Here is a 40,662-nt window from a genome sequence, read left to right on the forward strand (position 1 = left end):
TCATCCGTGTTGCCGTCGCAGTCATTGTCCACGCCGTCGCACGTCTCGGTCGTCGCGTCGCCGGGTGCAACGCTGCACGCGATCGCCGTATCGCCCGCACAGCCCCACACGCCTGTGCGCTCACAGACACCGCGGCCCACGTCACACTCCTCACCAAGGAGCAGGGACCATGGCTCGTCTACGTCGCCGTCGCAGTCGTTGTCCGCGCCGTCGCAGACCTCATCGGGAAAGCCGTCATCCACGGCATCGTTGCAATCGTTATCGAGACCGTCGCAGACCTCATCGGTTGGCTCGATCTCGATCGCGATGACTGTGGGGACACCGCCGATGCACGCCGTCACGCCCTGCTGGCATGCGCCGACATTCGTGCCCGTGATGTCTGGAACGAGGTCGTCGAGCTCGTCTGTTGCGCCATCGCAGTCGTTGTCCACGCCGTCGCAACGCTCGGTCGTCATGCTACCGGACGCAACGCTGCACGCGATTGCCGTGTCGCCTGCGCAGCTCCACACGCCCGTCCGCTCGCACGCGCCACGACCCACGCTGCACTCCTCGTCAACGAGGAGCGACCACGGCTCATCGGTGTCACCGTCGCAGTCGTTGTCCACGCCGTCGCAGACCTCCTGGGAAGGAAACGTGCCGGAGCACAGACCCCATGCGCGAGCGATGCAGTCCTGCACGCCCTCGATGCACGTGCCGCTCGTGAAGGCGCAGGGCCGCTCGATGCCCGTGTCGCAACAGCCGTCTACACCCTCATCGGTGTTGCCATCGCAATCGTTGTCGGTGCCATCACACGTCTCGTCCACGGGCACCATGATCTCCGCATCGCACACCGCACCGCTCCCGTCTGGCGCACAGCGCATCTCGCCCGTACGCTCGCACGCGCCAGTGCCGATGGAACAAGTATCCCCGATGACCGCATCCCACGGCTCATCGGTGAACCCGTCGCAGTCGTTGTCCGCGCCGTCGCAAACTTCTGCGGATACATCACCCGCCACGACATCGCAGTCGCAATGCATACCGTCTGCCGAGCACACCGACGTGCCGGATCGTTGGCAGACACCGCGTCCCACGGTGCAGGGTTCACCGACGCAGCCGAACTGCTCGTCGGTGTTGCCGTCGCAGTCGTTGTCTGCGCCGTCGCAGAGGTCCGGCTCGGGCATGGTGCCGGAGCACGCGCCCCAGGAGAACGTCGCATCGCACCACTGCTCACCGGCGACGCACGCGCCCTCGCCAGTGGAGCACGACACGCGCGTATCGGGGATGCAGCAGTCGAGGAGACCTTCGTCCACGGTACCGTCGCAGTCGTTGTCGTCGCCGTCGCAGGCCTCGTCCGTCGGTTCGAGCCCGGAGCACGCGCCCCACGCGCGAGCGATGCACTCCTGCGTGCCGGTCGTGCACTGACCGATCTCCGTCGAGCACGCGCGCGTGAGGCCCGTCTGGCAGCAGCCATCGCCGAGCCCGTCATCGCGCTCGCCGTTGCAGTCGTTGTCGATCCCATCGCACATCTCCGCGGACGGGTCGCCGGGCACCGCGCCGCAGACAACGCTGAACCCATCTGCCGTACACACCGTCACACCGTCCGCACGACAGGGGCCGATGCCGACGCTGCACGGAATGCCGAGCATCGCCGCGTAGAGCTCATCCACGGTGCCGTCGCAGTTATTATCGCGGCCGTCGCAGAAGTCCGGTGATGGGAGAGTGCCGGTGCAGGACTGCCACTTCTGATCCGCACCGCACCGCTGCTCGCCCACGACGCACGTCCCGACCATCGTCGAGCACGAAGTGATGGTCCCGGGCTGACAGCAATCCACGATGTCCTCATCCACCGCACCGTCGCAGTCATTGTCCACGGTATCGCAGACCTCCGCTGCGGGCATGGTGCCCGTGCACGTCCCCCATGCGCGCCCCGCATCGCACCGCTGCCGACCAATCGTGCATGCACCGATCTCGGTGCTGCAGTAGCGTTCGGTATCCGGCACGCAGCACGCGTCGCCAAACCCATCGTCTACGACACCGTCGCAATTGTTGTCGAGACCGTCGCAGATCTCCGCAGATGCGTCGCCGGGCATCGCATCGCAGACGACACGAAACCCGTCATCGCTGCACACGGTTGTCCCATTGCGCTGGCACGGCCCGACGCCCACGGTACACGGAGTACTGAGCTCATCCATGAACAACTCATCTACCTCGCCGTCGCAGTTGTTGTCGAGACCGTCGCAGAGGTCAACGGTTGGGATGCCAGGTTCTGCGTTGCATGCGGTCCCACCGCCGCGCGGCGCGCAGGTGATGGTACCCATGGCGCGGCACACCCCCTCGCCGACCGCGCACGCGGTCCCGAGGTCGCCGAAATCCTCGTCCGTCGCGCCGTCGCAATCGTTATCGAGATCGTCACAGGCCTCATTCTTGGAGTGCTGCGCCTGCTGGATGGTATCTTCAACACCTGTGACGCAGGTGACGATCTCCTCCTGGCACTCGCCAACAGCGGTGCCGAAGTGTCGCTCATTGAGATCCTCGTCTGTCGCACCGTCGCAGTCATCATCGCGCCCGTTGCAGACCTCCGCAACCGGTGCGCCAGCCGTCACGCTACAGCGCGGGGCACTGCCGTCCGTCGCACAGAGCGTCTCGCCCGTGCGCTCGCACGCGCCAACCCCCACGCTGCACGACTCGCCGAGTCCATCAAATCCCTCGTCCACCTCGCCATCGCAGTCGTTGTCCGCGCCATCGCAGACCTCGTCGCTGCCACAGCGAAGCGCCCACTGTGCGTCGTCGAGACACACCGCGCCGAGCGATGTCTGCGCGCACCGGTACCTGGTGGCGCACGCGCCGTCCGCATCACAGGCGAGATAGTCACTCAAAGGGCCAAAGTCCATGGCGCACGCACCCACGAGGGATGTGAGCGCCGCCATCACCACATATCTTCGCATCACGTCCTCCGTCGTTCCGTTGTTCTGTTGTGAAGGAGCTCCTCTTCCCCGCTCAACCCCATGTTGCCATGGGGTTGAGCGGGGAAGAGGCGCGTCGCAACGCGCCTCATGGAGCAGCTCCACCGGTGTCCTCATCTTCCATGATGAGGAGGACGATCGCGGTGATCGCAACGCTCGCACCAACTCCCAAGAGGATGTTCGCTCGCACGCCGGCAGCTTCGCCCTGCTCCTTCGCCGCGACCGCCTCGAGCTGTGTCGCGGCAATCGAGAATCCCTCCTGCGCAGACACCGTCTCCCATCCCTGCCACGCGCCGAGTCCGATTCCCGCGAGTCCGAGCGCGACACCGGACCACTCGGCGATCACGAGGCCGTAGGATGGTTTCTCCGGCACGTCAAAGTCACGGAATGGAGGTGTCAACGGTGCGCGCGAAGGGTCGGAATGATCCACGTCCGTTGCGGGTGGCGGATCGTCCTGACGAGATGGCGGGACAGTCATCACCGCATTGTTCGGCGGAGATGGGAGGTCCTCGACAGCAGGAACGATGTGCTCGTCCGACGCATCTGCTCCCTGCGTGCGCATCGTGCGAAAGAATTGCTCCGCCTGTCGCTTGAATTCCCGCGTGAGCACTCCCGCACCACCGGAAACCTCGAAGGTTGCTCGGTCGCTCACCGTCGAGCTCGCGACACGCACGCGGAACAGCGTCGCCTGGAACACCGTCACCTCCAGCCGATCAATGGAGACCATGACGATGGACTGCACGCGCAGCGTGCTGCCGATCTGCGCGAGGCACAGGATATCCATTGCGCATCCTTGGACGGCAACGACTGGCGAGAAGCCGAGCAGGCGTTCCGCATCGGTGATGGAAACGATATCGCCAAGCTGTCCCTCAAGGTGCGCGGTTACGAGGAGGATAGACGAGAGCTCCTCCGCCGTCGCTCCGGCAATCGCACCGTTCGCTATGACTGGCACCACGAAGGTGCGCTCGCGGGGTTCTTTCGCCTCAGCACTGCCGATCACGCTCGTCATGAAGACGAGGGCGATTGTACGCGCACACCACGTTCGCAGAAACTGCATGGAAATCCTCCTCTCCGTACTCTCTCCTCCAAAGGACTTGCGCTGAGGATACCCTGCGTGCGGCGCATCGTCAAACGCGCGCCTGCGCGGCGCGGACGGTCTGCGCGAGGAGCATGGCGACGGTGACGGGTCCCACGCCACCCGGGACCGGCGTGAGTGCGCCTGCGACCTCCGCGACATCCAGCGCGACGTCACCGACGACCTTCCCGTTCACGCGCGCCCACCCGACATCAATGACCGTTGCGCCTGCGGCAACCATCTCGCGTGTCACCATCCCGGGCTTGCCAGAGGCCACGATGAGGAGCTCGGCGTTGCGGCATGCATCGGCGAGCGCGGCCGTCTTCGTGTGTGCAATCGTCACCGTCGCATCGCGGGCTAAGAGCATCCCTGCGAGCGGGAGACCGACAAGACGCGACCTCCCAACGATCGTGGTGCGTACTCCGACAATCGGTATGTGGTAAAAATCGAGGATGCTGAGTACCGCCGCAGCGGTTGCTGCGCGAAATCCCGGCTCGTTGAGGTACGCTGCAGCGATATTCGCGGAGGTAAGTCCATCCACATCCTTTGATGGATCAATAGCATCGAGAACGGCGTGCATGGCGATGGCACGAACGAGCGGGAGCTGTACGATGATGCCGTCCACCGAATCGTCATCGCTCCAACGCCGCACCCGTGCGACGAGTGCATCGGTCGTGCGCGATTGCTCTGGTACTGCGTCCACCGTGCAGCGCATGCCGACCTGCTCGACCATGCTCATTTTCTTTGCCACGTACGTCCGTGACTCCTCCCGATCTGTGGCGAGTACGACCACGAGATGTGGCGGTCGCACACACACCGATACGTCCGCGCGCACGCGCGCGAGTATCGCATCTGCAACGGGTTGACCACGAAGTACGGTCATAGAGCGATCGCTGCACCGATCTCGCAAATAGTGCGCAGATACATGCACGTATACGGCGACAAACAACTTAGGACACCTACGAATGATCTGTGCGAATCTGCGCAGTGATCTCCTTAAACGCCCACACACGGTACATGGTGAAATTCCAAAGCACGACGAGCGGTGCCGCGAGTAGCTTTGCGAGAAGGTCGAGGATCCCGAGCGTGGCAACACCAAGCGCGAGCATCCCCTGCTCGATCCCAAGACCCACGACGGTGACGAGTATGAATTTCGCATACTGCACTCCGTAGCGCCGCTCGCGGTTCCCAAAACTCCATCGTTTGTTCCAGAAGAAACTCCACGTGACAGCCACAACGAACGCGAGCGCGTTCGCGGCGAGGTAATGCGCACGCCAGAACGTGGTTCCCCGCGTGAGCGCAGCGTACATACCAAAATTCAGCGCCGTATTGCTGACGCCGATCGTCGCGTAGCGAATAAATGATCTGCGCAGTTCAGCGTTTACCAAGTCGGCGATACGCATAGTGGACGATGAGTGCAATACATGCCAGTGTGACCGTCACGAGTGCGAGGAGCACAAAGAGCTGCTGCGTTGCGTGCGGACCGGCAGTCCGTGCGATCCGTGGTGCCGCAACCGCCACCACTCCCGACGTCACCAGTATTGATCCGAGCACGGTGAGTGTTGCGCGTTCAATCCAATCCATACCGCGATGGCTCGACTCGCTGAACCGATCGTGGAAAGGAAACGCAATGTACGAAAGTGCAACACCCGGCAGCACGAACGTGAGGAGGACACCAACGACCACTTTGCCGACACGGAGCAGCACGGGAATATCCATAGGTTCTCTCACACGAGACGCAACAACCGCCGCACACCGTCAGGCATGCACGATCAACCCATCAGCGTGCACGCGCAAGCTGGGGGCAAGATGACGTGCATACGTGAGCTGATGCAGGAGGATGGGAATTTCTTCCAACCGATCAGCAATGCGTACACCGGCATCGGCGAACGCAGCGACTTTTGACCGATAACTCCCACAACCAGCCGCAACGATCGCTCCCGCGTGGCCGAGGGTCGTCCCGATCGGCAGGGTCTCCGTAAAACGTCCCGCAACGACGGCCACGACCGGCTTCGTCCATACACCGGAAGCGAGATACGCTGCTGCAAGCTCCTCGTAGGCACCGCCGATCTCACCAAAGAGCACGACAGCATCCGTATCTTCATCATCCCGAAATGCACGGAGCATGTCCACGAAATCCGATCCAATGAGCACGTCGCCACCGATACCGACGGCCGTCGAGATACCGAGGCCCGCTCGCCGAAGCGTGACGGCAATCTCTGCGGTCATGCCACCACTCTTGGAGAGCACCCCCGTACGCCCAGGCGTAAACACCTCCGCAATCTCCGATGAACCGATGGCACCCACCTTGCCCTTCCCCGGTGAAATGATCCCGACCGAACTTGGACCAACGACGCGTACCTGTGCGATCCGCGATGCCGCGATGATGCGCGCGCTATCCGCAACTGGTACGTGCTCGGTCATAATGACGATGAGCGGAATGCCCGCCGCAATCGCCTCGATCGCGGCGGCGTAGACGTGCGATGCCGGAACCACAATGAGCGATGTCGTGATCGCAGGATGCACACGAAGTGCATCGATCACCGTGTCAAAAACCGGTACGCCGTGGACGCGCTCGCCCGCCTTGCCAGGCCGTACGCCTGCGAGCACCACGGTTCCGTACGCGAGCATCTCTTTCGTCGCTCGACTCCCCTCACTCCCCGTGATGCCTTGAACGAGCACGCGTGTGTGTTCATGCACGAGAATAGCCATATCCTGCTCCTATTGGTACGCGAGCTTACACATGATACGCGCGCTCTCCTCCATGGGCGTGGCGGAATCAAACGTATACATCTGATACCCTTCATGCGCCGCGGCATCCTGAAGCATGGCGAACGCCTCCGTCTTTCGCGGGCCATCGCGACGCACGACGATGGGATACGTCGGCCGTGGCAGTATCCTGCGTAACCCATCGAGGAACCCCTGCATCGTTCCGAGGATATCGGTGAAATTCGCCGTCCCACCAATAACCCAGCACCCGCGCAGTCCTTCTTGTGCAAGGACACGTATCGTGAGATCACGCACGACATCGGCGGATGGATTCCCGGAGTACTCAGCGTAATTCGCGGGGCGACCGCCGTGTGCCATGAGTGCATCAACGTTGAGGAGTGAAGCACCGCCGCCGGACGCGATGATGGCGATATCGCCACCCAGCGAAAGGAAGCGTCGCTCCTGCGGCCGCAGGATATCATCGTCAACGATCACCTTCGCATCGCCCGCGATACACCGTCCATCTGGTGTCATGAAGAGCGGATTGATCTCTGCGAGGAGCAGTCGCTCCTCGGTGAAACACGTCCAGAGCCGTGCGATACACTCCGCGAGCACCGCACGGTGCGCCGTTGGCACACCCGCACGATCCATGACATCCGCGATCGCCGTCGGCGCAATGGGTGCATCTGCCGTAATCGGCACGATGGTCGCGGCCTCGATCGCAACGCCACCGCTGACGCTCATCGCGAGCACGGGACCACGGGTCCGCGTATCATAGCTCGCGCTCACGTAGTACTCACGTTCCGCAGACACGAAGTCCTCAATGAGCACCCGCTCAGCGCGCATACCGGCAATGTCCGCTTCAACGCACCGCGCAAACGCAGGCAGGAACGATGCTACATCCTGCGCTACCTGGACCCCACCGGCCCTGCCGCGGCCACCGCTGCGCACCTGTGCCTTCATCACCGCCGGATACCGCCGCGCGGCCGGCACTACGCCACGATCCACGAGCACCCCATCGGGCACCGCGATACCGTAGCGCTGCAGAAGCAGCTTTCCTTCATATTCCATGAGGTCCATAGATGAGTATCACGATACCATGCACTCCACCGCGGAGCAATCATCGCGTGGACGAACGGATCATCCGGCCTGGATGTCCCAGAACATCGGTCCGAAAATATCTGGAGGAAGTCGGTACTCATCACCAGTATCCGACTCTGGATCGAACTGTTCGGTGACGAAGTAGATGAGCGACATCGGTCGCTCATACGGATTGGCCACCCCGTGCGCAACACCGGGCGGAATGCGGACCATGCGCGGACGCGCGGCGCCAAGCACAAACCGCATCTGCATACCCTGCGTGGGGGATCCCGTCCGGAGGTCCTTGAGACCCACGAGGAGCCGATCAGCAGATGGCACAAACCAAAAATCCGTCTGCTTCCGATGGAGATGCGTCGCTTTCACTGCGCCCGGAACGATCGTTGAGTAATTCACCTGTCGGATCTCCGCGTTTGCAGCACACTGGAGCATGCCAGCATCCAGACGACCAAGCTCAAGGAACGACCCCCCGTCATCTGCAAATTCCTTGAGCTCCAGCATCTCCACACCGACGATCCTCTCACTGGGACCGTAGTGCTGTTTGGTGAGTTGTGCTTCTATGTGTGGATCGAACATACGTGTTTCGCGGATAAACATGGTCGCACACCACATCTCCCGTCCCCGCCACATTACTCCCTAATGAAATTCACGATCTTGTCCGGCACAAAAACAACGCGCACAGGATCGCGCTCCCCGAGGTGCTTGCGGACATTCGCCTCCCCGAGCGCACGCGCCCGCGCATCCTCCTCGCTCGTACCCGCAGGGACACGGATCGTCGCGCGGTGCTTGCCGTTCACCTGCACGACGAGGTTCACCTCCTCATCCACGATCAACGTGGGGTCATAGTGCGGCCAAGGGTGAGCAAGAACACTTTTTTTGTTCCCGAGCTTCTCCCACAGTTCCTCGGCGAGATGCGGCGCGAACGGCGCGAGGAGACGCAGAAAATCCGAGCGTATCGGTGAACCATCCGCAGCAAACTCTCGCGGATCGCGCGCAACCAAGTTCATGAATTCCATCATCGCGGCAATCGCCGTATTGAACCGCATTGCCTCAATATCCTCACTCACCTTCTTCATCGTCTTATGGAGTGCACGCTTCAATGTTTTTTCTGACACTTCCTCAACGACGTGTTGAATTGGTCCGGTTGCATACGTCCAAACCTTTTCCAAAAACCGCCGACACCCCTTCAGCCCATCCGTGGACCACGGGACGGCCTGATCGAAAGGTCCAATGAACATCTCGTACAGACGCACGGCATCCGCGCCGTACTGCGCGATAATGTCGTCCGGATTCACAACGTTCCCACGCGACTTGGACATCTTCTCACCGTTTGCCGCCAAGATCATGCCGTGTGATGTGCGCTTCTGATACGGCTCCGCTACCGGCACAACGCCGATGTCGTGCAAAAACAGGTTCCAAAATCGCGAGTAGAGCAGGTGGAGCGTCGTGTGCTCCATGCCGCCGTTGTACCAGTCCACGGGGAGCCAGTGTTGCAGGAGCTCTTGGGACCATCGTCCCTGCCTGTCATTGCGAGGAGTCCGCGACGCGGCAATCCCGGTCAATGGAGTACGCGGAAACAACTCCCCATGCATCGCATACGCTAGGAAGTACCACGACGATCCCGCCCAGTTCGGCATGACATCGGTCTCACGTTTCGCCGGTCCACCGCACCGGGGACAATTGGTGTTCACGAACGAAGCAATATTCGCAAGCGGCGACTCCCCCGTATCCGTCGGCTCATACCGTTCCACCTCGGGCAACAAGATGGGGAGCTGATCCTCCGGTACAGGCACCGTCCCGCACGCCGCACAGAACACCACCGGAATGGGCTCACCCCAGTACCGCTGCCGCGAGAACACCCAATCGCGAAGCTTGTATGTCACGGTCATCGTGCCGCCGACGGCTTCCGTAATCGCTGCGCGGGCCTCATCGCTGCGCATGCCGTCAAACGCTCCGCTGTTCGTGAGCAGGCCATCGCCGGTATAGACCTCTTCATTGGCCGGGATTGCCACGTCGCTCGCGGATTCACTCCTCGCAATGACCGTCGTGATATGCAACCCATACTTCTGTGCAAAACCAAAATCCCGCTCATCATGCGCGGGTACCGCCATAATGGCACCAGTGCCATAGGAACCGAGGACGTAGTCGGCGACCCAGACGGAAATCTCCTCGCCGTTCGCGGGGTTCACGGCGGTGATGCCGGCGGCAACACCGGTCTTCTCGCGCGCATCTGCGGCGCGGTCCATGTCGGTCACCTTTCGCGCGGCCGCGACGTACGCGCGCACGTCATCGGACGCTTGCCAACCGGCATCCATCCACCGCTGCGCGAGCTCGGGTGACACGACGAGGAACGTCGCACCAAAGAGCGTGTCCGGACGCGTCGTGAAGACGGAAATCACCATGTCATTGCGAGGAGTCTGCGACGTGGCAATCCCGGCGTTTACTGTTGATGGCCAGGATTGCTTCGCCCCGACCAGAGCGCCGGGGCTCGCAATGACAGAAAACGTGATGTTCGCTCCCTCGGAACGCCCGATCCAGTTGCGCTGCTGCGCCTTCGCGGCTTCGATGTAGTCCACGTGGTGAAGACCATCCAAGAGCTGCTCGGCGTACGCGGTGATCTTGAGCATCCACTGTTCCTTCTCGCGCTTGTCCACGACGCCACCGCACCGCTCGCACCGTCCGCCGACGACCTCCTCGTTCGCCAAGCCAATCTTGCACGAGGGACACCAGTTGATCGGCACCCGCGCCTTGTACGCCAAGCCGCGCTCAAGGAGCTTGAGAAAAATCCACTGCGTCCACCGGTAGTACGCGGGGTCGGTCGTGTTCACCTCGCGCGACCAGTCAAAGGAAAAGCCGGCGGCCATGAGCTGCCGCTTGAAGTTCGCGATGTTCCGCTCGGTCGTCACGCGCGGGTGCTCACCGGTCTTGATCGCGTAGTTCTCCGCCGGAAGACCGAACGCATCCCACCCCATGGGGTAGAGGACGTTCTTCCCCTCCATCCGGTGCTTGCGCGCGATAACATCCATCGCCGTGTACGAGCGCAGATGCCCCACGTGGAGCCCGTCGCCGGACGGGTACGGAAACTCGACGAGGAGGTACTCCTCCTCGCCTCGTGCATCGTCGGCCGCGTGCGCGCGCTGCTCGTTCCACACGCGCTGCCACCGTTCCTCCATGGCTCCGTGATCGTATTTCGCCATACCCCTGCATCGTAGCACGGGTGTGCGCGCATGGCAGTACCGCTCCGATGTCCATCGGAGCGGTACTGCGCGGTTCCTGTTTTTTCTTACTCTCCTGCGGATGCATCGGCGGCGGACGGCGCAGCATCGGGTGCTCCCGTGCCTTCCGGTGCCTGCTCCAACGGGTTCGGCTCCTCCGCGACGCGCTGTTCTGCCGACGCGGCGAGGATGCCCTGAACGACGGTGCTGTTGTCGCGGAGGGACTCCGTGAAGAGCACATGCTCACGATTGATCTGCATCTCGTCCGTGGGACCATGGAGCTCGCTGCCGAGCTTCACGAGTGCGACATTCGGTGGCGGCTCCGGTTGCCCGGCGTCGCGCTGCTGGAGTGACGGCGAGACCTGGAGGTAGTACACGTCACGGAGCACGAGCGATTCGCGCGTCCGTTCCGTCAGGTGCCCAAAGTACACCTGCCCGTTCGTGAGAAACACCGCGCTCCAGGCACTCGGCGGCGTCGCTCCGGGCACGGACACCACGCCGAAGACCACGAGCGCAAGCACGACGACCGCTGCCACCGCAACCGCCCACGGCGTGAGCGCATGGACCGACGCAGGCGCTGCGGACGGTTTCATAACCGACGCAGTGCCAAACGCCCCCACCCGCTTCGCTGGCACGCGCCGGCGCGGGGCCTTCTGTGACGACTGCATCCCATACTCCTGTTGTTCTTCCATAGCATCAAGCATCATGACGACGAATCAGCAGCACGTCGCTGCGCGACTCGACATGATGGTTACGGTTACCCACATCGCTTCCATTGTACCACAGCACGATCATCCGTGTGCACGGTACGCACGATCAATCCGCTCGAGCGCGAGCGCATACGCGGCAATGCGGAGCGTGCGTGCGCCACGCGCGCGTGCAAAAACCTCGCGCGTCTCGCGGCACAGCTTCGCGCTGAGCTTGCGGAGCACGTCGCGCTCGCTCCAGTGCTCGCCGTCCATGTTCTGCTTCCACTCGAAATACGACGTCGCCACACCACCCGCGTTCGCGAGGACGTCTGGGATGACGGGAATGCCACGCTCCGTCAAAATCGCTTCCGCCTCCGGTGTGACGGGTCCGTTCGCGAGTTCGAGCACGACCTTCGCCTTGATCCGCCGCGCGTTCGCCGCGGTGATCGCGCCCTCGAGCGCAGCGGGGATGAGCACGTCGCACTCCTGCTCCAGGATACTCGCATTCGTGACGACCTTCCCACCGCTCACCGCCGCGCAGTCCACCACGCTCCCACGTTCTCGCTTGCACGCCATGACGACCGCAGCACTCATCTCCTGGGCTTGCAGCTGTCGGCTTGCAGCTGTCGGCTTCCTCACAATGCCTCCCCGCGAATCCGAGAGTCCGACGACACGCATCCCCGCATCTTCCGCGCTCCGTGCAGCCCAGTACCCCACGTTGCCAAAACCCTGGACGACCACGGACGGGGACGCACCAACCCCCCACCGTCGCCCGCGCTGCCGAAGCGCCTCGCGCAGCACGACAATGCCACCGTACCCCGTCGCCTGTTCCCGCCCCGCGCTGCCGCCCATCGCTATCGGCTTGCCCGTGAACGTCGCGCGCCATTCCTTCGCGCTTGCGGCTTGCAGCTGTCGGCTTGTGACTCTTCGCCATTCATCCACCATCCACCCCATGATCGTCGCGTTCGTGTGCACGTCCGGCGCCGGAACATCCGTGCGCGGGCCGATGACCGGACCGAGCGCGCGCACGAACCCGCGGCTCAGCCGCTCGAGCTCGCCGCTCGACAGCAACGTGGAATCCACCGTCACGCCGCCCTTCCCACCGCCGAACGGGATGTTCACGACCGCGCACTTCATCGTCATCCAGAACGCGAGCGCGCGCACCTCGTCCATGTCCACGTTCGGGTGAAACCGTATCCCACCCTTGTACGGCCCACGGAGCGACGAGTGCTGGACGCGGTACCCACGGAATAGACGCGTCGTCCCGTCATCCATCCGCACCGAAAACTGTACGTCAATCGTGCGCTCCGGCTCACGCAACCTTCCGAGGACATCCTCGCGCACCCGCACAACTGCGGCGGCCTGATCCAACTGCGCGAGTGCTGCGTGCCAGGGAGACATAGAATGCTATTCTACCACGCATCCACATGCGCACTATGCACATTGACCGTCGCTACGCCCGCACCTATACTCCAGAGACATGGAGGAACCCATCACCAAATCATACTTCGACGAAAAGTTCGACGGCTTCACCCGAGCGGTGGACGAAAAGATCGGCGGCCTCGCTCGAACGATGGACGAAAAGATCGGCGGTCTTGCTCGAGCGATGGACGAACAGATCGGCGGCCTCGCCCGAGCGGTGAAGGAGGGATTTGATCGTGTTGATGAGCGATTTGATGCAGTGGATGAGCGATTCAACACGATAGAGGGTGACATCGCCGACCTCAAATACCGCATGCGTCTCATGGAGGGCGAAATCCAAGCACTGAGCGCGAACATGGTGACGAAGCAGTACCTCGATGCAAAAACGGCGCGTTGGCGCCGTCCTGAGGACGTCTTCGGCCGAAGGATCTCGTACGCGTCGTGTTCCCGTTGATGCGAACATCCTCTCACCGGAGACCCGGGCGAAACTCGAACAGCTCATCCCCGCAATCACCCTCAACGGGTGACCCGTCAACGCTCCGCACAAAGGAAAAGGCCCTGGACGCATATCGCGTCCAGGGCCTCGTGGTGCCACGCACTCAGTTCTTCTGTCCCTCCGTTGCATCAACGATCGCTGCGATCTCCTGGAGCTCGCGCAGATTAACGACAGATGGGAGTGTCTCCGGTTGGAGCACTGCCCGTGCATCGGCGATGATCCGCTCGATGTCATCCGGCAGCGACCGACGGGAGTTCGCGGCGGCGACGGCGGCGAGCGTCATCTTGGCATCCTGCAGGCGATCCGCGGATGGCACCGCATCGGCAATCGCGTCGGCGAGCGACTGCGTGGTGATGGTCCCGCCACCAAACTGGTAGGCGCGACGGCAGCAGTTGAGGATGCCCGCACCGGAGAACCCGCGTGCGCGGACCTGCGCCACGAACGGCGTGAAGTCCGCAACCGTGCACGGGAACTGCTCGCGCGCAACGTACACCGGGAACAACCCCGAGTACTCCGCGTCGCCCGTGATGACGACGATACGCTCGTCCGCGCGACCGTCGCGCTTCATCGCGGGGTCCATGAGGTCTGGCCGATTCGTCGCCTTGACGAACAGCACGCAACCGCGAATGCGCTCGTCCGCCTCGAACTCCATGAGCCGCTGACGGATGCGATTGGAGACACCGGTGTCGCCCTGTGGCATATCGCGGCCGCTGTCCTCCTGGTCCGTCTCATCGCGGAAGACGATGCACGGTGCGAGGTCGAGGAGTGCCTGGCAGACCTCCTCGACGCGCTGCTCGGAGTTCCCCACGAACATGCTCCGCAGGTTTCGGAACTTCACGAGGAGCATGTCGCACTCCCGCGCGAACGCCTCCGCGATCGCGGTCTTGCCCGTTCCCGGCGGGCCCATGAGGAGCACGCCCTGGGGTACGGCCTTCACGTCTCCGCTGCGCATCGCGTCTCGCGCAGCAATGAGCACGCGCTTGACGTGACCGAGGCCGGCGAGGCCGGCAAAGCCGTAGCGGGGCTCCACGATGGTGAGGAGATGCCCGTACGCACGGTGGAGAAGCGCGACGCGCCGTTCGGCAATCGTTGCCGCGTCGAGCGTTGGATCGCGGAGCAACGCGGCGATGTCGCGGTAGCTCATGCCCTGGGTGTGTCGCACGAAGGCGGAGATGCCCATCTTCGGCGTGGAGAGCTGACCGCCGCTCTCTGCCGCCGCGAGCGCGGCATTCGCCTGCTCGTGTGTTGCGCGAGCAGCACGGATCTCCGGAGTATCCGGATGCTCCGCGCGCGCGGCGAGCGGCGCGATCTGCTGTGCGATGCGGTCGCGCTCACGCTCCCAACGGACGAGTGCATGGCCGTGCGCATGCTGCACGGCATCCGTTGCCTTTCGGTACGCCTCCTGTGCCTTGCGCACTGCGCGGGGAACAACGTCTGCCTCGTCTGTGCACGCGCTGCGCTGCTCGGTGAGCGACCGCAGCTCATCCTCAAGCGCAAAACGTCGCTTCGGCACGCGGAGCACTGCGCGAAGTCCGTCCGGGAGCGGAAGCGGACTCGCATCGTAGAGGTCCGTGCTGACGATGAAACCGTTCTGGTGCGTGTACAGCATCGCCGACAGCTCCGATGCCCCGCCGGGGAGCGTGAAACGATACACGCCACTGCGCTCGCGCTGCGCCACGACGAACGTGTACACATGGAAGACCCCGCTCGCCTCTACGAACTCCACACGCACGCCATCACCCACACCGAGCTGCTTCCAAACCGTCGCGCTCATCGGTACGCACGCGATGTCCGGAGCGGTGAGCGTGCGCTCGATCGTTGCGATTGCTGCGTCGAGTGTATGACGTCGCTGGTGCGCAACCGCGTTTTGCTTCCGCTCCGCCTCGTCGCGCTCCAATGTGGCGCGCTCACGCGCAGTCACGGCTTTCCGGTACGTCCGATCGTCGGCGAGGGTCCTCTCGCGCACTGCGTCGTGCGCGCGCCGCGCATCGTACAGCGGATCGAGCGTGACAAACACACGCTCGCGCTCCGCCTCCTCAAGCGCTGCGAGCGCCTCCGCAGCGGTATGCACCGCCGTGCGGAGATCAACCACACCTCCGCAGCACCGCCGAACGAACGCACAACGCTCCTCTTCCGTGGGTCTGCCGATGGCGATGGTCGTCAGCGGCCCATCCGGCCTGCGGAGAAGCTCATCCACGGATGCGGCAGTTGGCGCAGCGCACGCGATGAGGTGCCCGGCGCGCCGAAACCGATCCATGGACAACAGCTGGAGGAGCGCGAGTGCGGCGGCGCGACGCTCCGGCAGCGCGGCAGCGCCGGACTCGGCCGGCAGCACCACGTCAAGCGCGGGGAGGAGCGCGATGCACCGCTTTGGCGCGTCACTGCGTGCGGCGGATACGAAGACATCGCGCATGGCTAAGGTCGCGGAGAGCGGGCTGCGCGGGAGCGCGGCCGCATCGGCCGCGACGCGCTCCGCCGCTGCAGTCGCATCATTGGCTGGCGACGCACCGCCACCGCTCGCATCGAGCAGTGCCCGAAAACGCTCCTCATGGACATCGTGCGGGAATGTGAACCCGCGCGCCGCATCGTACACCCAGCAGAGCACGCTATCGTCATCCGCAGTGAGATGCGCGAAGAGCACTTCCTCGAACGCCGCGAGCGCGTCCACCGGCTGGTCTCCTGCATGGATGGGAAATCCATCCCCAATCCCGCCCGTGAACAGAAACGCGTGCACGCCACGCTGACGCGCTTCGTCCAACGCCTGAAGCCAGTGCATGGCTCCTCCTCTCGTGAGTTGTCCAAAGAATCGTCGGGACATCCCGACGCTGCACCATAGCACTGGAGCGCGTAGCTGTCAAACAAACACACAAGAGAATCCCCCACCCTTCTGAAAGGATGGGGGATCAAAGTATCAAAGTACAAATCTCATGGTTTGACTGGGTCCGAGGCGCGCGAACCCCAGCCAACGGAGGAGGAACCGAGATCGGCAGCATCCCACCCGCGCACGCACACGCGACCGGCGGCCCCGTCCGCGCGGAGAGCACCAGAGGCACGAGGGCCGAAGCGGGTGCGGAGCAAACACCAGGTGGGAACATCGAACATGCGGTTGTGCTCGTGGCGGGTCGCGTGCCAGGAGAGGGTGTACTCCTCGAGGGAGGGCATACGGAATCCGGGCAGGGCGGTGAGGTCGTTCCAGGAGGTGCCGGTGCGTGGGCATGCGTCAGGGGTTTCCACCCATGACCAGCGGGGGAAGGCGACATCCTCCCATACGATCTGCGCGCGGTTGGGGTCTCCATCTTTTGCCGTCCAGTGATCGCGCTGCCCCACGGCTGCCATGAAGCGGTCGTAGGCGAGGGAGGGACTCGCCTTGCTCGTGTACAGGGAGCTCGGTGTCTGGAGGATGAGCGTTTGCGGGGCGCGGTGCCTCGCGGGGTGCTCATCCGTGCAGAACGTGCCTGCGGTGCGTTGCTCGTACTCCTCGTCCGTGATGTTCGGGGGGAGAAGGTCTGCGAGCGCGCTCGCTGGCAGGAGGGCGAGGACTGGCGTTAGGTACTGCACCCACCAGTCCCTGCGGGCTTGTGCCATGGGACCGGCGCGGAGGCCGCGCATGTGCGCGACGGCGCGCGCGATCTCGCGGGCGATGGCCGGGTGCTTCGGATCGGTGTTGATCACCTGCTTCTGCGGGGGCATGGGGGAGCTCCTTTCGTGGGGGGTTGGTTGGTGAAGGAACAATGAGGCATCGGCCTCCCCGCCGCCTCGGAGCCGAAAGATGGCGCGCGGGAAGAGCGCGCCGCGGGGAACTACAGCGTTGCGTCTGCAAGATCGAGCACCACACGAACGAGCTCGTAGTCCGTCACACCAGTAACGAGAGTACCGTCGGGTGCCACTACCACTTCGACTTCCGTGTGCAGGAACTCGTCCAGTGTGTGGCGGCCGGTGAGCAGATGCATGCGCTGGTTGCTCGAGCCACGGAGCGGATCGCCTGCTGCGAGACGTTGGACGAACCGTCCGTCAATGAGCACGTCGAGTTGCTCCAGAAGTGCTTGGGCGCCAACTGGTGCATGCTCGCTGCGAAGCTCACGGAGTGTATAGCCCGACCACGCGAGCGTGGAGAGACCTCGCACTCGCGCATGGCGCGCGATCTCGACGAGTGCTGGTGCCTGCGCGAACGGATCACCACCGGAGAAGGACACGCCGTCAATGCCGTGCTCTGCCTTCGCACGATCAATCCACGCACTGACCTGCGCGACGGTGTGCTGTTCCGACCCACGCCCGTCACGCGCGAACGCTTGGAGCTCCGGCGTGGCGCACCCGCGACATCGAAACGGACAACCGCGCATCCAGAGGCACGCGCGCAACCCGGGCCCCATGGCGCGGGTTGCCTCTTGGAAGCGACCGACGGAGCAGAACGCACTCATGTGCCACCTCCGATCTTCACGCCGTGTCGCACACCGTTCGGCACCGCCGGCGGGTCCTCCACGCGCTCGTCCGTGAGGCGAACGCCGCCGATCTCGAGTATCGCGCGGAGCAACGCTGCGGCATCATCGCACTCGGTGCTCCCATCCGGCATGTTGATGTCCACGCGCGTCGTTCCGTCGGGAAGCAATGTGACACGGATGACTTCGTCGCTCATACGCCACCTCCCACCTTGACGGTGAAGCGCACCGAGCCGTCCGATGCCTGCTCCTCCGTACTCGTTCCACGGAGGTATGCGCCGAGGATGCGCATCGCGCGCCGCACGAACGCGACGCGGTACGCCTCGCGCAGGCGATCTTCCATCTCCGTGAGATCGCCCGCATGGTCTTTCGGAGCAACACCGTGGAGTTGCATCGTGCCGTTCTCCCGCTGCACGATGCCGAGCTGACGATCGCCGGAGAGCGTGAGGACACCGATGACATCGCCGACCGGCGGATGCCACTCCCCGCTCCAAAAGTCATGCGGACGCGAGAAGGTGGCGGCAGTCGCGCACCTGAGCTCCTCGGCGAGCTGATGCACGGCTTCTGCGGCTGCCTCACGCACAATATCGTTCCATGCAACGCGGTGCAGCAAACGGCCGACTGCCGGACGCTGTGCCGCGTACTTCGCGATGATCTCCTGCAGTGAAGCCGACACACCGTCGAGCACGCGCTGGCGTGCAATGAAATGCAACGACATGCTACCTCCCTTTCCGCTCAGTTCTCCAATGAACAACCGGGGGGACCCCCAGCCCTGCACCATACACAAAAAAAACGGGTGTGTCAAATAGCACTCGCCACCATCATACCGTGATGCTGCCTACCGTTTCTCCGACGTGTCCCAGTCAATCATCACGGCCGGTTTGCCCGCGTGCGTCTGGAGGTACTTGAACACCTGGAACGCGGCTTTCACGCCCTCACCCACCGATACCGCGGCTTGCTTGTACGCAATGTCGCAGAGGTCGCCGGCTGCGAACACACCGGGCGTGCTCGTCTCGCAATCGCGCGTGATGACTACCTCGCGCTTCGTGTTCAAGGTGACGATGTCCGAGAGCCACGTCGTGTGCGCGCGGAAACCGATCTGCACGAAGACGGAGTCCACGTCGAGCACGCGGAGGTCGCCCGCAACCGGCTCGCCGGTCTTTGGATCGGTCGGAGCGAGCATGACTTGCGCGACACGCCCATCGCCGCGCACCTCGACCACCTTCCGCGCGGTGAGCTGCTCAACGCCCGTCATCTCAGCGAGCCGATCGAGGAGCGGCCGCTCCGCGCTGAACGCCGCGCGACGATGGATGAGGTACACCTTCGCCGCACGCGGTGCGAGCGCGAGCGCGGCGGTGACCGCCGAGCTCCCGCCACCGACCACCGCAACGACCTTGCCGTCCTGCGTGGGCGCGTCATCAACCGCCGAGTAGTACACGCCCTTGCCGACGAATTCCTGCTCACCGTCTGCACCGAGGTCATTCGGCGTGAGCCCGAACGCGAGAATGATGGCTTTCGTCTCGAGCGGTGCACCTTGGCGGAGCGACACGACGAACCCCGCGGTACTCCGCTGGATCCCTGTCACCTCGCCGAGGAGCACCCGTGCGCCGTCGCGCTTCGCCTGCATGAGCATCCGATCGACAAGCGCACGACCGCCAATGCGATCAACACCCGGGTAGTTCTCAATCCACTCGGTGAGTGCGAGCTGTCCGCCGATGTCCTTCGAGATGATCTGCGTCGTGAGACCGCGCCGCGCCGCGAACATCGCCGCCGCGAGGCCGGCCGGACCAGCACCGACGACCACGACATCGAGATGCTCCTGCATTTTGCGTTTTACGTTCGTCATTCTGCGTTTATCCCAGTTTCTTCTTCTTCACCGTCACGCGGATGAACTTCAGCACGTCGCCCACTTCCGTGTCCACGATCCCCTTCACCTTCACGCCGCACTCCTGACTCTCCACGACCTCGCGGACATCCTCCCTGCCGGATTGGAGCGCCTGGAGCGTGCCCTCGGCACCATCGCGGTCGCGGATGATCTGCACGGTAGGGTCCATGATGATCGCACCGCGCTCGACCCGCCCGCCGAGAATCTGCCAGTGCTCGGACGCACGGAAGAGCGCGAGGACCTTGAGCTGCCCGAGTTCCTCGACGATACGCTCTTCCGGGAGCCGCGCCTCAAGCGCACGGCGCACCTCCTTGAGGAGCTCGTAGATGACCTTGTGCGTGACGACTGAGACCTTCTCCTCGCGCGCGAGTGTTTCGATGTGGTCGGGCGCGCGCACGCCGAACCCAAAGATCACCGCCGAGACCGCCGCGGCCTGCTTCACGTCATTCTCCGTAATCGTCCCCAGTCCCTTCGCGATCACGCGCACGCGCGCGATGGGAGTGCTGATCTTCTCAATCTCCGACGCGAAGGCCTCGAGCGACCCAAGCACGTCTGCGCGGATCATCACCGGTAGGATCGTCGCGGGCTCCTCACCCTCGTCCTCCGCACGTGCGGGCATCGTCACCGGTGAAGGCGCAGCGTCGCGCTTCGTCGCTTTCTGCCGCTTCGTTCTCGTGAGGAGCTTGGCGTCGGCCGCCACCGACACGACGTCGCCTACCTCCGGAAGCACCTTGAACCCCAAGATGCGCGCTGGCATGGACGGTGTCGCTGCGAGGATCGCATCGCCGTTGTAGTTCGTCATCGCGCGCACCTTTCCGACGAACGCACCGGCATCCGCGAGAACATCGCCCACGCGAAGCGTCCCGCGCTGGACGAGGAGCGTCGCAACTGGCCCCTCCTGCTTGTCTACATGCGACTCCACGGTGACGGTCGTTGCATACCCTCCCGCCTCGACGCGACGCCGCGCCTCATCAATATCCGCAACGAGGAGGATGACCTCGAGGAGCGTCTCGATGCCGGTCCCCTCCTTGGCGGACACGGGCACGAACGGCGTCTTCCCACCCCAGTCCTCCGGCGTCACGCCGAGTGCGCCGAGCTCGGACCTCACCGTGTCGAGGTTCGCGTCCGGCTTGTCCATCTTGTTCACGGCGACAACGAACGGCACCTTCGCCGCCTGGATAATCTTGAGTGCTTCTCGCGTCTGCGGTTGCACGCCGTCATCCGCCGCCACCACGAGAATGGCGACGTCCGCGATACGCGCACCACGCGAGCGCATGGTCGTGAAGGCCTCATGCCCGGGCGTATCAATGAACGTGACGAGTCGGTCACCGTACTGTGTTTGATACGCGCCAATGTGCTGCGTGATCCCACCGGCTTCACCTGCTGCGACGTGTGTAGAGCGGATGCGGTCAAGAATCGCCGTCTTCCCGTGGTCCACGTGCCCCATGACCACGACGACTGGTGGTCGCGTCATCCCATCTGCCGTACTCACCACCGGAACGTCTGTTTCATCGGCAACTGCCTCTGCAATCGCATCTTCCATGCGCGTGTCCACCTTCGGATGGGGCTTGAACCCCAGGTCTTCCGCGATGATCGCCGCGGTTGCGTAGTCAATCGGCTCGTTGAGGTTCGCGAGGATGCCGTTGCGCAGGAGCTCCTGGAGGACCTCGGAGACCGTCATGCCGAGGAGCGACGCAAAATCGCGCACGGTGATGATCGCGGGAATGGCAACGGTCTTCGCGGTGCCCTCCGCCACGGCAGTGCGGCGCTTCTCGCGCAGCTCTTCCTCATGCTCTTTCTCGCGCTGCCGTTGAATCTCTCGACGGATGCGTGGCCACTGCTTGAGGAACCGTTGCGCGAGCCGGTCGTCAATCTTGATCGCACGCCGACCGATATCAAAACCATACCGCGGGAGCAGCTCGTACAGCTCCTGCGGCGGGACGTTACATCGTCGTGCGAGTTCGGTGACGTTCATAGGTTGACCATGTAGAAAAAGATGTAGTGGAGGCCTTCAGGCCTCCATCCCTCCTCCTATGGGATATTTTCTACGGTCTCAGGTTGACCATCTCCTCTCAACATAGCGGAAAGGTGGAAAACGTCAAGGACTTGCTCGCGCGTGTGTCTCCTGCTATGCTCCAAGCATGGAGGCCCGAGCATCGGGACCCTCCGCATAACGGAACACGAGACGTACTCCAGCGGTGAGCTTTTCGGCACATGACCTGCACCATTGCTGTCTCTTCCTCGACATCGGTACACGCTCCCCGACCATCAATGGACGGGAGCGTTCGCGTGGTTGCATCCGCTCCCCCGATGGCCTGAACGACCGCAAACGCCGCTCACGCTCACTCCCCTGGATGACCCGCTCTCCCGAGCGGTTGTACGCCTCGTGCACAATTCTATGAACGAGGCATTATTTATTCCTCTCATCGGCGGCATCGTACTCGTCGGTGTCGGCGCAGCCGGCGGCTATGCGTACCGGCACCTCGCCGCAACGCACCGCGCGCACGGCGCCGAGCAGAAAGCCGAGGCGATCATGGCGGAGGCAAAGCGCCGCGAGCGCGAGTTCCTCCTCAAAGCGAAGGACAAGGGGTTGAAGATCATTGACGACGCGAAGCGCGAGGAGACGGAGCGCCGGAAAGAACTCCAGCAGCTCCAGCAGCGTCTCGAGCAGCGCGAGACGAAGTTCGACGGCAAGCTCCTTGAACTCGAAGAGAAGCAGACGAAGCTCGACCAGGCCCGCGAGAAGCTCGTCGTGGCGAAGGATCGCCTCGAGGTGCTGCACGGTGAGGAGGAGCGCAAACTCGCGGAGATCGCCCAGCTCTCGCGCGCGGACGCGGAGCTGCGCCTCCTCGCAAACGTGGAGACACAGGTCCAGGATTCGCTCATGAGCCGCGTGCGGAAGCTCGAGGCGATGAGCACGGAAGAGATTGAACGCAGGGCGCACATCGAGCTCGCGAGCGCGATGCAGCGCGTCGCATCGTCGCACTCCGTTGAGACCACGACGACCTCGGTGAAGCTCCCGTCCGATGACATGAAGGGGCGCATCATCGGCAAGGAGGGACGCAACATCAAGGCGATCGAGCACCTCACGGGGTGTGAGATTGTCGTGGATGAGACGCCGATGACGATCACCATTTCCGGCTTCTCACCCGTCCGGAGGCAGGTGGCACGTCGCGCACTCGAGGACCTCATCAAGGACGGCCGCATCCACCCCGCACGCGTGGAGGAAGCGGTTGCGACCGCGAAGAAGGACCTCGCGTCTGACATCAAAAAGGCGGGCGAGGACGCGCTCTACGAGCTCGGCATCGCGGGCGTTGACCCCAAGCTCGCGCAGATCCTCGGTCGGCTCAAGTACCGGACGAGCTACGGCCAGAACGTCCTCCACCACTCCATCGAGGTGGCGAACCTCGCCGGGCTCATGGCCGCGGAGCTCAAGCAGAACGTCCGCGAGGCGAAACTCGGCGGGCTCATGCACGACATCGGCAAGGCCGTGGACCACGACATCCAGGGCACGCACATCGAGATCGGCTACAACATCCTCAAGAAGTTCAACATGCCGGAGGAGGTATGCTACGCGCCGATCGCCCACCATGAGGATAAGCCCACGACGGTGCTTGGCTGCATCATCAAGTCGGCGGATGCCATGTCCGGCGCGCGCCCGGGCGCGCGGAAGGACAGCTACGAGAACTACCTCAAGCGCCTCACGGAGCTTGAGAGCGTCGCGACCTCCTTCGAGGGTATCGAGCGCGCATACGCGATCCAGGCAGGCCGCGAGATCCGCATCTTCATCTCGCCAAAAATCGCCGACGACTACCGCATGTACCAGCTCGCGAAGGACGTCGCGCAGAAGATCGAGCAGGAGCTCACGTACCCGGGCGAGATCAAGGTGACCGCCATCCGCGAGTCACGCGCGGTGGAGTACGCACGATAAATACGTAAGCCGCAAGCTGACAGCCAACAGCTGCAAGCTGGAAAACAAAACGAATATTTCTCTCTCACGCTTGCAGCTTGCAGCTAACGTATGCGTTTCCTCATCTTCGGTGATGTCGTCGCAAAGATCGGCCGGCGGGCGCTCGCAGAGACGCTCCCGGAGCTCCGCGCGACCTACGCACCCGACCTCATCCTCGCGAACGTCGAGAACCTCGCGCACGGGCTCGGCATCACCGCGAGCACGATCCGCGAAGTGTTCACCGCGGGCGTGGATATCGCGACCGGCGGCAACCACATCTGGCGCAAGCCGGAGGGCGTGGAGCTCATTCGCGCGGGGGAACTCCCCATCGTGCGACCGGCAAACTACCCCGAGGGGGCACCGGGCAAGGGGTGGTACGTCCGCTCGGTTGCGGGCACGGATGTGCTCGTGGTAAACTTGCTGGGACGGGTGTTCATGAATAACCTCGTGGACGATCCCTTCCGTACGTTCGATACCATTCTTGCGGAGCACCCCGCACCCATCGTCCTCGTGGACTTCCATGGCGAGACCACGTCGGAGCGCGGTGCGTTTGGCTGGTACGTTGATGGACGCGCGAGCGTCGTGTACGGCACGCACACGCATGTCCCCACGGCAGATGAGCGCGTCTTCCCGCAGGGCACCGCGTTCATCACCGACGTTGGGATGACCGGCGCACGGGACACGGTCATCGGCGTGGCAGTAGGGAGCGTCATCCCGGGCTACACGACCGGCATCGGTGCCGCGTTCGCGTGGCCGGAGACCGGTACGGCTATCGTGAACGCGGTCGTCGCAGACGTGGACCCCGCCACCGGACGCGCAACGCACATCGAACGCGCAGCCCGAACAGTCACCATTTCGTAGTTCTCCGCATACGCTATGAATAAAGCCCAGCTCGCTGAAGTCGTCGCGGCGAAGATTGGTTTGTCGAAACGGCAGGCCGAAGACACCATCAACCTCATCTTTGGAACGATCACCGACGTCCTGCGTTCCGATGACGAAGTGACCATCACCGGATTCGGTGCGTTCTCCACGCGCGTCCGCAAGGGGCGCACGGGTGTCAACCCTCGGAATCCCGTCCAACGCATTCAGATCGCTCCGGTGCGCGTCGCGAAGTTCCGCGCGGGAAAGACGCTCAAGGATGCGCTCCGGAGTACACCGTCCGAGCGCGCATCGCGCCACGCCGCACCTGAGCCAGCGGAGCTTCCCGATGAACCTCCCGCATCAACTCCGCCACCCGCAACGCTCTAAGACGCACAATGAGGAACAATCAAGCGCACCACAGAACCTCCCAACGATGTGGGAGGTTCTGTGGTGCGCCGCCCGGGGATCGAACCCGGAACCTTAGGCTTAAGAGGCCTCTGCTCTACCATTGAGCTAGCGACGCGTGGGAGAAAACCGAAACATGGAATCCAACACATGCGCCCGGAGGGATTCGAACCCCCAAAAACGGCTTCGAAGGCCGCTGTGATATCCATTTCACCACGGGCGCGAGCTAGGTCCACCCCTTCGCAATGAGCGCGTTTGCGGCTGCATCCATCTGCGCTTCCTGCTTTGAAGTCCCCAAGCCGACAGCGACCTGCTCGTTCTTGAGGAAGATACCGACGGTGAAACTCTTCGCGTGATCCGGCCCCTCCTCGCGGAGCACGCGGTAGCTCGGCGTGATGCCCGTGCGCTCCTGCGCGAGCTCCTGGAAACGCGACTTCGCATCAATGTGTGCACCCGTCTCCAGGATGACCGGCAACTTCGGGAGGAGGACGCGGTGCTGGAAGTCCTTCGCCGTCTCCCACCCCTGATCGAGGTACATCGCACCGACGAGCGCCTCAAACGCATTCGCGAGAATGTACGCGCGCGCCTTGCCGGTCTCCTTGCTCTCGCCCCGCGAGAGGAGGAGGTGTGGCTCCACGCCCAGCTCACGACACACGTCCGAGAGCATGTGCGCGTTCACGAGTGCAGCGCGCCAGTTCGTGAGCTCGCCCTCCGGCTTCTTGGGGTACTGCACAAAGAGCTCCTCCGTGACGACGAGCTCAATGACCGCGTCCCCGAGGAACTCGAGGCGCTCGTTGTGATCCGTGGGGTGCTCCGGGTGCTCGTTGAGGTACGAACGGTGCGTCAGTGCCTCAATGAGGAAGTTCTTGTCTCTGAACGTCACCCCGAGCTTCTCCTCGATCGACTTCAGATCAATGTCCATGTATCCTGCAACACAGTAAATGGGAACGGTCAGCGGAACGTCGCTCGCCTCTACGAGGACGTCGGCTCCGCGTCTCCTGCAATGTCATCGGCTTCCGCAACGACAGGTACAACCTCTGCCGCAACTGCTGTCGCGGGCTCCGATTCGCCGGTATCGCCCTCGCCGTCGTCCGTGAGGTCGCCCTCCTCCGTGGCCTCACCCTTCGCGATCATGTCCTTGAAGATCGCGCCGAGGACACCGTTAACGAACTTGCCACTCGCGTCGCCGCCGAACGTCTTCGCGAGCTCGATTGCTTCGTTGATCGCCACCTTCGGCGGTACCTGGCTCTTCCCAAACTTGAGCTCGTAGATACCGATGCGGATGACGCTGCGATCAACGTTCGTGATCTGCTCGAGCGGCCAGTGCGGCGCCCACTGCTGGATGAACGCATCAATCTCCTGCCGGTGCTCGGCCGCACCCTCCGCGAGCTCGTGCGCGAACGATGCGTCCTCCACGCCGGGCGCAAACTCTGCGATGTTCGCATCCACGATTGCAGGGAGGTCGTCCTCCTGCTTCCCAAAGTCCCACTGGAAGAGGGACTGCATGGCGACGGTCCGCAAGAGGTGGCGATTGGCCATACCGGAGGGGGTCCTCAAATGAACAACGGACGTTTCCCAATCCTACTTCTTTTTTCCCGTTCGCGTTTCCTTGCTCGACTTCCGCACGCGCGGCACGATCGAGAGGACGGTACGACCACGGTAGGTGCCGCACGTGGTGCAGGCGCGGTGTGGGAATACGGGCTTCGCGCACTTCGCACATGTGGCGAGGTTTCCCCGCTTGAGCGCGAGGTGCGACCGGCGACGTTTGCCGTGTGAGCTGGTTTGTTTCCTTGCTGGAACTGGCATAGGTGCACGCGTGTATTGCCCACGAAAACGAACAAATACTACCATCGCCAGCGTAGCACGGGCTTGACAGATCGCGCAAGACGTGGTATGATCGCCACAGAATCTTTCACCAAGAGGAGGTAGTCCATGTACTGGAAGCTCCATTTCCGGGTCACCTACAACCCCATCACGTCCACCGTTCCGCCCACTGCCGTCGTGCGCCTCGTTTCGACCGAGACACTCCCCCGGCCCGGCGGTACGACCACCGCGTCACAGGAACATGAGGCCTGCGACCGCGTTTCCACCGAGCTCCAGCAGCACATCGAACGGGTGACTGCTCACATCTGCGCAAACTACAGTTCACGGCCTTTCGCGGAGCTCATCACCTGCGAGCCCATCGCGAACTTCTCGGCCTAACGTAGCCACACACGAGAAAGGAGTTGTCCATGGCACGTTCCCTCATGGTGTTCGATCTCCGGGGCCGATTGCTTCCGGATGATCCCACCATCCAAACGCTCGCCGTCGTCACGCGGCTCGTAGACCTCAACGAGTGTACGCCTCTCATCGCCGCCCAGCGCATCCGGAGTGCGATCACCGACGCGGAGAGCGAGCAACGCAAACGCGATCCCACCGTCATCGCGGTCTTCCGCGAGATCCAGTCCGTCCCCTGAACCACACCACCCACCCCAAATCCGGGGTGGGTGGAATCTTTTGACAGCGCGCACCATGTTTGATATCGTTCATTGAAGAATTACTCCTTCACAACTACGGAGGTGACCGTGCACTGTCCTGTCTTCAACCGCGACTTCTGCGGCCACGATGCAACAACACATGCGATCGCGCATGCAGTCATGGACCCGCTCATTGCGTGCTTGCCCTTGGCGGACGTGCGCCGAGTGCGACGACGGGAACGCTGGCGCAAGATCGTTGCCGCGTACTCGTTCTTCCTGCGACACCCCATCGCAGCATATGAGCGCCACGCGCTGAAGCTCATGTCTGCATCAATGCTGGGCGGCCCCATCGCATGGCTACGCATGGTCTGGAGGTACGCGACCTGCGCACCCGACGAGATCATCTCGGACGAACAGTACGCACGACGCTTCGTGTACTGCTGGATACGCTTTCTCGCAACGTGGAGGAGGGATGGTCGCCTTGATGACCTTCTGCTCCCTCTCGTAAGCAGGGGAAATCCCGAGCAGCAATGGTGGTACCTCATGGAATTCGGCGAACCCAACGTGCAGCTGACGAAAGAGATGCTCACGATCTTCCGAACACATCTCATCGCTCACCTGCGCGTCGCGCCGATCGTCATTCCCTGCGACATCAGCGACACGCTCGCACCGCTCCAGCTATCCATGAGTCGCAGCGGAACCATCAGAGCAACCACCAAACGACGAGCGTGGCTCAAGCTCCGCCACCACCGCCACGCAGCATTGCCACCACAACAGTGCAGCGCGGTGTTCGACGAAATCAACGCGCCGTAACCACACCACCCACCCCGAATCCGGGGTGGGTGGAATGCTTTGACATAATCCTCTCTCCACCAACGGGCGGGGATAAACCCCGCCGCTACGGGAAATAGGAAACGTCTCATCAACGTTCGTAGGGGAGGGGTTTACCCCCTCCCGTCCTACGGTGAACGCGCCACGCACTCCACCATGATCCCACCTTCACCAACGGGCGGGGATAAACCCCGCCGCTACGGGAAACATGGAGCACCCCTATCACCGCATACGTAGGGGAGGGGTTTACCCCCTCCCATCCATCACTGCAACGAGATCCTCATGAGAAAGGACCAATGACCCGCTCCACGGCCACTGGTCCCAACGTGCAACAAGCTGACCACGAACCGGATTATTGAGGATGTACCGCGTTACGACTTCGATCGTTTCTCCGTGACGAAGAAAATAATCATAGAAGCTACGCTGCCAAAACGAATGATGTACGAGATGTTGACGTCGTGCTCCTGCAATGGTTCTCCCCTTGAGGAGGCGGATGAACGCGATCATCGGTGGCTGTGCCTCCACCAACGGACGAGAAGAAACCCCACCCCCATGATGAGCGGGGAACGCCTCATCAGGATTCGTAGGGGAGGGGTTTACCCCCTCCCGTACTTCAAGCAGCACATGCACGTGGTCCGGCATGACGCAGTACGCATGAACGACCACTCCTGCGTCCACCGCTGCATCGCCAATCGCGCGGACGGCAATCCCCGCGAGCGCATGGTCTTGGAATGCTGCGCTGCGCTCGTGGATGCCGATCGTGACGGAGCACGCTCCCATTGCGTAGCTTTGCGCTTCGAGACGGATGCGCTTTCGCTGAGGATGTCCCTCCATACGAACGGGCGGGGGTAAACCCCGCCCGTTCGTTCATGCGTGTCTGAGACAGCCCCACTTCTCCCCCCCCCACGATCCTCACACGTACGCGACGCTCGCGACGACGTCGGCGTCCTGCTTGAAGCGCATGACGCGGACGCCCTGGGCGGCGCGACCGGTGACGCGCACCTCCTTGTACGGGAGGCGAATGACCTGCCCGTTCTTTGACATGACGATGAGATCCTCCGGCGGCACCTTCGCATTGAGGGCGTAGCCGGTGACGATCTTGCCGGTTTTCGCGGTGAGCTCGGCCGTCTTGATGCCGGAGCCGCCGCGACCCTGGATGCGGTACTGGCTGAGTGCCGTTCGCTTGCCAAATCCCTGATCCATGATGACGAGCACCTCGCAGGAGTCCCCCTGGCACCCCTTGCCGATGACATCCATCCCCACGATGGCATCGCCCTTCTTCGCGAGCTTCATGCCGCGCACGCCCGACGCAATGCGCCCCATCGCCCGCACGTCCTTCTCGCGGAACCGGATCGCCTGCCCCTCGCGGGAGATGAGCATGATCTCATCCTTGCCGGTGGACGGTTTCACATACTTGAGAAGGTCATCACCGCGCAGCTTGATTGCGATGAGCCCGCTCGAGCGCATGTTCTTGAACGCATCGAGCTCCACCTTCTTGATCGCACCCTGCGCCGTCACCATGACGAGGAACTGCTCGTCTTTCGACAAGTCGGACAGCGGGAGAATCGCGGAGACACCTTCCGCCGGCGACAAGTTGAGGAAGTTGACGATGGACTGGCCCTTCGATGTCCGCGTGCCCTCAGGAATATCGTATGCCTTGAGCTGGAACACACGCCCGCGCGTCGTGAAGAAGAGGACGTCCGCGTGCGTCTCGGTCGCAAAGAGGTGCTCAACGAAGTCCTCCTCCTTCTTGGACGTGAGCCCGATGACCCCCTTACCACCGCGTCCCTGGGTCTTGAACGTATCCGGTGCCACGCGCTTGATGTAGCCGCCCTTCGTCACCATGACGATCGCGGGGACATTCGGGATGAGATCCTCCTGCCGGAAATCCTTGAGCCCCTGCGCACGCACCTGCGTCTTACGCGGTGTCGCGTACTGCGTACGGTGCGCGACCACTTCCTCCCGAATCACCCGGAGCATCCGCGCTTCGGACTTCAGAATCGCCTCGAGCTCCGCGATGAGCGCGAGCTTGTCCTTGAGCTCCTGCTCCACCTTGATGCGCTCGAGGTTCGCGAGCTGTGCGAGACGCATGTCGAGGATCGCATTCGCCTGCGCCTCGGAGAGCTTGAACTGTTTGATGAGATTCTCCCGCGCAACCTCACGATCCTTGGACTTCTTGATCGTCTCGATGACCTGGTCAATCTTGAGCATGGCGAGCTTCAACCCCTCGAGGATATGCGCGCGCTCACGGGCGCGGGTGAGATCGTACTGCGTTCGTCGTCGCACGATATCGCGACGATGTTTGAGGTATTCCTCAAGGATGCCCTTGAGATTGAGGACGCGCGGCTGGATGCCGTCCACAATCGCGAGCATGTTCACGTGGAACGAATCCTGGAGCTGCGTTGCGTGGTAGAGCTTGTTGAGCACCTTCTTCGGGTACGCGTCGCGCTTGAGCTCGATGACGATGCGCACGTCGCCCTTCGACGACTCGTCGCGAAGGTCGCGGATGCCCTCCACCTTCTTCTGTGTCACGAGCATCGCGATCTTCTCGATGAGCGATGCCTTGTTCACCGCGTACGGGAGTGAGGTGACGATGATCTTCGTCCCCTTACCATCCTCGACGATCTCCGCATCGGCGCGCGCGACGATGGAGCCCCTGCCCGTCGCGTAGGCCTGCGTGATCTCCTTCGCGTCGAAAATCGTCGCGCCCGTGGGGAAGTCCGGACCCTTGATGAACTGGAGGAGGTCATCAACCGATGCATCCTCGTGGTCAATGAGGTACACGATCGCATCGCACACCTCGCCGAGATTATGCGGCGGGATGGAGGTCGCCATGCCGACGGCGATACCGACGGTGCCGTTCACGAGGAGGTTCGGGAGGAGCGCGGGGAGGACGGTGGGCTCCTGCTTGGATCCGTCGTAGTTCGGTATGAACTCCACGGTGTCCCGCTCGATATCGCGGAGGAGCTCCTCCGCAATCGGCATGAGCTTGGCTTCGGTGTAGCGGTAGGCCGCGGCGGGGTCACCGTCCATGGAGCCAAAGTTCCCCTGGCCGCGGACGAGCATCTCGCGGAGGGACCAGTGCTGCGCCATGCGGACGAGCGCGTCGTACACCGCGCTGTCGCCGTGCGGGTGGTAGTTGCCGAGCACCTCTCCGACGATCGTCGCGGACTTGCGGAACTTCGCGGTGGGCCGGAGTCCCATCTGCCACATCGCGTAGAGGATACGCCGGTGGACGGGCTTCAATCCATCGCGGACATCCGGCAGCGCGCGCGCGACGATGACGGACATCGCGTAGTCGAGGTACGAACGCTCCATCTCCTCAACAATCGGCATGAGTTCCACGCCGCCGAGCGGCCGCGCTTTGCGACCGCCATCGTCGTGCGCTGCCGCGCTGTCCGTCGCCGAAGCATTGCGTCGCTTCAGGAGGTGTTTCTTCTTTGGGTGCTGCTTTGCCATACGCGGGTGATTGCTCAGGGGGTCTGTGGCGTTCGCATGTCCTCAGGTGCCACGTCTGCATCAACGGACGCAGGGGGTGCCTCGGGCTCCCCATCGCGTATGCGATCGAGCTGCGCCTGGTACTCCGAGAACTGTGTATTAAAATCCTGCGAGAGCTCGGAGAGCGACGGACCGCGCGCCTCTGCAGGCATGTGCACGAGCACTTGCCGACGGAAGAGTACGAGCCATGCCCCTGCGATCGCGCTCGCGATGAGCGTGACGGCAACCGTGAGCTTGATGCGAGGGGACATGCACGTCATCCGACGCTCAGCTCACCTCAAGGAGCCGCACCCAACGCTCGTCCGTCGGGAGGTCGCGCTTCACCACCTTGAGCTTGTCCTCGGCATCACGCTCGTTGCACCCCATCTCCTTCACGAACGCCGTCGCGCGATCGTACGGGAGGTTCGATTCTGGTACCGCGTACTGGATCGGCACGACGACGCGCGGCTCCATGCGCTCGATGACCTCGGCGGCCCCCGAAGCGGTGAGCACGCCGTTCCCGCCGACCGGCACAAAAACAATATCCACGTCACCGAGCTGCTCGATGAGCAAACTGTCCGGGGATGCTGCGACGAATCCGAGGTGGACGATCGTGAGGTCCTCCGCAGCGATGCGGTAGATGGTCTTCCCATGGAATGGGATGCCGATGATGCTCACCCCGCGCACGTCGTACTCCCCGGGGCCCGTGATGATGAACGGCCCCTCGCCAAAACTCGGAACCACGCCGGTCGTCGAGAGCACGACATCCACGCTCGAGGGGCGCAGAACCCGGAGACCGGTCTCCTTCGCATCGTACGGATCCATGAGCACCGTGAAATCGCTTCCGCCGTGCTTCCCAGAGAGCCGCACGCATGCATCGCCGTGGTACTGGATGATCATAGGGAGGACGCACACCATGCCGGTGAGGAGACCCACCGTACACCTTCCAGGATAGCGACGGGCAGAAGGATTGACAAGCGCGACCCGCATGAACGAACCCCCCTCCCAGTACGGGAGGGGGTGCGTTCGTCAGGGGAGGAGTGCACCGGAGTAGGAACAGGCGTGCACGTACAAGAAGTCATCAAAGCTGTCCGGCGGTGCGCCGATGGGTTTCTCCATGAGCGTGTGTGTCACCATGTCGAGCACCGGCAGCGCGCGCTGGAGGAATCGCCGCATGCACACACGCTCACGTACGATATTCACAGTCGTTGTAGCAAGTTTTGGCTTGTACGCAAGGAACTCAACCGCGAGCATGTCACGCCGCGCGAGGTCGAGTGCGAGCGGGCTCCCGTTTGCACCCATGCCCGGCTCGCGCCCAAAAAACGCGACAAACTGATCGTGTGCAAACTTCTCGTTCGCCGTATTTCGTAACCCGGGAAACTGCGCCGCGAAAATCTTGGGATCAAGCGGATCAATCTTGAGCGCGCAGATGAACTCGAGATCACTCGGCGTGAGCGTTGGAGGTCTGCCCGTTGCATCCTTGAAGGACTCCGCGACCCACTTCGCTTCTGCGATCGAGAATCCGCCACATGGTGCCATATGGACGACCGCGACGACTGCGTCCGCTATCGTCAGGATACTGTCCAGCTCATCCGCCGCGCCGCGCACGATGAACCCCGCGCGCACGAGCGACGACTGGCGGCCATCCACTGCAATCGTCCGAATTGCATACTGGTACGCCCCGCCGACCACAACATCCTGATCCTCGAACATGGTCTGCGGCGGCACAATCGTGCCGCGACGCTCGAGCTGGCCGCCCACGACGCGATAGATTCTCGTCTCTGCCACCGCAACCTCCGGAGCATTCTCCCACATGATCGAGACGACACCCTGACCGCTCCCCGAATCGGTAATCGTGGGTGCGGGAATGGACCCCACGGGTTGCGGGGGCACGGGCTCGGTGGGCTCCTCCGGTTCCGTCGTTGTTGGCGGCTCGGTTGGCTCCTCTGGCTCCGTCGGCACCTCCGGCTCGGTGCCGGGTGGCGGGACGAGCGTGTTCACCTGCTGCTGGCCGGCACGAACGGTTATGGTAAACGTCCCGGGGCCGGGATCCTCGGTCGGGAGCCGGAGGACGAACGAGACATCCGACGAACGGTTCCCCGAGCTGTCCACGGCCTGCATGATGTAGCGGTACTCGGTCCCATTGACGAGCGTGAACGTGCGCGTGAAGGTACCGCTGGCATTTCCAAGCTCAGCACCACGCTCGCCGATGTACTCGACGAACCGCACATGGCTGTAGTCCGTCGCCGTGGGATCGGTCCAGGTGAACGTGAGTGTTGCCGGAATGGACGTTGTCCCGGAAAGGACACTCACGTCGCCAAAATTCGAGACCACGAGCTTTGCATTCGTCGGCGGGTCCGGCGGCGTCGTATCGGTACCGCCGCTCTGGCTGTTCTCCACGTAGAAAGCACGCGTGACATCCGCGCTCATCGCCGTGCCGTCCGCCGCGAGGATGCCGCCGGCCCCACTCTCACCGGTCAGGGTGTACCACGTCTTATCAATGAGTGTGCCATTCTCGCAGGTGATCTGCTTCGCAGAGCTCGAAACCGTCACCGCCGTGCAGAGGTTCGCGCCCGCAGCGGCCCCACCCTGCGTATTGCCGGAGTTCCGCTGGAGCACCATGTTCGGTGCCGGTCGAATGATCACGGCCGAAGTACGCGGAGCAGCCCAGACATTCGCCGCGCCAAAACCCTCAATCGTGGTGAGGAATTGCGGCAGCCCTGCACTCGGCGCAACGGTTGCCGAGGTCCACGTTGTTCCGCCGTTCGTCGTGGAAAGAATCGTGGATTCTTGACCAACCGCCCATCCCTCGTTTGCCGTCGGGAAATACACGTCGTTGAGGTCGTTGCTCGTACCGCTCGTCACCGTCGTCCAGCTCGCACCGCTATTCGTCGTCCGATAAATCACTCCACCGCTCCCCACAACCCAACACGTTGTTGCGCTGGGACAGTGGATACCATACTGCGTCGTGTTGACGCTGAGATTCCAGCTCGTCCACGTTGTGCCGCCATTGTCCGTGTGAATGACACCGGAGAATCCTCCGACGGCGGTGCATGTACTCGCGTCCAGGCACGACGCGTCCTTGTACTCTACACCCGCATCAACACCGGTTTGCGCGGTCCACGTCGCGCCGGAGTTCGTCGTCTTGAGGATGGCACCAGCCGTGCCGAACGCGTAGCACGTCCCAACGCTCGGACACTCCACATCAAGGAGGTCCGTCGCGATGCCGCTCGTCCGCAGCGTCCACGTTGTGCCGTCCGTCGTCGTGTAGATGATGCCACTGCGCCCAACGGCCGCACAGAACGTCGTGCTCGGGCAGTCAATCCCCTCAAATGCATCATCGAGACCGCTGAGTTGGGATGTCCAGAGTGCGCCGCCGTTCGTTGTCTTCGCGATGCCACCGCCAACGGTATCGCTCGTTCCGCTCGCGAGCCAGCCGGTATCGGCATCAGCGAACGAGATCTCATGGATATTGTAGCTTTGGATGTTTTCATCAACGTCGAAACCCCGGTTCGCAGTCCAGGTGGTTCCTCCGTTCGCCGTCGTGAATAATGCCCCACCCGACACCCACACCGTCGTCGCATCGAGTGCGAAGGCGGCAGCGAGGTACGTCGTGGCCCCGCTCGTCTGTGCGGTCCACGTGGCGCCGGCATCTGCTGTTTTGAGGATGGTTCCGTTGTTGCCGAACGCCCACCCCGTGGTGGCACTGCCGAACGCGATGCCGTAGAGGGCGTTTGCCGTCCCGCTCGTCACCGATGTCCACGTCGCGCCGGAATCCGTTGATCGGATGATCGTACCGGTATCTCCAATCGCCGCGCAGGTGCTCCCCGTACACGCGACCTCATAGAGTAGGACGGCGACCCCGCTCGTGCGCGTCGTCCATGTACCGCCACCGTTCGCTGTCGTGAGAATGGTCCCGCTCGCACCGACGGCCACGCACGCTGTTGTGGAAGTGCAGTGGATACCCCAGAGATCGTTCGCGGTGCCGCTCGTCTGTGCGGTCCACGTCGTCCCGCCGTCCGTGGTTCCGATAATCGTGCCGCTCACCCCTACCGCGTACACGGTCGTCGCGCTCACGGCGTACACGTCAAGGATGTTCTGCGCGGTGCCGCTCGTCTGCGCAGTCCACGCGAGACCGTCCGTCGTCTTGTAGATCGTGCCGCTCGCACCGACGATCCACCCAGTGTTCGCATCAGCAAAAGAGATGCCGTCAATGTCCACAGATGCCCCACTGAGCACGACGTGCGTCCACGTCACCCCACCATCAATCGTGGACATGAAGTGGTTTTTTCCCCCCACGGCGTACCCCGACGTGCTCGACGTGAACGCGACATCACTGAATCCATTCGACATCCCCTGCTCCGACCGCCACGTCGTCTGCACGGCGGACGTTGCGAGGAGCGCGTTCGCATCCTCAAAGGTGATCGTCTGCGTGGTGGAGACGCCGCGGTCTCCACTCGCGATCGTACCGCCCGACAGTGTGGGCGCGACGTCCGTTGCCGCTCGCTGCGGCGTACCGAGGAACACACCCGCTGTCGCGAGCACAACGAGGAAAAGCATGATGCCTATGGCGTATCGCATGAAACGAAAGAGTTGCTGAATAGCTGGAGGCACACGAAGCGTGTGAATGATGTCCTCACGAGAGCAGTATACCGCACGACGCACCTCCACGGTATACACACCCACTCCTATCTACCGCCGCTTGCCAACACCGGAGCGCCCTGCTAGGATGATTCCAGTATTCACTGCACCCCTCTTTGGGGTGCGGCTCTGTCTCCCGCATAGGAGATGGGCTCATCGTTCGATGTTTCTATGCACACCGCAATCGCTCCAACAAACGGCGCGGCCCCGACGGAGGCCGGCAGCGTACTCCGGGAACTCCTCGCAGATAAGGAGTACCTCCGTATTCCAAAAACCGGCCAGCTCGTGTCTGGCACGATCGTTGGTATCGGCCGCAATGAGATCAAGGTGGACATCACGGGCTACCGCACCGGTCTCGTCCGCGGACCGGAGCTCCACGATCCCTCCGGCATGACCGCGAACCTCCATCTGGGCGATAGCGTGGAGGCAACAGTCGTTGACCTCGAAAACGAGCGCGGCTTTGTCGAACTCTCCTTCCGTTCCGCCGGCCACCAAAAGGCGTGGGGCGCGCTCGATGATCTCCGCCGCGCCGGAACGGTGACATCGGTGCGCGTCCTCGATGCCAACAAGGGTGGACTCATCGTACAGCTCGGGAACGTCCAGGGGTTCCTCCCCGTCTCGCAGCTCTCGCCGGGGAACTACCCGCGCGTCTCAGGCGGCGACAAGCAGAAAATTCTTGAAAAACTTCGATCGTTCATCGGGAAGGGCTTCGACGTGAAGGTCATTGATGTACAGCCGACCGACGAGAAGCTCATCGTCTCGGAGAAAGCCGCGTGGGAGGAGACGCAGTCCCAAGTCCTCGCACAGTACAAGGTTGGCGATCGCATCACCGGCCAGGTGACCGCGCTCGCGGACTTCGGCGCATTCGTGCGCTTCCCCATTCCGGAAGATGGCAACAGTGCACCGGTTGGTGAAGGGAGCGACCACCTCGAGGGGCTCGTCCACATCTCCGAACTCTCCTGGCAGCGCGTGGATCACCCGCGCGACGTCCTCGCCATCGGCGACCGCGTCGAGGTGCAGATCATCAACATCGAGGGATCCAAAATCTTCCTCTCGCGGAAGCGCATGACCGAGGACCCGTGGGTTGCTGCCGCACAGCGCTACCACATTGGCCAGCAAATCCGCGGGAAGGTGGTGAAGGCGCAACCATTCGGGTTGTTCGTGGAACTCGATCCCGAAATCCACGGGCTCGCACACATCTCCGAGCTCGGCGACCCGCCACCGGCCCGACCGGATGCCGTCGCCGCCATCGGCGAGGAGCGCGAGTGGACGGTCATCTCGCTCGATCCCAAGGAGCACCGGCTTGGGCTGTCGCTCAAGTCGCAAGCCGACAGCCGCAAGCCGCAAGCGTCAGAACCGGAAGCGAAAGAGCCACCGGAGGAAACCGAGGAACGCAAGTAAACAGAACGCACTCCGCCCATGAGCCCCGAACCATTCGGGGCTCATGTGGTACTCCTCCACGCCCGCCGATGTTTCGCAGAGCGACCAAACACGGTACGATGGAATCACCGTGCGTATTCTTCGTCTCTTGTCCCCTATTCTCCTATGGCCCGCAGGCCCCAACCCACGAAGCAATCGATCGCCATCCTCGTCACCTTCCTCATCGTCGCGGCACTCTTCAGCTTGTACAACGTGCCGATCGCAAAGCCGGAGCAGTTCGACCTCACGACGCTCGCGACGCGCGTGCGCACCGGCGAGGTGGAGCGCATTGGTATCCAGGGTACGAAACTCACCGTCACCATGCGTGACGGGAGCACCGCGACGGTTCGCAAGGAACCCGGCACGTCCGTCCCCGAGCTCCTCCAGCACTACGGTCTCACGCCGGAGACGTACGCGAACGTCGCCATCGAGGTGGTGGAGGAGAGCGGTTTCGCATACTGGGCACAGGTGCTCCTCCCGTTCCTCATCCCGTTCCTCCTCATCGGCGGGTTCATCTTCTTCATGATGCGCCAAGTCCAGGGCGCGAACAGCCGCGCGATGATGTTCGGCCAGGCGCGCGTGCGCGAGGCAACCAAGGATGCAAAGTCCGCAACGACATTCCGTGACGTCGCTGGCGCACAGGAGGCGAAGGAAGAGCTCGAGGAAATCGTAGAATTCCTCCAACACCCGAAAAAATTCGTGGCACTCGGCGCGAAAATCCCAAAGGGTGTCCTCCTCATGGGCCCGCCCGGCACCGGCAAGACGCTCCTCGCGCGCGCAGTCGCCGGCGAGGCGTCGGTACCGTTCCTCCACATGTCCGCATCGGAGTTCGTCGAAATGTTCGTCGGGGTCGGCGCGTCGCGGGTGCGCAACCTCTTCCAGCGCGCGAAGAAAATCGCGCCGTGCATCGTCTTCGTGGATGAGATTGATGCGGTCGGACGCCAACGCGGCACCGGCCTCGGCGGCGGCCACGACGAGCGCGAGCAGACGCTCAACCAAATCCTCGTCGAGATGGACGGCTTTGACCCGAATAGCGGCGTCATCGTTATCGCGGCGACGAACCGCCCCGATGTCCTCGACCCCGCGCTCCTCCGCCCGGGCCGCTTCGACCGACGCATTGTCCTCGATCTTCCGGACATCAAGGACCGCGAGGCCATCCTCAAGGTGCACACCACGAGCAAGCCCCTCGCGCGCAACGTCCGCCTCCGGAAGATCGCCGAGCGCACGCCTGGGTTCTCCGGCGCAGATCTCGAGAACATCGCGAACGAGGCGGCACTGCTCGCCGCACGACGGAACCGGAAGAGCATCGCGATGGATGAGTTCGTCGAGGCGATCGAGAAGGTGCTCCTCGGTCCCGCGCGCAGGAGTCGCGTGTTCTCCGATCAGGAACGCAAAATTACCGCGTACCACGAAGCAGGCCACGCGCTCGTTGCACACGAGCTCACGCACGCCGACCCCGTGCGCAAGGTCTCCATCATCTCGCGCGGCATGGCGGGCGGCTACACGCTCAAGCTACCGCTCGAGGACAAGCACTACCGCACGCGCGCGGAGTTCCTCGACGACCTCGCGGTCATGCTCGGCGGGTTCGCAACCGAGCGCGCGATCTTCGGTGACGCGGCGCTCACCACCGGCCCCTCGAGCGACCTCCGCCAGGCCACGCGGCTCGCCCGCCGCATCGTCACCGAATACGGCATGAGCGACGCGCTCGGCCCGCGCACGTTCGGCGAACACGACGAAATGATCTTCCTCGGACGTGAGATCCACGAGCAGCGCGACTACTCAGAGAAAGTCGCCGAGGTGATTGACGACGAGGTGGACCGGCTCCTCGCCGAGGCCCGCGAGCGTGCCGCGACGATCGTGAACACGCGCCGCGACAAGCTCGACGCCATCGCCCAGAAGCTCCTCGCACAGGAGACCATCGAACAGGAGGAATTTGAGGCGATGTTCGACGAACACCCGCACGCCTGGCGCATCGCGCCGACGAAACGGAGTACCCCACCTCCAACCGCGACGGATACCGACGAGCCGGAGGAGCCGAGCGACGACGACACACACCAGGAGTCGTAACCCCCACGCGCACATGAAACGGCCGAGCACCCGCTCGGCCGTTTCATGTTGGAGCACGAGAATGCGGTATCATGAAGCATGAGAGGTGCCTCCCCGTAGCGGAGACCTTCAGGTCTCCATCCTCTCCCGCCACCAAAGTCGCCCACACCATCCGAATGGAGGTCTAAAGATCTCCGCTACAATCTTTGACGCTCACGCGCCAGCTGCGGAGAGAGAAGATACATTATGCCCGAACACCCCCCCTCCCCCTCCGAATCCCCCCGCTCCCATATCGCCAAGGACAACCTCCCTCGTGAGGTCCGTTCCTACGTCCGCAACCTCGAACAGCAAATCCGAGACCACTTCCGCTCCCTCGGATACCAAGGACCCCTCACGAACATTGATGAGGTGGAAACCGCCGTCGCCTCCCTCAAGGACATCGTCCCCAAGAACAAACCAAGCATCATCTCCCTCACGGAGCTCGTCACGCTCGTCAACACGCTCGCGGACGCATACCGCACTGGAGAGATCCCCGAATCCGAAACCCCAGAAAATCACCTCCCGTACGAATCCTGGAAAGACACCCTGAACCCCCTCCTCCACGAATCCC

At 63.0% G+C, this 40,662-nt stretch carries 36 protein-coding genes and 2 tRNA genes (1 of these 38 cut by a window edge); 10 read left to right on the plus strand and 28 right to left on the minus strand.

Annotated elements, in window-relative coordinates; genetic code table 11:
- The 11 genes from Q7S96_03060 to Q7S96_03110 all read right to left on the minus strand — a co-directional run.
- Positions 1-2,924 carry the 5' portion of a MopE-related protein gene (locus Q7S96_03060; protein ID MDO8463226.1) on the minus strand. The gene continues 1,051 nt to the left of window position 1, outside the view, so 2,924 of the gene's 3,975 nt are visible here — the first part of the coding sequence; the start codon lies at positions 2,922-2,924; its stop codon lies beyond the left edge, outside the window.
- Positions 2,925-3,030: 106 nt separating this feature from the next.
- Entirely contained in the window at positions 3,031-3,999 is a 969-nt protein-coding gene (locus Q7S96_03065) for a hypothetical protein (GenBank protein MDO8463227.1), read from the minus strand.
- Between the two features lie 70 nt (positions 4,000-4,069).
- On the minus strand, positions 4,070-4,900 hold the full coding sequence (locus Q7S96_03070; protein ID MDO8463228.1) for a bifunctional 5,10-methylenetetrahydrofolate dehydrogenase/5,10-methenyltetrahydrofolate cyclohydrolase: 831 nt from the start codon (positions 4,898-4,900) through the stop codon (positions 4,070-4,072).
- A 76-nt stretch (positions 4,901-4,976) separates the two neighbouring features.
- The gene (locus Q7S96_03075; GenBank protein MDO8463229.1) at positions 4,977-5,420 is read right to left on the minus strand and encodes a GtrA family protein; all 444 of its coding nucleotides are present in this window, start codon (positions 5,418-5,420) and stop codon (positions 4,977-4,979) included.
- Positions 5,392-5,736 carry a hypothetical protein gene (locus tag Q7S96_03080; protein ID MDO8463230.1) on the minus strand — a complete coding sequence of 115 codons (345 nt, stop codon included), beginning with the start codon at positions 5,734-5,736 and terminating at the stop codon, positions 5,392-5,394. Before Q7S96_03080 ends, Q7S96_03075 begins: the two co-directional genes overlap by 29 nt.
- A gap of 39 nt (positions 5,737-5,775) precedes the next feature.
- Positions 5,776-6,729, minus strand: coding sequence for a succinate--CoA ligase subunit alpha (locus tag Q7S96_03085; GenBank protein MDO8463231.1), 954 nt, complete (start codon positions 6,727-6,729; stop codon positions 5,776-5,778).
- 9 nt (positions 6,730-6,738) lie between these two features.
- A complete protein-coding gene (locus tag Q7S96_03090) occupies positions 6,739-7,806 on the minus strand; it encodes an ATP citrate lyase citrate-binding domain-containing protein (protein MDO8463232.1) in 1,068 nt (355 codons plus the stop codon).
- Between the two features lie 60 nt (positions 7,807-7,866).
- Positions 7,867-8,400, minus strand: a complete 534-nt coding sequence (locus Q7S96_03095; GenBank protein MDO8463233.1) for a dTDP-4-dehydrorhamnose 3,5-epimerase family protein — start codon at positions 8,398-8,400, stop codon at positions 7,867-7,869.
- 53 nt (positions 8,401-8,453) lie between these two features.
- Positions 8,454-11,021, minus strand: a complete 2,568-nt coding sequence (gene leuS / locus Q7S96_03100) for a leucine--tRNA ligase (GenBank protein MDO8463234.1) — start codon at positions 11,019-11,021, stop codon at positions 8,454-8,456.
- A gap of 86 nt (positions 11,022-11,107) precedes the next feature.
- The gene (locus Q7S96_03105) at positions 11,108-11,731 is read right to left on the minus strand and encodes a hypothetical protein (GenBank protein MDO8463235.1); all 624 of its coding nucleotides are present in this window, start codon (positions 11,729-11,731) and stop codon (positions 11,108-11,110) included.
- A gap of 99 nt (positions 11,732-11,830) precedes the next feature.
- Positions 11,831-13,129 carry a Glu/Leu/Phe/Val dehydrogenase gene (locus Q7S96_03110; GenBank protein MDO8463236.1) on the minus strand — a complete coding sequence of 433 codons (1,299 nt, stop codon included), beginning with the start codon at positions 13,127-13,129 and terminating at the stop codon, positions 11,831-11,833.
- 79 nt (positions 13,130-13,208) lie between these two features.
- On the opposite strand from Q7S96_03110, the gene Q7S96_03115 reads away from it, so the two are divergent.
- The gene (locus Q7S96_03115; protein ID MDO8463237.1) at positions 13,209-13,604 is read left to right on the plus strand and encodes a hypothetical protein; all 396 of its coding nucleotides are present in this window, start codon (positions 13,209-13,211) and stop codon (positions 13,602-13,604) included.
- A gap of 145 nt (positions 13,605-13,749) precedes the next feature.
- Here Q7S96_03115 and Q7S96_03120 read toward each other — a convergent pair whose 3' ends face one another.
- The 7 genes from Q7S96_03120 to infB all read right to left on the minus strand — a co-directional run bounded on the left by Q7S96_03120 (position 13,750) and on the right by infB (position 21,942).
- Positions 13,750-16,422, minus strand: a complete 2,673-nt coding sequence (locus Q7S96_03120; GenBank protein ID MDO8463238.1) for an ATP-binding protein — start codon at positions 16,420-16,422, stop codon at positions 13,750-13,752.
- A gap of 149 nt (positions 16,423-16,571) precedes the next feature.
- Complete coding sequence (locus Q7S96_03125; GenBank protein ID MDO8463239.1) at positions 16,572-17,336, minus strand: hypothetical protein; 765 nt, start codon at positions 17,334-17,336, stop codon at positions 16,572-16,574.
- A 110-nt stretch (positions 17,337-17,446) separates the two neighbouring features.
- On the minus strand, positions 17,447-18,064 hold the full coding sequence (locus tag Q7S96_03130; GenBank protein ID MDO8463240.1) for a 4Fe-4S single cluster domain-containing protein: 618 nt from the start codon (positions 18,062-18,064) through the stop codon (positions 17,447-17,449).
- On the minus strand, positions 18,061-18,279 hold the full coding sequence (locus Q7S96_03135) for a hypothetical protein (protein MDO8463241.1): 219 nt from the start codon (positions 18,277-18,279) through the stop codon (positions 18,061-18,063). Before Q7S96_03135 ends, Q7S96_03130 begins: the two co-directional genes overlap by 4 nt.
- Positions 18,276-18,800, minus strand: coding sequence for a hypothetical protein (locus Q7S96_03140; protein ID MDO8463242.1), 525 nt, complete (start codon positions 18,798-18,800; stop codon positions 18,276-18,278). Before Q7S96_03140 ends, Q7S96_03135 begins: the two co-directional genes overlap by 4 nt.
- Before the next feature lie 120 nt (positions 18,801-18,920).
- Positions 18,921-19,928, minus strand: a complete 1,008-nt coding sequence (locus Q7S96_03145; GenBank protein ID MDO8463243.1) for an FAD-dependent oxidoreductase — start codon at positions 19,926-19,928, stop codon at positions 18,921-18,923.
- A gap of 7 nt (positions 19,929-19,935) precedes the next feature.
- A complete protein-coding gene (gene infB, locus Q7S96_03150; protein MDO8463244.1) occupies positions 19,936-21,942 on the minus strand; it encodes a translation initiation factor IF-2 in 2,007 nt (668 codons plus the stop codon).
- Positions 21,943-22,365: 423 nt separating this feature from the next.
- Here infB and rny point away from each other — a divergent pair, with 423 nt between their 5' ends.
- The 3 genes from rny to Q7S96_03165 all read left to right on the plus strand — a co-directional run bounded on the left by rny (position 22,366) and on the right by Q7S96_03165 (position 25,164).
- Positions 22,366-23,898, plus strand: a complete 1,533-nt coding sequence (rny, locus tag Q7S96_03155; protein MDO8463245.1) for a ribonuclease Y — start codon at positions 22,366-22,368, stop codon at positions 23,896-23,898.
- A gap of 90 nt (positions 23,899-23,988) precedes the next feature.
- The gene (locus Q7S96_03160; GenBank protein ID MDO8463246.1) at positions 23,989-24,777 is read left to right on the plus strand and encodes a TIGR00282 family metallophosphoesterase; all 789 of its coding nucleotides are present in this window, start codon (positions 23,989-23,991) and stop codon (positions 24,775-24,777) included.
- A gap of 15 nt (positions 24,778-24,792) precedes the next feature.
- Positions 24,793-25,164 (plus strand): HU family DNA-binding protein, encoded by a 372-nt coding sequence (locus Q7S96_03165; protein ID MDO8463247.1) that lies wholly within the window; start codon positions 24,793-24,795, stop codon positions 25,162-25,164.
- 61 nt (positions 25,165-25,225) lie between these two features.
- Here the strand turns inward: Q7S96_03165 and Q7S96_03170 are convergent.
- From Q7S96_03170 to rpmF, 5 genes are all read right to left on the minus strand, one after another.
- A tRNA-Lys gene (locus Q7S96_03170) sits at positions 25,226-25,300 on the minus strand.
- Positions 25,301-25,333: 33 nt separating this feature from the next.
- Positions 25,334-25,405, minus strand: a tRNA-Arg gene (locus Q7S96_03175).
- Between the two features lie 3 nt (positions 25,406-25,408).
- On the minus strand, positions 25,409-26,104 hold the full coding sequence (rnc, locus tag Q7S96_03180) for a ribonuclease III (protein MDO8463248.1): 696 nt from the start codon (positions 26,102-26,104) through the stop codon (positions 25,409-25,411).
- A gap of 50 nt (positions 26,105-26,154) precedes the next feature.
- Positions 26,155-26,721: a transcription antitermination factor NusB gene (nusB, locus tag Q7S96_03185; GenBank protein ID MDO8463249.1), complete on the minus strand. Its 567-nt coding sequence runs from the start codon at positions 26,719-26,721 to the stop codon at positions 26,155-26,157.
- Between the two features lie 42 nt (positions 26,722-26,763).
- Positions 26,764-26,988, minus strand: a complete 225-nt coding sequence (rpmF, locus tag Q7S96_03190) for a 50S ribosomal protein L32 (protein ID MDO8463250.1) — start codon at positions 26,986-26,988, stop codon at positions 26,764-26,766.
- A 126-nt stretch (positions 26,989-27,114) separates the two neighbouring features.
- On the opposite strand from rpmF, the gene Q7S96_03195 reads away from it, so the two are divergent.
- From Q7S96_03195 to Q7S96_03205, 3 genes are all read left to right on the plus strand, one after another.
- Positions 27,115-27,384 (plus strand): hypothetical protein, encoded by a 270-nt coding sequence (locus tag Q7S96_03195; protein MDO8463251.1) that lies wholly within the window; start codon positions 27,115-27,117, stop codon positions 27,382-27,384.
- A 29-nt stretch (positions 27,385-27,413) separates the two neighbouring features.
- Entirely contained in the window at positions 27,414-27,638 is a 225-nt protein-coding gene (locus Q7S96_03200; GenBank protein ID MDO8463252.1) for a hypothetical protein, read from the plus strand.
- 108 nt (positions 27,639-27,746) lie between these two features.
- Positions 27,747-28,451, plus strand: a complete 705-nt coding sequence (locus tag Q7S96_03205; protein MDO8463253.1) for a hypothetical protein — start codon at positions 27,747-27,749, stop codon at positions 28,449-28,451.
- A gap of 264 nt (positions 28,452-28,715) precedes the next feature.
- On the opposite strand, the gene Q7S96_03210 is transcribed toward Q7S96_03205, so the two are convergent.
- The 5 genes from Q7S96_03210 to Q7S96_03230 all read right to left on the minus strand — a co-directional run bounded on the left by Q7S96_03210 (position 28,716) and on the right by Q7S96_03230 (position 36,527).
- A complete protein-coding gene (locus Q7S96_03210; protein ID MDO8463254.1) occupies positions 28,716-29,303 on the minus strand; it encodes a transposase in 588 nt (195 codons plus the stop codon).
- Positions 29,304-29,381: 78 nt separating this feature from the next.
- Positions 29,382-31,928 carry a DNA gyrase subunit A gene (gene gyrA / locus Q7S96_03215; GenBank protein MDO8463255.1) on the minus strand — a complete coding sequence of 849 codons (2,547 nt, stop codon included), beginning with the start codon at positions 31,926-31,928 and terminating at the stop codon, positions 29,382-29,384.
- 14 nt (positions 31,929-31,942) lie between these two features.
- Positions 31,943-32,218, minus strand: coding sequence for a hypothetical protein (locus Q7S96_03220; protein MDO8463256.1), 276 nt, complete (start codon positions 32,216-32,218; stop codon positions 31,943-31,945).
- Between the two features lie 16 nt (positions 32,219-32,234).
- On the minus strand, positions 32,235-32,846 hold the full coding sequence (locus Q7S96_03225; GenBank protein MDO8463257.1) for an MBL fold metallo-hydrolase: 612 nt from the start codon (positions 32,844-32,846) through the stop codon (positions 32,235-32,237).
- A 129-nt stretch (positions 32,847-32,975) separates the two neighbouring features.
- On the minus strand, positions 32,976-36,527 hold the full coding sequence (locus Q7S96_03230; GenBank protein MDO8463258.1) for a YCF48-related protein: 3,552 nt from the start codon (positions 36,525-36,527) through the stop codon (positions 32,976-32,978).
- Positions 36,528-36,758: 231 nt separating this feature from the next.
- On the opposite strand from Q7S96_03230, the gene Q7S96_03235 reads away from it, so the two are divergent.
- From Q7S96_03235 to Q7S96_03245, 3 genes are all read left to right on the plus strand, one after another.
- Entirely contained in the window at positions 36,759-37,988 is a 1,230-nt protein-coding gene (locus Q7S96_03235; GenBank protein MDO8463259.1) for a S1 RNA-binding domain-containing protein, read from the plus strand.
- Positions 37,989-38,132: 144 nt separating this feature from the next.
- Positions 38,133-40,073, plus strand: a complete 1,941-nt coding sequence (gene ftsH, locus Q7S96_03240; GenBank protein MDO8463260.1) for an ATP-dependent zinc metalloprotease FtsH — start codon at positions 38,133-38,135, stop codon at positions 40,071-40,073.
- Positions 40,074-40,298: 225 nt separating this feature from the next.
- Positions 40,299-40,662, plus strand: a 364-nt coding sequence (locus tag Q7S96_03245; GenBank protein MDO8463261.1) for a hypothetical protein, incomplete at its 3' end; no start/stop codon positions are given.

The sequence above is a fragment of the bacterium genome, assembly GCA_030647005.1.
Taxonomy (GTDB): Bacteria; Patescibacteriota; Patescibacteriia; order JACPHY01; family JACPHY01; genus JAUSKG01.

What these genes read in the sequence shown, in the direction of transcription:
- Q7S96_03065 (MDO8463227.1), bottom strand. Translation starts at nt 3,999, where the DNA reads ATGCAGTTTCTGCGAACGTGGTGTGCGCGTACAATCGCCCTCGTCTTC.
- Q7S96_03070 (MDO8463228.1), bottom strand. Translation starts at nt 4,900, where the DNA reads ATGACCGTACTTCGTGGTCAACCCGTTGCAGATGCGATACTCGCGCGC.
- Q7S96_03075 (MDO8463229.1), bottom strand. Translation starts at nt 5,420, where the DNA reads ATGCGTATCGCCGACTTGGTAAACGCTGAACTGCGCAGATCATTTATT.
- Q7S96_03080 (MDO8463230.1), bottom strand. Translation starts at nt 5,736, where the DNA reads ATGGATATTCCCGTGCTGCTCCGTGTCGGCAAAGTGGTCGTTGGTGTC.
- Q7S96_03085 (MDO8463231.1), bottom strand. Translation starts at nt 6,729, where the DNA reads ATGGCTATTCTCGTGCATGAACACACACGCGTGCTCGTTCAAGGCATC.
- Q7S96_03090 (MDO8463232.1), bottom strand. Translation starts at nt 7,806, where the DNA reads ATGGACCTCATGGAATATGAAGGAAAGCTGCTTCTGCAGCGCTACGGT.
- Q7S96_03095 (MDO8463233.1), bottom strand. Translation starts at nt 8,400, where the DNA reads ATGTTCGATCCACACATAGAAGCACAACTCACCAAACAGCACTACGGT.
- leuS (MDO8463234.1), bottom strand. Translation starts at nt 11,021, where the DNA reads ATGGCGAAATACGATCACGGAGCCATGGAGGAACGGTGGCAGCGCGTG.
- Q7S96_03105 (MDO8463235.1), bottom strand. Translation starts at nt 11,731, where the DNA reads ATGGAAGAACAACAGGAGTATGGGATGCAGTCGTCACAGAAGGCCCCG.
- Q7S96_03110 (MDO8463236.1), bottom strand. Translation starts at nt 13,129, where the DNA reads ATGTCTCCCTGGCACGCAGCACTCGCGCAGTTGGATCAGGCCGCCGCA.
- Q7S96_03115 (MDO8463237.1), top strand. Translation starts at nt 13,209, where the DNA reads ATGGAGGAACCCATCACCAAATCATACTTCGACGAAAAGTTCGACGGC.
- Q7S96_03120 (MDO8463238.1), bottom strand. Translation starts at nt 16,422, where the DNA reads ATGCACTGGCTTCAGGCGTTGGACGAAGCGCGTCAGCGTGGCGTGCAC.
- Q7S96_03125 (MDO8463239.1), bottom strand. Translation starts at nt 17,336, where the DNA reads ATGCCCCCGCAGAAGCAGGTGATCAACACCGATCCGAAGCACCCGGCC.
- Q7S96_03130 (MDO8463240.1), bottom strand. Translation starts at nt 18,064, where the DNA reads ATGAGTGCGTTCTGCTCCGTCGGTCGCTTCCAAGAGGCAACCCGCGCC.
- Q7S96_03135 (MDO8463241.1), bottom strand. Translation starts at nt 18,279, where the DNA reads ATGAGCGACGAAGTCATCCGTGTCACATTGCTTCCCGACGGAACGACG.
- Q7S96_03140 (MDO8463242.1), bottom strand. Translation starts at nt 18,800, where the DNA reads ATGTCGTTGCATTTCATTGCACGCCAGCGCGTGCTCGACGGTGTGTCG.
- Q7S96_03145 (MDO8463243.1), bottom strand. Translation starts at nt 19,928, where the DNA reads ATGACGAACGTAAAACGCAAAATGCAGGAGCATCTCGATGTCGTGGTC.
- infB (MDO8463244.1), bottom strand. Translation starts at nt 21,942, where the DNA reads ATGAACGTCACCGAACTCGCACGACGATGTAACGTCCCGCCGCAGGAG.
- rny (MDO8463245.1), top strand. Translation starts at nt 22,366, where the DNA reads ATGAACGAGGCATTATTTATTCCTCTCATCGGCGGCATCGTACTCGTC.
- Q7S96_03160 (MDO8463246.1), top strand. Translation starts at nt 23,989, where the DNA reads ATGCGTTTCCTCATCTTCGGTGATGTCGTCGCAAAGATCGGCCGGCGG.
- Q7S96_03165 (MDO8463247.1), top strand. Translation starts at nt 24,793, where the DNA reads ATGAATAAAGCCCAGCTCGCTGAAGTCGTCGCGGCGAAGATTGGTTTG.
- rnc (MDO8463248.1), bottom strand. Translation starts at nt 26,104, where the DNA reads ATGGACATTGATCTGAAGTCGATCGAGGAGAAGCTCGGGGTGACGTTC.
- nusB (MDO8463249.1), bottom strand. Translation starts at nt 26,721, where the DNA reads ATGGCCAATCGCCACCTCTTGCGGACCGTCGCCATGCAGTCCCTCTTC.
- rpmF (MDO8463250.1), bottom strand. Translation starts at nt 26,988, where the DNA reads ATGCCAGTTCCAGCAAGGAAACAAACCAGCTCACACGGCAAACGTCGC.
- Q7S96_03195 (MDO8463251.1), top strand. Translation starts at nt 27,115, where the DNA reads ATGTACTGGAAGCTCCATTTCCGGGTCACCTACAACCCCATCACGTCC.
- Q7S96_03200 (MDO8463252.1), top strand. Translation starts at nt 27,414, where the DNA reads ATGGCACGTTCCCTCATGGTGTTCGATCTCCGGGGCCGATTGCTTCCG.
- Q7S96_03210 (MDO8463254.1), bottom strand. Translation starts at nt 29,303, where the DNA reads ATGGAGGGACATCCTCAGCGAAAGCGCATCCGTCTCGAAGCGCAAAGC.
- gyrA (MDO8463255.1), bottom strand. Translation starts at nt 31,928, where the DNA reads ATGGCAAAGCAGCACCCAAAGAAGAAACACCTCCTGAAGCGACGCAAT.
- Q7S96_03220 (MDO8463256.1), bottom strand. Translation starts at nt 32,218, where the DNA reads ATGTCCCCTCGCATCAAGCTCACGGTTGCCGTCACGCTCATCGCGAGC.
- Q7S96_03225 (MDO8463257.1), bottom strand. Translation starts at nt 32,846, where the DNA reads ATGATCATCCAGTACCACGGCGATGCATGCGTGCGGCTCTCTGGGAAG.
- Q7S96_03230 (MDO8463258.1), bottom strand. Translation starts at nt 36,527, where the DNA reads ATGCGATACGCCATAGGCATCATGCTTTTCCTCGTTGTGCTCGCGACA.
- Q7S96_03235 (MDO8463259.1), top strand. Translation starts at nt 36,759, where the DNA reads ATGCACACCGCAATCGCTCCAACAAACGGCGCGGCCCCGACGGAGGCC.
- ftsH (MDO8463260.1), top strand. Translation starts at nt 38,133, where the DNA reads ATGGCCCGCAGGCCCCAACCCACGAAGCAATCGATCGCCATCCTCGTC.